46 protein-coding genes and 2 tRNA genes (1 of these 48 cut by a window edge) are annotated in these 47,308 nt (G+C 42.7%); 27 read left to right on the top strand and 21 right to left on the bottom strand.

Features of this window, described 5'->3' with window-relative positions:
• Positions 1–73: 73 nt before the first annotated feature.
• Entirely contained in the window at positions 74–1,363 is a 1,290-nt protein-coding gene (locus K5L93_RS19975; protein WP_220721402.1) for a tyrosine-type recombinase/integrase, read from the bottom strand.
• A 392-nt stretch (positions 1,364–1,755) separates the two neighbouring features.
• Between K5L93_RS19975 and K5L93_RS19970 the strand changes: the two genes are divergently transcribed.
• A complete protein-coding gene (locus tag K5L93_RS19970; protein ID WP_220721401.1) occupies positions 1,756–2,112 on the top strand; it encodes a YibL family ribosome-associated protein in 357 nt (118 codons plus the stop codon).
• A gap of 42 nt (positions 2,113–2,154) precedes the next feature.
• Here the strand turns inward: K5L93_RS19970 and K5L93_RS19965 are convergent, their stop codons facing one another.
• The 4 genes from K5L93_RS19965 to K5L93_RS19950 are packed head-to-tail and all read right to left on the bottom strand — an operon-like array spanning position 2,155 to position 7,027.
• On the bottom strand, positions 2,155–3,747 hold the full coding sequence (locus tag K5L93_RS19965; RefSeq protein WP_220721400.1) for an FG-GAP repeat domain-containing protein: 1,593 nt from the start codon (positions 3,745–3,747) through the stop codon (positions 2,155–2,157).
• Positions 3,748–3,803: 56 nt separating this feature from the next.
• Positions 3,804–4,355, bottom strand: a complete 552-nt coding sequence (locus K5L93_RS19960) for a lipid-binding SYLF domain-containing protein (RefSeq protein WP_220721399.1) — start codon at positions 4,353–4,355, stop codon at positions 3,804–3,806.
• A 33-nt stretch (positions 4,356–4,388) separates the two neighbouring features.
• Positions 4,389–5,963, bottom strand: coding sequence for a response regulator (locus K5L93_RS19955; RefSeq protein ID WP_220721398.1), 1,575 nt, complete (start codon positions 5,961–5,963; stop codon positions 4,389–4,391).
• Positions 5,964–5,992: 29 nt separating this feature from the next.
• Positions 5,993–7,027 (bottom strand): HD-GYP domain-containing protein, encoded by a 1,035-nt coding sequence (locus K5L93_RS19950; RefSeq protein ID WP_220721397.1) that lies wholly within the window; start codon positions 7,025–7,027, stop codon positions 5,993–5,995.
• Between the two features lie 488 nt (positions 7,028–7,515).
• Between K5L93_RS19950 and ccoN the strand changes: the two genes are divergently transcribed.
• From ccoN to ttcA, 11 genes are all read left to right on the top strand, one after another.
• A complete protein-coding gene (ccoN, locus tag K5L93_RS19945; protein WP_220721396.1) occupies positions 7,516–8,949 on the top strand; it encodes a cytochrome-c oxidase, cbb3-type subunit I in 1,434 nt (477 codons plus the stop codon).
• A gap of 1 nt (position 8,950) precedes the next feature.
• Positions 8,951–9,553 carry a cytochrome-c oxidase, cbb3-type subunit II gene (gene ccoO / locus K5L93_RS19940; protein WP_220721395.1) on the top strand — a complete coding sequence of 201 codons (603 nt, stop codon included), beginning with the start codon at positions 8,951–8,953 and terminating at the stop codon, positions 9,551–9,553.
• 10 nt (positions 9,554–9,563) lie between these two features.
• Positions 9,564–9,746, top strand: coding sequence for a cbb3-type cytochrome oxidase subunit 3 (locus K5L93_RS19935; RefSeq protein WP_016401488.1), 183 nt, complete (start codon positions 9,564–9,566; stop codon positions 9,744–9,746).
• Positions 9,743–10,711, top strand: a complete 969-nt coding sequence (gene ccoP, locus K5L93_RS19930) for a cytochrome-c oxidase, cbb3-type subunit III (protein ID WP_220721394.1) — start codon at positions 9,743–9,745, stop codon at positions 10,709–10,711. Before K5L93_RS19935 ends, ccoP begins: the two co-directional genes overlap by 4 nt.
• Before the next feature lie 82 nt (positions 10,712–10,793).
• Positions 10,794–11,276 (top strand): FixH family protein, encoded by a 483-nt coding sequence (locus tag K5L93_RS19925; RefSeq protein ID WP_220721393.1) that lies wholly within the window; start codon positions 10,794–10,796, stop codon positions 11,274–11,276.
• On the top strand, positions 11,266–13,653 hold the full coding sequence (locus K5L93_RS19920) for a heavy metal translocating P-type ATPase (protein ID WP_220721392.1): 2,388 nt from the start codon (positions 11,266–11,268) through the stop codon (positions 13,651–13,653). Before K5L93_RS19925 ends, K5L93_RS19920 begins: the two co-directional genes overlap by 11 nt.
• Positions 13,650–13,823, top strand: a complete 174-nt coding sequence (gene ccoS, locus K5L93_RS19915) for a cbb3-type cytochrome oxidase assembly protein CcoS (protein WP_220721391.1) — start codon at positions 13,650–13,652, stop codon at positions 13,821–13,823. Before K5L93_RS19920 ends, ccoS begins: the two co-directional genes overlap by 4 nt.
• On the top strand, positions 13,807–14,472 hold the full coding sequence (locus K5L93_RS19910) for a sulfite exporter TauE/SafE family protein (protein WP_220721390.1): 666 nt from the start codon (positions 13,807–13,809) through the stop codon (positions 14,470–14,472). The genes ccoS and K5L93_RS19910 overlap by 17 nt, the downstream gene beginning before the upstream one ends.
• 68 nt (positions 14,473–14,540) lie before the next feature.
• Positions 14,541–15,287 carry a fumarate/nitrate reduction transcriptional regulator Fnr gene (fnr, locus tag K5L93_RS19905; protein ID WP_016401494.1) on the top strand — a complete coding sequence of 249 codons (747 nt, stop codon included), beginning with the start codon at positions 14,541–14,543 and terminating at the stop codon, positions 15,285–15,287.
• A 135-nt stretch (positions 15,288–15,422) separates the two neighbouring features.
• Positions 15,423–16,355, top strand: coding sequence for a universal stress protein UspE (gene uspE / locus K5L93_RS19900; RefSeq protein ID WP_220721389.1), 933 nt, complete (start codon positions 15,423–15,425; stop codon positions 16,353–16,355).
• Positions 16,356–16,435: 80 nt separating this feature from the next.
• Positions 16,436–17,332 (top strand): tRNA 2-thiocytidine(32) synthetase TtcA, encoded by an 897-nt coding sequence (ttcA, locus tag K5L93_RS19895; protein ID WP_220721388.1) that lies wholly within the window; start codon positions 16,436–16,438, stop codon positions 17,330–17,332.
• Here the strand turns inward: ttcA and K5L93_RS19890 are convergent.
• Positions 17,329–18,087, bottom strand: a complete 759-nt coding sequence (locus tag K5L93_RS19890; RefSeq protein WP_220721387.1) for a glucosaminidase domain-containing protein — start codon at positions 18,085–18,087, stop codon at positions 17,329–17,331. The genes ttcA and K5L93_RS19890 overlap by 4 nt on opposite strands.
• Entirely contained in the window at positions 18,084–18,803 is a 720-nt protein-coding gene (gene cobB / locus K5L93_RS19885) for a Sir2 family NAD+-dependent deacetylase (protein WP_220721386.1), read from the bottom strand. The genes K5L93_RS19890 and cobB overlap by 4 nt, the downstream gene beginning before the upstream one ends.
• Before the next feature lie 515 nt (positions 18,804–19,318).
• Here cobB and K5L93_RS19880 point away from each other — a divergent pair.
• The 4 genes from K5L93_RS19880 to K5L93_RS19865 all read left to right on the top strand — a co-directional run bounded on the left by K5L93_RS19880 (position 19,319) and on the right by K5L93_RS19865 (position 23,478).
• Positions 19,319–20,344, top strand: a complete 1,026-nt coding sequence (locus K5L93_RS19880) for an amino acid ABC transporter substrate-binding protein (RefSeq protein WP_220721385.1) — start codon at positions 19,319–19,321, stop codon at positions 20,342–20,344.
• 71 nt (positions 20,345–20,415) lie between these two features.
• The gene (locus tag K5L93_RS19875; protein ID WP_220721384.1) at positions 20,416–21,612 is read left to right on the top strand and encodes an amino acid ABC transporter permease; all 1,197 of its coding nucleotides are present in this window, start codon (positions 20,416–20,418) and stop codon (positions 21,610–21,612) included.
• 1 nt (position 21,613) lies between these two features.
• On the top strand, positions 21,614–22,705 hold the full coding sequence (locus K5L93_RS19870; RefSeq protein ID WP_220721383.1) for an amino acid ABC transporter permease: 1,092 nt from the start codon (positions 21,614–21,616) through the stop codon (positions 22,703–22,705).
• Between the two features lie 14 nt (positions 22,706–22,719).
• Positions 22,720–23,478 (top strand): amino acid ABC transporter ATP-binding protein, encoded by a 759-nt coding sequence (locus K5L93_RS19865; RefSeq protein ID WP_220721382.1) that lies wholly within the window; start codon positions 22,720–22,722, stop codon positions 23,476–23,478.
• A gap of 70 nt (positions 23,479–23,548) precedes the next feature.
• Here K5L93_RS19865 and ihfA read toward each other — a convergent pair whose 3' ends face one another.
• The 7 genes from ihfA to thrS all read right to left on the bottom strand — a co-directional run bounded on the left by ihfA (position 23,549) and on the right by thrS (position 30,627).
• Positions 23,549–23,842, bottom strand: coding sequence for an integration host factor subunit alpha (ihfA, locus tag K5L93_RS19860; protein WP_016401503.1), 294 nt, complete (start codon positions 23,840–23,842; stop codon positions 23,549–23,551).
• Positions 23,843–23,844: 2 nt separating this feature from the next.
• Complete coding sequence (gene pheT / locus K5L93_RS19855) at positions 23,845–26,232, bottom strand: phenylalanine--tRNA ligase subunit beta (RefSeq protein ID WP_220721381.1); 2,388 nt, start codon at positions 26,230–26,232, stop codon at positions 23,845–23,847.
• A gap of 12 nt (positions 26,233–26,244) precedes the next feature.
• On the bottom strand, positions 26,245–27,225 hold the full coding sequence (gene pheS, locus K5L93_RS19850; protein ID WP_220721380.1) for a phenylalanine--tRNA ligase subunit alpha: 981 nt from the start codon (positions 27,223–27,225) through the stop codon (positions 26,245–26,247).
• Positions 27,226–27,485: 260 nt separating this feature from the next.
• Positions 27,486–27,839, bottom strand: a complete 354-nt coding sequence (gene rplT / locus K5L93_RS19845) for a 50S ribosomal protein L20 (RefSeq protein ID WP_016401506.1) — start codon at positions 27,837–27,839, stop codon at positions 27,486–27,488.
• Positions 27,840–27,857: 18 nt separating this feature from the next.
• On the bottom strand, positions 27,858–28,055 hold the full coding sequence (gene rpmI / locus K5L93_RS19840) for a 50S ribosomal protein L35 (RefSeq protein WP_016401507.1): 198 nt from the start codon (positions 28,053–28,055) through the stop codon (positions 27,858–27,860).
• Positions 28,056–28,155: 100 nt separating this feature from the next.
• Entirely contained in the window at positions 28,156–28,698 is a 543-nt protein-coding gene (gene infC / locus K5L93_RS19835) for a translation initiation factor IF-3 (protein WP_084681800.1), read from the bottom strand.
• A 3-nt stretch (positions 28,699–28,701) separates the two neighbouring features.
• Complete coding sequence (gene thrS / locus K5L93_RS19830; protein WP_220721379.1) at positions 28,702–30,627, bottom strand: threonine--tRNA ligase; 1,926 nt, start codon at positions 30,625–30,627, stop codon at positions 28,702–28,704.
• Between the two features lie 206 nt (positions 30,628–30,833).
• Here thrS and K5L93_RS19825 point away from each other — a divergent pair, with 206 nt between their 5' ends.
• A complete protein-coding gene (locus K5L93_RS19825; protein WP_220721378.1) occupies positions 30,834–31,037 on the top strand; it encodes a CPXCG motif-containing cysteine-rich protein in 204 nt (67 codons plus the stop codon).
• On the opposite strand, the gene K5L93_RS19820 is transcribed toward K5L93_RS19825, so the two are convergent.
• The gene (locus K5L93_RS19820) at positions 31,034–31,654 is read right to left on the bottom strand and encodes a riboflavin synthase subunit alpha (RefSeq protein WP_220721377.1); all 621 of its coding nucleotides are present in this window, start codon (positions 31,652–31,654) and stop codon (positions 31,034–31,036) included. The genes K5L93_RS19825 and K5L93_RS19820 overlap by 4 nt on opposite strands.
• On the opposite strand from K5L93_RS19820, the gene K5L93_RS19815 reads away from it, so the two are divergent.
• From K5L93_RS19815 to K5L93_RS19800, 4 genes are all read left to right on the top strand, one after another.
• Positions 31,653–33,050, top strand: coding sequence for an MATE family efflux transporter (locus K5L93_RS19815; RefSeq protein WP_220721376.1), 1,398 nt, complete (start codon positions 31,653–31,655; stop codon positions 33,048–33,050). The genes K5L93_RS19820 and K5L93_RS19815 overlap by 2 nt on opposite strands.
• A complete protein-coding gene (locus K5L93_RS19810) occupies positions 33,047–34,039 on the top strand; it encodes a DUF3080 family protein (protein WP_220721375.1) in 993 nt (330 codons plus the stop codon). The genes K5L93_RS19815 and K5L93_RS19810 overlap by 4 nt, the downstream gene beginning before the upstream one ends.
• A gap of 157 nt (positions 34,040–34,196) precedes the next feature.
• Positions 34,197–34,273: transfer RNA gene (locus K5L93_RS19805), tRNA-Val, on the top strand.
• Positions 34,274–34,287: 14 nt separating this feature from the next.
• Positions 34,288–34,364 (top strand) — tRNA-Val (locus K5L93_RS19800).
• Between the two features lie 130 nt (positions 34,365–34,494).
• Here K5L93_RS19800 and preA read toward each other — a convergent pair.
• Together preA and K5L93_RS19790 are read right to left on the bottom strand one after the other, a co-directional pair.
• Complete coding sequence (preA, locus tag K5L93_RS19795; protein ID WP_220721374.1) at positions 34,495–35,769, bottom strand: NAD-dependent dihydropyrimidine dehydrogenase subunit PreA; 1,275 nt, start codon at positions 35,767–35,769, stop codon at positions 34,495–34,497.
• 2 nt (positions 35,770–35,771) lie between these two features.
• Positions 35,772–37,124, bottom strand: coding sequence for an NAD(P)-dependent oxidoreductase (locus K5L93_RS19790; RefSeq protein WP_220721373.1), 1,353 nt, complete (start codon positions 37,122–37,124; stop codon positions 35,772–35,774).
• A 299-nt stretch (positions 37,125–37,423) separates the two neighbouring features.
• Here K5L93_RS19790 and K5L93_RS19785 point away from each other — a divergent pair, with 299 nt between their 5' ends.
• Positions 37,424–38,074, top strand: coding sequence for a TetR/AcrR family transcriptional regulator (locus tag K5L93_RS19785; protein ID WP_220721372.1), 651 nt, complete (start codon positions 37,424–37,426; stop codon positions 38,072–38,074).
• A gap of 37 nt (positions 38,075–38,111) precedes the next feature.
• Here the strand turns inward: K5L93_RS19785 and K5L93_RS19780 are convergent, their stop codons facing one another.
• Positions 38,112–39,380, bottom strand: coding sequence for a Zn-dependent hydrolase (locus K5L93_RS19780; RefSeq protein WP_220721371.1), 1,269 nt, complete (start codon positions 39,378–39,380; stop codon positions 38,112–38,114).
• Between the two features lie 456 nt (positions 39,381–39,836).
• Between K5L93_RS19780 and hydA the strand changes: the two genes are divergently transcribed.
• Genes hydA through K5L93_RS19755 form a run of 5 tightly spaced genes read left to right on the top strand, consistent with a single transcriptional unit; the run spans position 39,837 to position 45,049 of the window.
• Positions 39,837–41,276, top strand: coding sequence for a dihydropyrimidinase (hydA, locus tag K5L93_RS19775; protein WP_220721370.1), 1,440 nt, complete (start codon positions 39,837–39,839; stop codon positions 41,274–41,276).
• Between the two features lie 33 nt (positions 41,277–41,309).
• Positions 41,310–42,143 (top strand): ABC transporter ATP-binding protein, encoded by an 834-nt coding sequence (locus K5L93_RS19770; protein ID WP_220721369.1) that lies wholly within the window; start codon positions 41,310–41,312, stop codon positions 42,141–42,143.
• Between the two features lie 20 nt (positions 42,144–42,163).
• Entirely contained in the window at positions 42,164–43,051 is an 888-nt protein-coding gene (locus tag K5L93_RS19765; protein ID WP_246615101.1) for an ABC transporter permease, read from the top strand.
• A complete protein-coding gene (locus K5L93_RS19760) occupies positions 43,044–44,000 on the top strand; it encodes an ABC transporter permease (RefSeq protein WP_220721368.1) in 957 nt (318 codons plus the stop codon). The genes K5L93_RS19765 and K5L93_RS19760 overlap by 8 nt, the downstream gene beginning before the upstream one ends.
• Positions 44,001–44,044: 44 nt before the next feature.
• Positions 44,045–45,049, top strand: a complete 1,005-nt coding sequence (locus tag K5L93_RS19755) for an ABC transporter substrate-binding protein (protein ID WP_220721367.1) — start codon at positions 44,045–44,047, stop codon at positions 45,047–45,049.
• Positions 45,050–45,150: 101 nt separating this feature from the next.
• Here the strand turns inward: K5L93_RS19755 and modC are convergent, their stop codons facing one another.
• The 3 genes in view from modC to modA are tightly spaced (at most 22 nt apart) and all read right to left on the bottom strand, a layout consistent with a single transcriptional unit that may run on beyond the window.
• On the bottom strand, positions 45,151–45,858 hold the full coding sequence (gene modC / locus K5L93_RS19750; protein WP_220721366.1) for a molybdenum ABC transporter ATP-binding protein: 708 nt from the start codon (positions 45,856–45,858) through the stop codon (positions 45,151–45,153).
• On the bottom strand, positions 45,849–46,529 hold the full coding sequence (modB, locus tag K5L93_RS19745; RefSeq protein ID WP_220721365.1) for a molybdate ABC transporter permease subunit: 681 nt from the start codon (positions 46,527–46,529) through the stop codon (positions 45,849–45,851). The genes modC and modB overlap by 10 nt, the downstream gene beginning before the upstream one ends.
• Before the next feature lie 22 nt (positions 46,530–46,551).
• Positions 46,552–47,308 carry the 3' portion of a molybdate ABC transporter substrate-binding protein gene (gene modA, locus K5L93_RS19740; RefSeq protein WP_220721364.1) on the bottom strand. It continues 11 nt past the right edge of the window, so 757 of the gene's 768 nt are visible here — the last part of the coding sequence; the start codon falls outside the window, past its right edge; the stop codon is at positions 46,552–46,554.

Here is a 47,308-nt window from a genome sequence, read left to right as displayed (position 1 = left end):
ACATTATGCGCCTTATGGGTGGGTTTTTAGCAATCCACGGGAGTTTGCCTGTAATTCCACGTAAAAATAGTATTTACTTTAAGTGATCCAAAGGCTTGTGTTCAGCAGATTGGTGCCTTTCAACTCTTGATGTATGCAAGTATTGAGATGTGGTATCTATGCTGTCGTGGCCGGCGTCGGCTTGTACATGCGATAATGGCCGGCCCACTAAGTTAATGTCGTGAGAAATTCCAGTGTGCCTAATGCTGTGTGGTGTGAGTTGACGAATTTCGTTGGCATCTTGTTCAAAGCCATCTGCTTCTGCCAGCTTAGCGGCTTGTTCGATAACAATGTAGATTTGTTCTCTTAGTTGGCGAATACCAAGATTAGCATTAAGTAATCCACTGTCTCTGCCACGACCAGCAGCCCGGTGCCTTACAAACAGTGGTGTTTTTTCATTGGGTGTCGGCAGCGGTGTTAATTGTAAAAAACGTCGGTACCGTTGTAAGGCCGCGAGTAATTGTTTTGATACTGCAACAGTTCGCTTTTTGCCACCTTTGCTACGCGGTATATAAAAACCCCATACTGAGGTTTTAGTATCCCGTTTAAACTGTCCCATAATTGGCGAAAATCCTGGCCTTGCTGCCACCTCAGATATTCGCAAGTAGCAGCTGTACATTAGGCTTACTAAAAATAAAATGCGTTCGTTATCTTCTGGGTTTTGTTTAGCCAATTGATTTGCTGCACTCATTACGAAAGACCACTGCAGGTCACTAAAGGACTTTATGTCTTCTTGGTCTTCGCCAGTTATGGTGTGCTGGCTTGTTGTTTTGAATCGGCCATTTTTCATTAAAGCCATGGCTGGGTTACGTTCGGTATATTCTTCGTTGATTAAGTACGCATAGAACGATGACAAAATAGCTAACTTTGTCTTTAACGCTTTATCAGTTATTTGATAAGGCTGCTCAATACCATCTACTTTCTTGCCCAAAAATGGCCGCCATTGTGGATTTGGCACTCGCTCTTTTAGCTGTTTATCAACAACAAACTGGGCAACATTTCGATAAGCGACTAGCTGTTGCGGTGGCTTGCAGCAATAGTCTAAATACTTACTCAGCACCCGTCGTGTCACCATTGATAAGGATATTTGCTCAACGGTATAAGCCCAATGTAAAAAGCTAGTGAGTTCGCTTCGATAGGTTTTGTAGTTGTTTTCACTGTGGCGCTGCTCTAGCAACCAATCTACCGCGTACTCATAAACAAAACCGGCATCACTAACCGCGCTTAACGTAATTTCGGCAAGATGTTGGTTAACAACAGCGTTACCATCTTCAAGATATTGCAGGGAGTCGAATAACGGAATAGCAGGTGGAAGTGCGAACATAATCACATTTAACTTACTGAATAATATTGGAATTATATCCTTAAAAACAATTGCCGATAAATAGCATTATCGGCATTAAAGCACTAAAGAACCTGAGCTCTGAATAATAAACCGGTTTTTAGCCGCTATTTTTACTTAATTCGGTGTTGAAGCTGCTTGCAATAAGCTAGCGATTGACGCACAGTTTCGCCTTGAACTAAGCAAACTGTCTCGCCAGAAACATGACTCTAGATTAAGTATTTGTTGCAAAGTTATCGTCACTTCCTTATCCCGAGTTCAGGTTAAATAGATTGTTTATAAAGGTAAAACCTTAGCCATACTTACTGCTATAATACGCGATTGGCTACCAGGCCTCGAATGATGAATGCTCGACGTGAGCCTTAGGATTTACAATGAACTTAAAAAATGAACTTCAATCAATTCACAATAAATTATACACGGCTAAACGTAAGTTAGATGCTGCCCACGAACGTGGTGATACTGTGATGATTAATCAGTTCAATACAACAATTACTGCACTAACTAAAAAATTAAAAAGCGTAAAAGCCCAGCAAACTAAAAAGTTAAGCCAACAAGGTGGTGATGTTAAGTCCCTTCCCTTTAGTCGTGTGCTTACTAAACAAGAACAAGCAGATATGGGTAAACTTAAAAAATCTGTAAAGGGTTTGGTCGTAGTCCACCCAATGACCGCGCTCGGCCGTGAAATGGGCGTTAAAGAAGTAACCGGCTTTGCGCCAAAAGAGTTTTAGTAGTGGGGGCAAAGTGCTTACTTTGCCCTACTCTTGTCGCCACTAATACAACGCAACTAAGTGCGCTGAAATATGGCCTATGAACTTACCGCCCTTATAGATAAGCGTGTAACTGTGATTAGCCACTAAATTTTCATAACGCTCTATAGTTCCATCACTAAACGTTATTTCTGCGCTTACTTTACTCAGCTTTCCTAAAGAAAACACCAAAGGCAGACCGTCCCACCTCGCCCTTTGTTGGTCGATTAGTTTTTCACCTTGGTATATCTTCACTATGGCATCAACCGCATAAGGATTTGGATGTTTATATCGTGGGTAAATATAAAGGTTATTTTGTTGATTTTGACCGGTGTTTAAGAACACTTGCAGCTGTTGATTAGTTGCCCCACCTATTACAATATCTTGGCGTAAATCGTTGTTTAAATCTGTGATAAACACGGGATTGGAGTCCCAACCATTGAAGCTTAACACCTGTTTAAACTTGCCTTTTCCATCATTTTCCCACACCTTGCCGTATTTTTTACGTGGATTAGAAAGTAACAGATCTAAATCTCTGTCGTTGTCAAAATCTACTGCAAATACACGCACAAGATAAGGTGCACCGGCATTTAGCATTTTACTTAGTGGCGAGTTTTGCTTAACAAAACCTTTGTCTGATTGCAGGTAGACGTCGCCTTTACCTTTACCGGTAGTGATTAAGTCTTGGCGCTGGTCACCATTTAGATCGCCGAGAAAGATTGGTGTAGCGTGGTCTGGCAGGTTAAGCTGCTCATTTGATAGTGTGTAACCGTAGTTACTGGCCAAAAAATACCAGCCAAGGTGATCGCCACCATAACCACCATGCCCAGCTACGATTATGTCACTTTGTTGATCGTTATTGAGATCAATGGGTGTAAGCATGGGGCTTGGTATTGGCGAACGATTTATAAAGTGTTGGTAGGTATTAGAACGGAAAAAACGGTTCTTTTTGTTGTTGGCCTTTAGCTCTTGTTCTATTTGTTGGTATTTAGCGGGCAATAAATGATTGTCGCTGGAACTGTAGTTTTTATCGTGTTGAAATATTTGTTTATCTGCTTGGTAGTAGAACGCGCCCTTGCGCCCTGCATCTAAGTCTAAGTACCCATCTTGATTAATGTCTAACACCGTTTTGGGATAAGACACCGGAGAAAAGGTTTCCTTGGGCGAAGCTACTTCGAATTCACCTTGCTTATTCATAACATAAGGATTTTTTTTCTCATCAGAAAAAGCGGCTATATCGAGCCAACCATCACCATCAAAATCAAAAAACCATGGTTTGTCGTCGGCACTTGGTAACTTTTGTTTGGTGCTAAGGATGTTAAATTCTAGAACGCCGCTAGGTATTAACTGATTAACTAAAATTTTTCCGCCAGGGGTACCATGATGAGATAAGTAAAGATCTACGTCGCCGTCGTTATCGTAGTCAAACCCGCCTACTCCCCATGGCCACCAACCATGTGAGCCAAACTCCCCTCCTTGGGCTTGCTGTTCTTGTTTGTGCCATTGTTGGATGAGTGAATTGGCGTTTGTGGGCACCTCTTTAAAGCCCAAGGCGCTGACTAATAAACTTGGGTTTAGCACTCCAACAATCGCCAGAACAGTCAGAATTAGCCTCATACTTAAATCCCAAATAAAAAGGCCAGCGATTAGCTGACCTTACAACACGATTCTTTTTAATTTAAGTCGCCATCTTGCCAGAACTTGGTTCCTTTAATGGTAGCCTGCAATGACAAACCCGCTTCGGTAAGTTGATAGATATCAACGTCGCCAATCGCACCTTCTACTTCTGCAGAACCCCCTTTATCACCAGACGTTCCGGCTGCATCAGCCTGGGCACCAAATAACCAGCCACTTTCTACAAATTTATCGAAAGCTTTGCGTGTTTTAAAAATCATTAATGCTCGAAAATCTTTTACACCTAAGCCAAAGCCCACGCCTGCCTCGCCCATTTTCATATATGTTTTTTTACCGGTAGCATTGTCAACAGCAATTCCTGTTCCGCCACCTGCTGAAATAACAAATAGATTTACACCTACGTTACTAAATACTGCGTAGCCAACGCCACTAGCGATTTTGGCGGATATATCAGGTTTTTCTTGCTTAAATTTAGCAATAGTTTCATTGGCTGATTTGTCGTATTCGGCTCTATCTTCCGCTACACCAGCCATGGTTAAACTACTTACAAATATTAACGTTGCACTTAAGATTGCGAGTAGGTTTTTCATTGTTGTTCCTCGTTATTGGTATATAAAACTAAATTAGTGAGCAAGTGGCAAAACCACCGTTATTGTAGTGGTGTTGTCTTTATCACTAGTACGCATGCTTACTTCTCCATTTTGCGCGTCACATAGTAAACTTACAGAATAAGTACCTAAGCCTGTGCCTGTTTCTTTGCCTGATGTAACGTACTTTTCCCAAAAATTTTCTCTTATGGGTTCTGGCACCGCGCCTACGTTTTCTGTGGTTATTTCCACTTTCTTACCTGCAACTTTTATCGATACTGACACCCTGCTTCGGCTGGGCGCTGCTTCGCAGGCGTTTTTAAGCAAGTTAAAAAACAGCGAATAACTTAAAGATTCATCTCCCAAGGCCAATACTTCGTTACCGGGATCCTCTTCTTCCGGTTCTAAGTACATGAGTAATTGTTTGCTGCTAAAAGTTTTCCTGACTACGGTTAGCATTTTTTTAAGCATTAAGTGAACAGAAAACGGTTTAGCTTTTAGCTCGAAGCGACCCTGTTCAATTTTATATAACTCGGTTGATAGGTTAATCATGTTGAGTAACTGCATAGACAATTCGTCTATAATAACTGCACTCTCATTAATAGTAGCAGTTGCATGTCGATCGATTTTAATTTGCTCTGCAAGTGCAACAATGCCGGCAATTGGGCCCTTTAGGTCATGTCTAAGCAATTGATCTACACTATTTTTTAGCTTCTCTTTTTCAATTAAGTTGTCTAAATCACTTTGTAGATGTTTATGGAGATCGACCGAGCGCAGGTGATTACGTACTCTAAGTTTAAGTAGCTCCGGTTGAATAGGCTTTGTGATGTAGTCTATTGCGCCACCTTCGAGCCCTTTTGTTTGGTCGCCTATCTCAGTTAAGGCGGTAACAAAAATAACCGGAATGTGTTGTGAGTTTGGATGTTGACGGAGCTTTTCTAGCACTTCATAGCCATCCATTTCGGGCATCATTACATCTAGTAATATCAGATCTGGTGGCGTCTCAGAGCAGCAAATCTCCAAAGCCTTTTTCCCAGTTTTAGTCAGCAGTACGCGGTAGTCATCGCGTAATAGGCCGCCTAATAAGGTGAGATTTTCAGGCGTATCGTCAACGACTAATACGGTGTTTTGTTTTGATTGGGCTAAAGGCGTTCCAGCCACTGGCTCTGGTATGGGCAGTTCTTGGAGCTCGGGCTCCTCGCGATTGGTTAAGGATTGGCGGTTTCTAATATCACCCTTTGCAGCCTGTTGTAACCTAGATTGCAACAAAGCTGTAGTAAAAGGTTTAATGATTAGATCTGTTACCCCTTCACTAATGGCTTCTGCCACTCTGTCTCGTTCGGCTTCAGCGGTAATCATAATGAACGGGATATGGCGCCAAGTTTCAGACTTTCTGACAGTTTTAAGAAACTCAATACCGCTCATTACAGGCATATTCCAATCCGAAAGTATTAAATCAACGTGCCGTTTTTTTAGTACATTTAGCGCCTGAGAACCGTTTTCGGCCTGTATAACTTGGCCGATGCCAAAGCGACGTAATTGCTCGTAGGTGATTTTTCTGATTGGTGCCATATCGTCGACGATTAACACTGTGAGTTTATTTAGTTGCATGTAAAAGCGTATCCTTCGCGGCCAGCCAACTATTCTGCTATAGATTCTTTAAATCGTTCTTTTACTTCGAGTATTTCGGGAAGTGCTTCTATAAACAATGGCACTAATTTAGGGTCGAAATGAACTCCGGCTTCACTTTCTAGGAGCTCGATAGCCTTTTCTACTGGCCAGGCTTTTTTGTATGGGCGCTCACAAGTGAGTGCATCAAATACATCAGCGATGGCAACAATTCGCCCTTCGATAGGAATATCCTCTCCAGCCAGCCCGTTGGGATAACCTTTGCCGTTCCATTTTTCATGGTGGGTTAATGCTACTGTTCTAGCAAGCTCAAGTAATTCTGAACTATCACCCTCGCCAAGAATTTCACCACCAATGACTGCATGGCTTTGCATAATTTCCCATTCTTCTGCGTCTAACTTGCCAGGTTTTTGCAACACGCGATCAGGAATACCAATTTTGCCAATATCGTGCATCGGCGCTGCATTCATTAGTATATCTGCATCCCGTTCGCTCATTCCGGCGGCTAACCCAAGAATGCGTGAGTAATAACTCATGCGAATAACGTGCATGCCGGTTTCATTGTCTTTGTACTCTGCTGCTCTACCTAAGCGCTGAATGATTTGTAAACGGGTGGTATTAATAACGTCGGTTTGCTCTTTTACCTTTCGGTCTAATTCTCGATTTTGATTGTACAAAGCAAGTTGGGTTTTCACCCTCACTTTTACTACCGGTGGGCTTACAGGCTTTGTGATGTAATCAACAGCACCTAGTTCCAATCCCTTCAACTCGTCGGCTGGACTAATTTTGGCAGTAACAAAAATAACTGGTATGTGGCGAGTGCTTAAGTCTTCTTTTAAGCGTCGGCAAACTTCAAAGCCATCGATACCAGGCATCATAATATCTAACAGTATCAAGTCTGGCTTATTTGCTTTGGCGACAATTTTCAGTGCCATATCACCATTACGTGCCACTTGAAGTTTGTAATCATTTCGCAGAATGCCTGCCAATACGTCGATATTCTCTGGAGTATCATCCACAATGAGAACAGTGGCTCTGTTTTCCATATATTTTCCTTGTTTACCAATCCATCGATAAAATGGCCAATAGTAACTATAGGACTAAAATCAACAATTTAATAACACAAGAGGTGGGATTTTGTACGTTTTATAAGATTGATGTGAATGTTTTGACTTGAGTTTGAGCATCTAAATCGCTGTTTCACAGCATTAACAAAAACCTAATGTTAAATAACACGGTGTTAGTGCGCAACATTGGTTACATCAATGTAAAATATTAAGCCATAATTGATCTAGATCAATGCGGATTGGTGATTGGAAAAGATTTGTTAAAAATTTAGCGAAGATATGCAAATAACTAGTTTTTCAAACTGTTATTTGCTTAGTCGATGAAGTATGATCGCGCCGTTAAGCTACTGGTTATGTGCGTCATTTGCGCTAACTGGTATGTAGGTTAACAATTCGTTTCATGTTGTTGATGCCATTGCATCAAACTCGCTTAAACAAATAATAAATAGCAACGGAAGCATGTATTTATGAACCAAGCAGCTAGCACAGAGACTGATTACAACTACACGGTTGTACGCCAGTTCACTGTAATGACCATTGTTTGGGGTATAGTAGGCATGGGTGTTGGTGTATTAATTGCTGCGCAATTAATCTGGCCGGCACTTAACTTCGATACTCCTTGGCTAACATATAGCCGGTTACGCCCCCTTCACACAAACGCCGTTATTTTTGCATTTGGTACCAGTGCATTAATGGCTTGTTCTTTTTACGTGGTACAACGTACCTGTCAGACCCGACTATTTGGTGGCCCTTTGGCTTCCTTTGTATTCTGGGGATGGAATTTGATTATCGTATCGGCTGCGATAACACTGCCAATGGGCTTCACCACTTCTAAAGAGTATGCCGAACTTGAATGGCCAATTGGTATTGCAATCGCCGTTGTATGGGTGGCTTATGGCATAGTCTTCTTTGGCACCTTGGTTAAAAGAAAAACCTCGCATATCTATGTTGCTAACTGGTTCTTTGGTGCATTCATTATTACCGTTGCTGTATTGCACATTGTTAACAATGCAGCTATTCCGCTAACCATGACTAAATCGTACTCTATTTACGCCGGTGCTGTTGATGCAATGGTGCAGTGGTGGTACGGCCATAACGCGGTTGGCTTCCTGCTTACTGCTGGCTTCTTGGGTATGATGTACTACTTCGTACCAAAACAAGCTGGTCGCCCTGTATACAGCTACCGCTTGTCTATTGTTCACTTTTGGGCGCTAGTATCTATTTACATTTGGGCCGGTCCTCACCACTTACACTACACTGCATTGCCTGATTGGGCACAGTCTTTAGGTATGGTGATGTCTCTTATCCTATTCGCTCCTTCTTGGGGTGGTATGATTAACGGTATTATGACCTTGTCTGGTGCTTGGCATAAACTTCGTTACGACCCAATTCTACGTTTCCTAATTGTTTCTTTGTCTTTCTATGGTATGTCTACCTTCGAAGGTCCAATGATGGCAATTAAAACGGTTAACGCCTTATCTCACTACACTGACTGGACTGTTGGTCACGTTCACTCAGGTGCTTTAGGTTGGGTTGCTATGGTATCAATTGGTAGTGTTTACCACCTAATACCTGTGCTATTTGGCCAAGGCCGCATGTACAGCACCAAATTAATTAACACCCACTTCTGGCTAGCCACTATTGGTGTAGTTCTTTACATTGTAGCTATGTGGATCTCAGGTGTTATGCAAGGTTTGATGTGGCGTGCGGTAAACGAAGATGGCACCTTAACCTACTCTTTTGTAGAGTCGTTGCAGGCCTCTTACCCATTCTACTTTGTTCGTTTTGTTGGCGGTGTGTTCTTCTTAGCCGGTATGTTCGTTATGGCTTACAACGCCTATAAAACTATTACTGCTGAGAAAGGTTCTTTAGAAGCCATTGAACACGGACAGGAGGCATAACATGAAGCACGAGTTAATCGAAAAGAATGTTGGTTTACTGGCCATATTCATTGTTATCGCAATTAGTTTTGGTGGTTTAGTACAAATCACCCCACTAATTTTTCAACCTGAAACTACCGAGCCTGTAGATGGTTTAGTGCCTTACACTGCACTAGAAATGGAAGGTCGTGATATTTACATCCGCGAAGGCTGTAGTAACTGTCATAGCCAAATGATTCGTCCATTCCGCGCAGAAACTGAACGTTACGGCCACTACTCGGTAGCAGGCGAAAGTGTTTGGGAACATCCGTTCTTATGGGGTTCTAAGCGCACCGGACCTGATCTAGCACGTGTTGGCCAACGTTATTCTGATGAGTGGCACAGAGTGCACCTAATTAATCCACGCGATGTAGTACCTGAGTCGAACATGCCCGGTTTCCCTTGGTTAGAGGAAAACTTAGTAGATGGCTCATTAACAGGTAAGAAACTCGCGCTATTTAAAAACCATTTTGGCGTGCCTTATACCGATGCAGACATTGAAGGCGCAGAAGAGGCCGTTAAAGGCAAAACTGAAATGGAAGCTTTAATAGCCTACTTACAAGTGTTGGGTACAGCATTAAAATAAGGAGTTAGTTATGGACTTTGGTACATTTAGTGGCCTATATACAGCTTTCTTAATGGCGATTTTTGTAGGTATTTTTGCCTGGGCCTACAGTAAAAAACGCAAAAAGGATTTTGCTGAAGCTGCAAACTTGGTTTTTGCCGACGAGCCTGAAACTAGCCCGACAAAGGAATTTGAAGGAGCACAGAAAAAATGAGCACATTTTGGAGCGTGTGGATTACAGTAATAACCTTAGGCAGCATCGCAGGATGTTTCTTGCTACTTAGGGCATGTAATAAGAACAACACCGGCGTAAAAGAAGGTGAATCAATGGGCCACGAGTTCGACGGAATTGAGGAGTTAAACAACCCTCTTCCGAAGTGGTGGTCTTATATGTTTATTATCACCATTGTTTTCTCGTTGGTTTATTTAGCGGCCTACCCTGGCTTAGGTAACTGGCAAGGTTTCCTTGGTTGGAAGAGCTCAGAAATGGGTATAAAGAGCATTGCAGAAGGTCAAGAGCGTGTAGCAGCCTACGACGGCAATGTCGCTAACCAATATCAAGGTGAACTTGACAAAGCTGATGCTCGATTTGGCGAAGTTTTCCGTCAAGTTGCCTACAACGAGTCTGGCGAGTATCGAAGTGTAGAAGAGCTTTCTGAAGATCCAGCAGCGGTTAAAATTGGCCAACGTTTGTATCTACAAAACTGTTCACAATGTCATGGGTCTTCTGCTCGAGGTGGCAAAGGCTTTCCTAACTTAACCGATAACGATTGGTTATATGGTGGCAGTGGCGAGGCAATTAAAGCTAGTCTTATGCATGGTCGTCAAGGCCAAATGCCCGGTTGGGAAGCAGTATTAGGTGATGACGGTATCAAGGAAGTAACTGCCTATGTTTTAAGCTTATCCGGCCGTAAGGTTAACGACGTTGATGCCGCCAACGGTAAAAATCGCTTCGCCGTTTGTGCTGCCTGTCACGGTGCTGACGGTAAAGGAAACCAAGCAGTTGGAGCACCTAATCTAACCAACGGTATCTGGTTATACGGTGGTTCTCGTCGCGCTGTAGAAGACACTCTACGCTATGGTCGTAATGGTGTAATGCCAGCTTGGAAGGATATTCTAGGAGAAGATAAGATCCAGCTTATTTCCGCCTACGTATATCAGCTTTCTAAGAGCGAATAGACTTAAAATTTATAAAAAGCGACGCCTATGCGTCGCTTTTTTTGTTATATTTAAGCCCCCTTGTGAATGGAAGTATGCTGTTATGCAACAAGTTTGGTATAAACAATTTTGGCCGTGGTTTTTAATCGCGCTACCTATGGCTGCAGTGGTTGCAAGCCTGTTTACTTTTTATATAGCTGCTACAACCAACAACGATATGGTGGTTGAGTCTTACTACAAAAAAGGTAAGGCGATTAACGCTGACTTGTCGTTGATCGAAAAAGCTGAACAAATGGGGATAAAAGCAGCTGTTTCACCTGCCAATAATGGTTTGGTATTAGATATGGTTCTGCCAGACTCTATAAAGAACCAACCACTTAAAATTGAATTAGCACATAAAACCCTCGCTAAAAATGACCGCAGTTATGTTGTTACTGCAGATGCAAATGGTCGCTACCGCTTTGGCGATGATTTAAATGAGTCTGGCCGCTGGTTTATTCGAATTAGTCCAATGGATGATTCCTGGAGACTACAGGAAGAGCTACAACTACCGCTTTACAACGCAGAAGAAATCGATGGCAAGTAATCAAGGCCTGTGTTTCCACTGTAACGAAGTTATTCCCAAAGGCGTAAGTCTACATGTTTCAATTCTTGGTAGCTCTCAAGCGATGTGTTGCCAAGGTTGTGCTGCCGTTGCGCAAACAATTATTGAGAGTGGCTTAGAAGATTATTATCAACATAGAACAGCTGCCGCCCCAAGTGCTCAAGGGCTAGTACCAGACGCCTTGGTTAAAATGTTGGAATATGATGACGAAAGCGTTCAGCTAGAGTTTGTTGCACAGAATGAAAACAGCAAGGAAGTTTTACTCTCTATCGAAGGGATCGCCTGTGCTGCTTGTGCTTGGTTAATCGAAAAACAGTTATCGAATATTCCAGGTGTTCAAAAAATTCATGTTAACTCGACCACCCAGCGAGCGACGCTTGTGTGGGATGATAAACAAGTTAAGTTAAGTCAATTACTACAAAGTATTCATAAGCTTGGCTATAACGCCAATCCCTTTCAAACAGATAAGCAAGAAGAGATAGATCGAAAGCTATACCGCAGTCATTTACTCAAATTGGGTGTAGCCGGCCTAGCCACCATGCAAGTAATGATGTTTGCTATCGCCCTGTATGGCGACCTGTTTGAAGACATGGAGCTTATCTATCGAGATTACTTTCGCTGGGTTAGTCTTATTATGGCAACCCCAGTATTACTGTTCTCTGCACAGCCGTTTTATTTTGGTGCTTATCGAAGCCTCAAAGCTAAAACGCTCAATATGGATGTACCCGTTTCCATTGCCTTATTAGGCGCCTATAGTGCTTCGCTTTATGCCACAGTAAACGGCACCGGTGAAGTTTATTTTGAATCGGTTTCCATGTTCACTTTTTTGTTATTGCTGGGCCGGCTTCTCGAATTGCGAGCTAGACGCAAGGCCAGCGAAACCAGTTCAAATATGCTTAAGCTAGTACCTAAGTTGGCCATGAGAATTGATGAGACTGGACAGCAACAAAAGGTTGCGGCGAGCCAGCTTAAACAATCAGACATCATTGTTATTTTACCCGGCGAAGTGGTGCCAGCTGATGGACAAGTAGTGTTTGGAGAGAGTGAATTCGATGAGTCTTCGCTTACCGGCGAATCATTACCTATCACAAAGAAGCTAGGTGGTAAGGTTTTTGCCGGTACTATTAACCATGAACAAACCGTTCATTTAGAAGTTGAAGCGGTATCTCAAAACACCTTTATTGCTAATATCATGCGTTTGCAAGAGCAGGCTCAAAGTGAAAAACCTAAGATAGCAACAATAGCCGATAGCGTGGCTCGCTACTTTGTTTTTGGTTTGTTGGTGATTGCTGCACTAACCTACACCTACTGGCATTTTCATTCACCTGAAAATGCTTTCTGGATCACCTTGGCGGTTTTGGTTGCGACTTGTCCCTGCGCCTTATCTTTAGCAACCCCGGCAGCACTAACTGCAGCTACACACAAACTATCAAAAACGGGCTTATTGGTTAAACGGGGACACGTGTTAGAAAGTTTGGCCAAAGTTACGCATGTAGTATCTGATAAAACAGGCACACTTACCGAGGGTAAGTTACAGATAAAACACGTAATTTGCCTTGGTGATTTTAATGAAATAACAACTCTTAATCTGATTGGAGCTTTAGAAGCACAAAGCTCCCATCCAATTGCCAATGCCTTCAGCGAATACCAAGGCTACGCTGCAACTAATATTGAGCACCATACTGGCTTAGGCTTAAGTGGAGAAGTCGACGGTAAAAAGCTGAAACTCGGTAAAGCTTCCTTTTGTGATCAAACTGCTGAGCCAATAGCCGGAATGCTCGAATTGGTGTTAATGGTCGAAGATAAATTGGCTGCTAGAGTTTATCTTTCAGATACCATCAAAAAAGACGCGGTTAGTTTTTCACAGGGTTTAAAGGCTCGAGGTATTTCACTGTCGATGTTAACTGGGGATGACTCCGCCCAAGTGGAATATGTTGCAAAACAGTTACATATAACCGACATCGCTAGCGGGGCTTTACCACAACAAAAACTCGAAGTAGTTAAAACTAAAACGCAAAACTCCCCTCACCTATTAATGCTTGGTGACGGAGTAAACGATGGTCCAGTTTTGGCCGCCGCACCGCTATCAGTTGCTATGGGCTTGGGCACCGACATTGCAAAATCGAGTGCTGACGCTGTATTGTTGGGTAGCAAGCTTTCCACTTTGCTCTCCGCCATGGATCTTGCCAAAAAGACTAAAAAGATTATTGCTCAAAATCTGGCATGGGCCTTAGGGTATAATGCTTTAATTTTACCCTTAGCAGTGGCCGGAATAGTTACTCCTTATATGGCCGCTATTGGGATGTCATTATCATCCTTGGCGGTTCTCACTAATTCCTTAAGGTTAAACAAGCAATGAGTATTATTTTTGTCTTGATCCCCATCGCCCTGATCTTTGTATGTGTAGGAATTGGTATATTTTTCTGGGCAGTTAAAAGCGAGCAATTTGAAGATTTAGACCGCCAAGGTATTAACATTTTGTTTGATGATAAGAACAAAACCAAACAAGACAATGATTCTACAGACTGATTTTGTAGCAGCCTTTATCACCGGCCTTCTTGGCGCTACCCACTGTATTGCAATGTGTGGCGGAATCGCATGCATACTAGGTTCTCGTGCCAATAACTCTTCCAATAAGCTTTTAGTAAGTATTGGTTTTAACCTAGGTCGGATCCTAAGCTACTCTATTGCCGGTGCTATTGTTGCTGGTTCCATCCAAGCAATTAGCCAGGTTCATCAATCGCTTTATATGCTAGTAGTTTTACAGTGGTTCGCTGCAATAATGCTCATTTTACTCGGCATACACCTTACTCGATGGTGGTCAATTCTCACGCCAGTGGAACTACTTGGCAAAGGCTTATGGTCAAAGGTTCAACCCAAGGCAAGCAAGATGTTGGCACTGCAGCACCCAGCAGCCAGTTTACCATTAGGCATGTTATGGGGTTGGCTACCCTGTGGTTTGGTTTATTCAACTTTGGTATTAAGTGCTAGCCAAGCAAATTGGCTAAACGGAGCGGGTGTAATGTTTAGTTTTGGTTTAGGTACGTTTAGCGTGATGCTGTTGGCTGTATTACTGGGCCAGCAACTAACCAAACTAATGACAAATCGCATATTACAAGTTTGTTCAGGACTGAGTGTTTTGAGTTTAGGGATCTACCAAGTTGTTACATTGTTGTAGCAATAGATCTAGAAAATTTATTACATAAAGAGTAGAATTGCCTCGAACTCCTATAGCATAGTTTGAGTATGAGCATTAACCCAAAAGCTAGTCAAAGAATCCAAACTGGTGGTTGTGAAATTCACTGCCAAGATTGCAGTATTGCCCAGTTATGTATCCCTTTCTCTCTTAATGAGACAGAGCTAGATCGCTTAGATAGTATTATCGAGCGTAAAAAGCCTATACAGAAAGGCGAAGAAATATTTGCCGCTGGCGATAAGCTAAAAAGCTTATACGCTATCCGCTCAGGTACAATTAAGTCCTACACAATCACCGAACAAGGTGATGAGCAAATTACCGGCTTCCACTTGGCTGGTGATTTAGTTGGCTTCGACGCCATTAATAGCCAAGAGCATCCTAGTTTTGCCCAAGCTCTTGAAACATCCATGGTATGTGAAATTCCTTTCGACACCATGGATGAACTGTCTGCCACAATGCCTAAGTTACGCCGTCAAATGATGCGCTTAATGAGTAATGAGATTGTTGCAGACCAAGAAATGATTTTGCTACTAAGCAAAAAGAATGCTGAAGAACGTTTAGCTGCCTTTATTTATGGTTTATCACAACGCTTTTCGGAGCGAGGATTCTCTCCAAGAGAATTTCGTCTAACCATGACTCGTGGAGATATCGGAAACTATCTGGGACTAACTGTAGAAACCATTTCCCGTTTACTTGGTCGTTTCCAAAAAGCCGACATGATCGCAGTAAAAGGTAAATACATTTCAATCACTGATCGTGATGCACTGCGCCAACTAGCCGGTACTAAGCAAAGCTAACTACCTAATAACACTGACCTGATTTACATCAATCTATCAAAAAAAATCTAGGTCAGTGTTAACTATATCTAATTTATTCCTACCAATTTAAGCTAAAGTTAAGTAGCTATTCCAGAAGATTCTAGGAGCTGCTTTATGATTAAGTATCGTAATATTTTAGTGGTCATCGACCCTCTACATGACACCCAGGCGGCCTTGTCTCGCGCGGTGTTTCTTGCCCAAAAAGAAGACAAAGCAAAAATAAAAGCTCTACTTACTATTTACGACTTTTCTTACGAAATGACTTCGATGCTTTCTGGCGAAGAACGTGAAGCAATGCGCTCGGGTGTAATAGAAGAACGTAATGTTTGGTTGAGTGAAATAATTGCCGAAACAGACACCGCTGGGATAGAAATCGAAACCAAAGTTGTATGGAATAATCGCTTATATGAAAGCGTGATTGAAGAAGTTTTGGATTTTGGTCATGACCTAGTGGTAAAAGCGACTCACCCTCATCCAACATTACAATCGATTATTTTTACTCCTAACGATTGGCATATTTTGCGCAAATGTCCCACACCAGTATTAATGGTAAAAGACCATGATTGGCCCACTAACGGTAAAATTGTTGCCGCTATTCACGCTGGCGCAGAGGATGAAGAGCACCATAAGCTAAATGTGAAAATTGCCGATGAAGCAAAAGACCTGAGCAAATTACTAGAAGCTAATTTGCATGTGGTAACAGCTTATCCAGCAGCCCCAGTAAACATTGCCATCGAACTGCCAGACTTTGACCCACTTAAGTACAACAAAAACGTTATGGAGTACCATAAAACCGCGCTTAATAAATTTGTTGAAGAACAATTTGAGCAAGCGGTCACCACGCACCTTGAGGAAGGTTTGCCTGACGATGTAATCCCCGAAGTAGCAAATGAAATAGATGCAGAAATTGTTATTTTAGGTACCTCGGGTAGAAGCGGTTTTAGTGCGGCACTGATTGGTAATACAGCGGAACACGTTATCGATCAACTAGACTGCGATCTATTGGCGCTTAAACCACAAAATTTTGTGAGTCCATTTCAAAAATAGATAAGGCTAAACTAACGTTAAACATTGCTTAAGCAAGGCGGGGTTATATAATAGCCCCGCTTTTTTATTGGGAACACACTATGTCAGTTACAGCAAAACAACAATACAACCACAACAAGCTACAAAAGCGAATTCGACGTCATGTTGGACAGGCTATTGCCGACTACAACATGATTGAAGATGGCGACAAAGTAATGGTTTGTTTATCTGGTGGTAAAGACAGTTATGCCATGCTAGACATACTTTTAAACTTACGCGCCCACGCCCCGATAAACTTTGATGTTGTTGCTGTCAATTTAGATCAAAAACAACCTGGTTTTCCCGAACACATTTTGCCTGAATACCTTAAAAGTCTTGGTGTTGAATACAAGATCGTGGAAGAAGACACCTATTCAATAGTTAAGGACAAAATACCAGAAGGTAAAACAACTTGCTCGCTATGTTCACGTTTGCGTAGAGGTATTTTGTATAGAACAGCAACGGAACTCGGAGCAACTAAAATCGCCTTAGGTCATCACCGAGACGACATATTAGAAACGTTATTTTTGAATATGTTCCATGGTGGCAAACTTAAAACCATGCCGCCAAAACTGGTCAGCGATGATGGCAAACATGTGGTTATTCGCCCTATGGCTTATTGCAAAGAAAGTGATATGGAAAAATATGCAGTGCTAAAAGCGTTTCCCATCATTCCTTGCAACCTTTGTGGCTCCCAAGAAAACCTACAACGCCAGGCGATTAAGCAAATGCTAAACGATTGGGAAAAGCGTTTTCCTGGTCGAATCGAATCAATGTTTAGATCAGTGCAAAACGTTGTGCCTTCTCATCTACTTGACCATCAACAATTTGACTTTAAGTCAATAAACCGCGAAAGCGGGATTATTGATGGTGGTGACATTGGTTTTGATGCGCCAGAACTAGAAAACCCGCCAAGCCAAGCCAGCTTAGCGAGTGTTGTACAAGTAGTAGAGCTTTAACCCGCAACAATAGGAGTACGGGTTGGCCAAAGCTCATGGTTAACCCTCATCATTTGTTGCAGCTCTTCTACATAAGCTTGACCGCGTTCCGAGTAGCTGCTGAGTTGTGTAGCCAATTCGATGGCATCTAATTCACCTCTCGCACGAGCAAGACTACGTTGTAATTGAAAACCCTTGTAGGCCGGGTGGCTATTGAGATTATTCATATAAACACTCACCGACTCATACACGCTATCGAATTTTCTTACTTCGTGGTTAGCCCCATCGTTTCGATTCAAAGGAACTAAACCGCAGCCCTTCTTATAACACCACTGTCCAAATAAGTTATTACCCTCACGGGCAAATCGCGACGTTCCCCAAGCCGATTCATTTGCGGCCTGTGCAAGTACCAAAGCTGGTGGAATCAGGTCTACTTTAACGAGTAAGTGTTGAACTTGGGATTTTTCATCTAATGATTGGTCTACTCGATAAAGCTCTGTAAGTTGGCTTAATATTTGTTTTTGTTTACTAGATAGATTTGAACCATTAACTAACTTAGCACTTATAACCTCTACCTCTGCCCGTTGCTTTAATATTTTATTATTACTTGCTTCTATAAGCGGAGTAATGAAACTGGTAAATGTTTGTTTTTTTTGTTGAACATTTTCTATTTCGTCAAACGGAGGTAGGTTTTTTGATTGCGCTTGTTGTTCTGGGGATTGTTCACATCCGATTAAAAATGCTGCTAGTAATCCCGATACGATTATTCTTTTCAAGTATTAGCTCTTAGGTTTGAGGTGAGTTCGTTTAAAAACTCTGGTACCAATTCGCTGGCAGGACCATAATAACGTTCGCCAAACTCACTTTGCATTTCCGACGGCTCAAGATTTAGTTCAATAGTGCGCGCGTCGTGACTTGCTGCTTCATGAACAAATCCGCCAGCCGGAAAAACATGACCAGATGTTCCAATTGCCATAAATATATCACAGTGATTCAACTGATGATAAATTCTATCTAAACCTATTGGCATTTCACCAAACCACACTACATGGGGCCTAAGCCGCGTTGGGAACTGGCAACAAGTGCACAATACATGACTGCCCAAGTCCTCCTTCCATATAGTAGTTTGATTGCTTACTGGGCAGCGTGCTTTAAGCAATTCGCCATGCATGTGCAAGACATTTTTGCTGCCCGCTCGCTCGTGTAGATCATCGATGTTTTGAGTAATAATCAATAACTCTATGTCTTCGTGATTTTCCAGTTCTGCTAAGGCGTAATGTGCAGGATTTGGTTTCACATTCTCTTCTTGTAATTGTCTGCGCCGTAAATTATAAAACTGGTCTACAAAGTCTGGAGAGCGTTGATATGCTTCTGGTGTTGCTACGTCTTCTACTCGATGTTTCTCCCAAAGACCATCAGAATCTCTAAATGTTTGGATGCCAGACTCAGCAGAAACGCCAGCTCCGGTTAAAACAATGACATTTTTTTTCATATTCATCTTCTTTTCATCGATTTCAGGTAGAAGCTACTATAAATATATAGTAACTCAGCATAAGACCCCATCCGACTTAAGTTGTAACATACAACAAAATGTACATTTGTAACTAAGAATTAACATACTAACCAGTAGGAATTTCGACATAAATTAGAATATCTAGTTTCTCCTTCCATACTGCCTTTCAAAATCCAACTTTTGCGACATATCTCGCTTTTAGGACTTTTAAGCTAACTAAATCAGGGAATTATCGCTGGCTGTGCTAATCTTGATCTAGCGCAACAAAAACTTGATCAGCCGAAAACAGTTACTGCATGATAGTATATTCATTTATATTGAATAGTTTTGCGATGGTGGTCAGTTATTCGGCATTCCACTGCGATTACGGTGTTACAATAATGTTGACACCTAATATTTGAATGTTTATGTTGTTATTGGTTCAAATTAGCACTCAAGTGAATTATTCGAGTGATATACCCCACAAAAAAGACAAACTGTACAGGGAAGAAAACATGTTAAAAAACACGCATATTAAAGCCGCTGTCGCTGCTGTTGCTCTAGCCTTTGCTGCTAATGCAAGTGCAGCAGAAGGAACGTTGGAAAATGTAAAAACTAAAGGTTTCCTACAATGTGGCGTTAGTACAGGTTTACCTGGTTTTTCTAATCCAGATGCTGATGGTAACTGGCAAGGTTTGGATGTAGATGTATGTCGAGCGGTAGCTGCGGCAGTGCTAGGTGACGCATCTAAAGTGAAATACACACCACTTACTGCTAAAGAACGTTTCACTGCTCTACAATCAGGTGAAATTGATATTCTTTCTCGTAATACCACTTGGACTTTGACCCGTGATAGTTCACTAGGCTTGAACTTTGCCGGTGTTAACTACTACGATGGCCAAGGTTTCATGGTAAGCAAAGAGTTAGGTGTTTCTAGTGCTAAAGAATTAGATGGTGCTGCTGTTTGTATTCAATCTGGTACCACAACAGAGCTTAACCTAGCGGACTACTTCCGCGAGCATGGCATGAAGTACACCCCGGTTGTATTCGATACTTCAGACCAAACCGTTAAAGGTTTTGAAGCAGGCCGTTGTGACGTGCTTACTTCTGACCAATCTCAACTATATGCATTACGTATCAAGTTAGCAAAACCTGATAGCGCGATGGTACTACCTGAAATTATTTCTAAAGAGCCTCTTGGACCTGTTGTACGCCAAGGTGATGACCAATGGTTAAACATTGTTAAATGGTCTCTATTTGCAATGATCAATGCCGAAGAGTATGGACTTAATTCTGCAAATGCGGACGATATGCTTAAGTCAACCAACCCTAACGTACGTCGTATCCTTGGCTTAGAAGGCCCTAAAGGTAAAGGTTTAGGTCTAGATGACAAATGGGGATATAACATTGTTAAACAAGTAGGAAGTTATGGTGATTCTTTTGACCGCAACGTTGGTAAAGGCTCTCCATTAGGTATTGCACGTGGTGTAAATGCCCTTTGGAAAGACGGCGGCTTCCAATACGCTCCACCAATTCGTTAATTTCTACCTTAATTCGAGCAGGGCTTGCCCTGCTCTCTTCGTTTTAATCCTACATTACTAGGTTACATTATATGGCTGCTCATCCTTCTTCAAAGGATAACTCAGCAAATAGTCTTCGTAAGATCTGGTTTGATCCCAACGTAAGAGCGCTAGTTTTCCAAATTATCGTCGTTATCGGTGTTATTGGCTTTTTCTATTACATCATCAGTAACGCGCTTTTCAACTTAGAACAACGTGGCATTACCACTGGTTTTGGTTTTATGAATCAAACCGCAGGGTTCGGTATTATTCAATCGTTGGTTGAGTATGATGAAAGCCACACTTTTGGCCGAACTTTCGTTGTTGGACTGTTAAATACAATTTTGATATCGGCACTAGGTATTATATTCGCCACTATACTCGGCTTTATTATGGGTGTAGCACGCTTATCTAATAACTGGCTTATATCTAGAGTTGCCACGGTTTACATTGAAACCATGCGCAATATTCCTTTGTTACTTCAAATATTCTTTTGGTACTTTGCTGTGCTTAGAGCGCTGCCAAGCCCAAGGCAAAGTGCTCATATCGGGGAAGCCGTTTTCCTTAACGTTCGTGGTCTGTATATGCCAAGTCCGGTAATGGAAGCAGGTTCGAACATCGTGGTATTTGCTTTTATCGCTGCCATTATCGGTTCGTTCATTATCGCTAAGTGGGCTAAAAGGCGCCAAATGGCTACTGGCCAACCCTTTCCGGTTTTCTCAGTATCAGCTGCTCTAATAATATTACTTCCGTTATTAACCTTTTTTGTAATGGGCAAGCCAATTTCTTTAGATTACCCAGCCTTAAAAGGATTTAACTTCCAAGGTGGCATGGTTATTATTCCCGAACTAGCAGCTTTGCTTGTTGCACTTACCACCTACACGGCTGCGTTCATAGCAGAAATTGTGCGTTCAGGTATTTTGGCTGTTAGCAAAGGGCAAAGTGAAGCTGCAGAATCACTAGGGTTAACGCGCACGCAAGCTTTAAAATTGGTGATTATACCGCAAGCTATGCGGGTAATTATTCCTCCATTGACGAGTCAATACTTAAACTTGACTAAAAACTCATCATTAGCGACTGCTATTGGTTATCCCGATTTGGTCTCAGTGTTCATGGGAACAACCCTTAATCAAACAGGACAAGCCATTGAGGTGATTGCATTAACTATGGCGGTTTACTTAACCATTAGTATTACTACCTCTATTTTGATGAACATTTATAACAAGAAAATGGCTTTAGTGGAGCGTTAATATGTCGGTACATCAATTTAAACCTGATTTAGCTCCTCCTAACCTCAGTGTGGGTTTTGTTGGATGGCTTAAGAAGAATCTTTTTTCTTCTTGGATAAATAGCTTTTTCACCCTGTTTATTCTTTACCTTATCGTTCCGCCATTAGTGGCAGCTATTCAATGGCTATTTTTAGAGGCCGATTGGATAGGAAATAGTCGTGAAGCATGTACCAGCGATGGAGCGTGTTGGGTATTTGTTGCAGATCGCTTTTCACAGCTTATTTATGGGTTTTACCCGACTGAAGAGCGTTGGAGAGTAGATTTGGTGTTTGTCACTTTTACCTTCCTAATAGCAGCGTTGGTATATGAGAAGACGCCCCACAAACCTAAAATTGCTATTTTTAGCTTAGTAATTTACCCAGTAATTGTGTTTTTCCTTTTGCTAGGTGATTCATTCGGCTTACCTAAAGTAGAAACTCACCAGTGGGGGGGGCTAATGCTAACCTTAGTGTTGGCAATTGTAGGTATCGTTGCAGCGTTGCCGTTTGGTATTTTGCTGGCACTAGGTCGCCGTTCTCATATGCCTATTGTACGAAGCTTTTGTACCATTTATATTGAGTTTTGGCGTGCAGTGCCATTAATCACTGTGTTGTTTATGGCTTCAGTAATGTTGCCGTTATTTGTAGGCTCCGAAGTTGACTTCAACAAATTGTTACGTGCAATGATTGGCATCATTATGTTCCAATCAGCGTACATGGCTGAAGTTATTCGTGGTGGTTTACAAGCTATACCTAAAGGTCAATACGAAGCTGGCGAAGCACTTAGTTTAAGCTATTGGCAGTCGATGGGTTTAATCATTCTGCCGCAGGCTTTGAAGATTACCATTCCTTCTATTGTTAATACCTTTATTGCACTGTTTAAAGATACGAGTTTGGTACTGGTTATTGGCTTATTCGATCTATTAGCTATTGGGCAATCTGCGTTGGCAGATCCAGAATGGCTTGGTTTCTCGACAGAAATGTACGTATTTATCGCTTTTGTATTTTGGGTGTTCTGTTTCGGTATGTCTCGCTATTCGATTCATCTTGAGAAGAAACTACACACAGGACATTAATAAGGAAATTTTACATGACATCTAATCAAACAAACCCTGAAGTGGTTATTCAGCTCAAGGGGATGAACAAATGGTATGGTGAGTTTCACGTACTAAAAGACTTAGATCTTACCGTAACCAAAGGCGAGAAAATCGTAATATGTGGGCCTTCAGGTTCAGGTAAATCAACTATGATCCGCTGTATTAACCGTTTAGAAGAGCACCAAAAAGGCGACATCATTGTTAATGGTACCGAACTACTTAGTGACCTAAAGAGCATTGAAACGGTAAGAAGCGATGTAGGAATGTGTTTCCAGCACTTTAACCTCTTCCCCCACCTCACCGTTTTACAAAACTGTTGTTTAGCACCTATTTGGGTTAAAAAAATCCCTAAAGCCGAAGCAGAAGCTACCGCAATGAAATACTTAGAACGGGTTAAAATTCCAGAGCAAGCTGATAAGTTTCCCGGTCAACTTTCTGGTGGCCAGCAGCAGCGTGTAGCTATTGCCAGAAGCTTATGTATGAACCCTTCCATCATGTTATTCGATGAACCGACATCAGCATTAGACCCCGAAATGGTACGCGAAGTATTAGATGTAATGGTAGAACTTGCTGACGAAGGCATGACAATGCTGTGTGTAACCCATGAAATGGGCTTTGCTAAACAAGTCGCTGACCGTGTAATTTTCATGGATAGAGGCGAAATTATCGAAGAAAACGTGCCGGTAGAGTTTTTTGAAAACCCTCAGTCTGATAGAACTAAACTATTTTTGAGCCAGATTTTAAATCACTAAACTACACGCCTTAAAAATATAAACCAAAAAAAAGGAAGCCAATTGGCTTCCTTTTTAATACCCTAAACATCTATTTAGGTTCGGCGTTCTCTACCCTACTCTTGAGCTTTTGCCCAGGTCTAAAGGTGACTACTCGACGCGCAGAGATGGGGATGTCTTCTCCCGTTTTCGGGTTACGACCAGGGCGTTGATTCTTCTCCCTTAGATCAAAGTTACCGAAACCGGAAATTTTGACTTGTTCCCCACTTTCCAAAGCCACCCGTATTTCTTCAAAAAAAGCTTCAACAACTTCTTTAGACTCTCTTTTGCTAAAGCCTAAGTTTTCAAATAAATTTTCTGCCAGGTCAGCTTTAGTTAATGCCATAACTAGTCCCTCAAGGATGCGTCAAACTCTGTACGTAACGCCTCTACAATGCTATCAACTGTAGCGGCAATCTCTTTTTCTTCTAGGGTACGGCTTTGCTCTTGCAAGGTTAAACTGATCGCAATACTTTGCATATCGTCTGCAATGCCTTTCCCTTTGTATACATCGAATAAGTTTACGCCAACTAATTGATTTCCGCCAACTTTCTTAATGCAATTTAATAAATCGCTAGCTTTTACCTGTTGCGATACCAATAAAGCAAGGTCGCGACGGTTAGCCGGGAACTTAGAAACTGGCTGGGCATCTGGTAATTTACGCTGAGTAACGGCGGCTAATACCAATTCGAACACAAATATCTTACCACTCAAGCCAAATGCTTTAAGATGCTGAGGATGCAAAGCACCAACGTAACCAACCACTTCTCCGTTGCGCAAAATGTTTGCCGCTTGCCCAGGATGTAGCGCTGGGTTCTGGGTGGCTTCAAAGCTAAAAGAATCTGCATCAACAGTTTGTTGAATCAGCGCTTCTACATCACCTTTGATATCGAAGAAATCGAGTTCTCGTTCAGTGCTGTTCCAAGCTTCTTGATTAGCATTACCACTAATTACACCTGCAAGCATTGGTGTTTGGCTAACACCATTTTCGGCATTTTGGTCAGGAACAAAACGTAAACCGGACTCAAATACTCGAACACGAGATTGCTGACGCTTTTGGTTGTAAGAAACCGTGTCTAACAATCCGGTCAATAAACTTAAGCGCATTACCGACATTTCTACAGAAATTGGGTGTGGCAATACCATTGTTTGTTGCTGTGGGTGCAACAGTTGTTGACGCTTAGGGTCTACAAAGCTGTAAGTCACTGCTTCTTGGTAGCCGCGGGCGCAAAGTAGCTGACGTAATTTTGTTGCTGGCAGCTCAATTTCTTGATGTTGACTCATTTTTAATGAAGCAACTGGAGAAACATTTGGAATGTTGTTGTAACCGTAAATACGAGCAACTTCTTCGATTAGGTCTTCTTCAATATCCATATCAAAACGATAGCTAGGCGCTGTCGCATCCCAACCTTGTTCTGTTTCTGTTACCGACATACCTAAGCGAGTGAGGATTTCACTAACTTGCTGTTTAGCAAAGTTATAACCAACAACTTTTTCCAAGCGCGCGTGGCGTAGAGTAATTGTCTTCGCTTTAGGTAATTTAGTTTGGTCACCAGACTCAACAACAGGGCCAACTTCACCGCCACAAATTTCAACAAGAAGTTGAGTAGCGCGCTCAATAGCTTGGTTTTGTAGTTGGTAATCTACGCCTCGCTCATAACGGTGTGATGAGTCTGTATGCAAACCATACTGTCTCGCTCTACCGGTAATCGCCAATTTACTGAAGAAAGCACACTCTAAGAAAATGTCTTGGCTAGTTTCAGTTACACCAGTTTTCTCGCCACCAAAAATCCCCGCCATTGCAATTGGACCAGTTTGGTCACAAATAGCTAAGGTGTTTTCTTTAAGCTCAACTTCATTACCGTCGAGTAAAACCAGCTTTTCACCATCGTTAGCTAAACGTACATCAATAGAGCCTGTTAGTTTAGCTAAATCAAAGGCATGCATAGGTTGCCCTTGCTCAACTAACACGTAATTGGTGATATCTACAACCGGATCGATTGAGCGAATGCCACTGCGGCGCAGGCGCTCTTGCATCCATAGCGGTGTTGCTGCTTTTACATTTACGCCTTTAATTACACGACCTAAATAACGTGGGCATTGTTCGGTAGCTTCAACATTTACTGTAAACGTGTCGTTAATTGTTACTTCAGCGTTTTGCCATTGTGGTTCTGCTACGTCTAACTGATTTAGTACACCAACTTCTCGCGCTAAACCTCGTAGGCTTAAACAATCTGCGCGGTTAGGCGTTAAATCTACTTCAATGATTACATCATCTAGCTTTAAGTAGTCACGTAAATCGGTACCGATTGGAGCATCACTAGGCAATTCCATAATACCGTCGGATTCGTCACTAATGCCCAGTTCGCTGTAGGCGCAAAGCATGCCATGAGAGGGCTGCCCACGTAACTTCGCTTTTTTGATTTTAAAGTCGCCCGGTAATACTGCTCCAACAGTTGCAACGGCTACTTTTAGACCTTGTCGGCAGTTTGGTGCGCCACATACAATATCAAGCAACTCTTCAGCGCCAATATTGATTTTGGTAACACGAAGTTTATCTGCATCGGGATGTTGGCCACATTCAACCACTTCGCCAATAACTACACCGTTAAAATCAGCCGCTACTGGCTCTATGCCATCAACTTCCAGGCCGGCCATAGTAATTTGTTCTGCTAACTCGTCGCGAGAATTACTAGGGTTAACCCACTCTCTTAGCCAGGATTCACTAAATTTCATCTCAATTAACCCTTAATTAAATTGTTTTAGGAAACGTAAATCGTTTTCGAAGAATGAACGTAAATCGTTAACGCCGTAGCGCAACATGGTTAAACGCTCTACACCCATGCCAAAGGCAAAGCCAGTGTACTCTTCAGGGTCAATATTTACTGCGCGTAATACATTTGGGTGCACCATGCCACAGCCCAAAACTTCCAACCAACCATTCTTACCTAGTACATCAACTTCAGCGGATGTTTCGGTAAACGGGAAATATGACGGACGAAAACGCACTTGCATGTCTTCTTCAAAAAAGTTTTGCAAGAAATCGTACAACACGCCTTTTAACTCGGTGAAGTTAACATTCTTGTCTACCATCAAACCTTCAACCTGATGGAACATAGGCGTATGCGTTTGGTCGTAATCGTTGCGGTATACGCGGCCAGGAGAAATAATTCTGATTGGCGGCTTTTCGGTTTCCATGGTTCGGATTTGTACACCAGAAGTTTGGGTGCGTAATACCAAATCGGGATTAAAATAAAAAGTATCGTGGTCAGCACGTGCTGGGTGATGCTCGGGAATATTCAGTGCATCAAAGTTATGGAAACCATCTTCGATTTCTGGGCCAGATTTAACCTGAAAACCTAACTCGCCAAAAAACGTTTGAATACGTTCAATTGTTCGAGTAACAGGATGTAAACCACCAATCTCATCGGTACGACCTGGTAGCGTTACATCAACGGTTTCCGCCGCCAATTTTGCGTTTAATTCTTGTTGAACCAATAATTCACGCTTTTGATTCAATGCTTCTTGGATAGCTTGTTTAGCTTGGTTAATAAGTTGACCAGCTTGAGGACGCTCTTCAGGCGATAATTTGCCAAGTCCCTGTAGCTGTTTAGTCATTAACCCTTTTTTACCTAGGTATTCTACGCGAACGGTATCGAGTTCGTTAATCGCAGAAGCTGCTTCTATGTGAGTCTTCGCCTGATTGATTAGCGCATCAAGATCTAGCATGATTTCCTCATATTCCACCAAGGGAACGGCTGATTTTTAGTATTTAATAAGACCGGAAATAGTACTTTAATGAGTCGCTGATGGCTAGCGCGGAAGCTTGTTTGCTAAGGATTTTTATAGGAGTTTGTTGGGTATTTGAGCAGACGCTAAAATGTAATGGAAGTTGATGCTTTAAACTGCTGAGATTAAGGCCAAATTTGTTGAAAAAATGGTAATAAAAAAAGGGAGCCTAAGCTCCCTTTTTACAAACTTGATAAAACTTATAAAGCAGCTTTTGCTTTTTCTACCAATACTGTGAATGCTGCTTTATCAAAAACAGCAATATCAGCTAGGATCTTACGATCGATTTCGATAGATGCTTTTTTAAGTCCGTCAATGAAACGGCTGTAAGACAAACCATTTTGACGAGAAGCAGCATTAATACGTGCAATCCATAGTTGACGGAATTGACGTTTACGCTGACGACGGTCACGGTAAGCGTATTGACCCGCTTTAATTACCGCTTGGAAGGCTACGCGATAAACACGTGAACGTGCTCCGTAGTAACCTTTGGCTTGTTTTAAGACTTTCTTATGACGTGCACGTGCTTGTACACCGCGTTTAACTCTGGCCATTCTTAATTTCCTCTAAACTTATGCGTACGGCAACATGCGAACAATTGATGCAACATCAGATGCAGCAATCATACCCTTCGGACGAAGGTGACGTTTTACCTTAGTACGGCGCTTAGTCAGGATGTGACGAAGACCAGCTTGTTTGTATTTAAAACCACCAGAAGCAGTTTTCTTAAAGCGCTTAGCTGCGCCTTTGTTCGATTTCATTTTTGGCATTTACATGCACTCCGCATTGCGAGTTTAACAACATATAACTAAAGGCGAACAAAAACAGCTTACTCGTTAAAGTAAGCTGCTTGTTACTTGGATGCCTTAGTTACTTCTTTTTAGGGCCTAACACCATAACAGCTTGGCGACCTTCCATTTTTGGAAAAGCTTCCACAACTGCTAGCTCTTCTAAATCACCTTTAATGCGATTTAAAAGATCAAAGCCTAAGCTTTGGTGTGCCATTTCACGACCACGGAAACGTAGCGTTACTTTAGCTTTATTACCCTCTTCTAGAAAGCGAACCAGGTTGCGTAGTTTTACCTGATAGTCGCCTTCGTCAGTTCCTGGTCGGAATTTTATTTCCTTAACCTGGATCTGTTTTTGCTTCTTCTTCTGTTCTTTTACAGATTTACTCTTTTCGTAAATGAACTTACCGTAATCCATGACCCGACAAACAGGTGGTTCAGCATTCGGACTAATTTCAACTAAATCTACGCCAGACTCTTCGGCAATGTTTAGCGCTTCATTCAAACTTACAATGCCAATGGACTCGCCATCTAAGCCATTAAGGCGTACTTCTTGAGCTTGAATTTCTTCATTTATCTTATGTGCTCTTGCAGCTTGTTGCTGACCACGTCTTCCGGTTTTTATAATTTATACCTCAATACAATTATTGTCACGATTGATGATTTCTTGCTTAACTTGCTCAACAAACTTGTCTACTGCAAATTTCCCTAAGTCATCACCCTTACGAGTTCTAACCGCAACCTCATTACTTTCGACTTCTTTATCGCCGACAACTAACAAATAAGGAATACGCTTTAGAGTATGTTCGCGGATTTTAAAGCCTATCTTCTCATTTCTCAAGTCCGCAATGGCTCTAATGCCCTGTTTATTTAATTTTTTTACTACTTGATGGACAAAATCAGCCTGTTTATCAGTAATATTCATGACAACAACCTGTCGAGGTGCTAACCAAGTTGGGAAGAAACCAGAATATTCCTCTGTCAAAATACCAATAAAGCGTTCAAGTGAACCTAAAATGGCTCGGTGAATCATTACCGGTACATGGCGTTCATTGTCTTCTCCAACAAACGAGGCAGACAAACGACCTGGCATTGAGAAATCTAACTGAACAGTACCACATTGCCATGCTCTATCTAGGCAGTCGTGAAGTGTGAATTCAATTTTAGGGCCGTAAAACGCACCTTCACCCGGCAAATAAGAAAATTCGATACCTTTTGATGCTAATGCATCAGCCAAGGCTTTTTCAGATTTATCCCAAGTTTCGTCGTCACCTACTCGCTGTTCTGGACGAGTAGAAAGTTTCACTTCAATTTCTTCAAAGCCAAAGGTTTTGTATGTTTCGTAAACCATGTCGATACACGAAGCAACTTCATCTTGAATTTGGTCTTCAGTACAGAAGATGTGTGCATCATCTTGAGTAAAGCCACGCACACGCATCAAACCATGTAAAGAACCAGATGGTTCGTTACGGTGACAAGAACCAAACTCAGCCATGCGCAATGGAAGGTCACGGTAAGACTTCAACCCTTGGTTAAAGATTTGAATATGACCCGGACAGTTCATTGGCTTAACCGCGTATTCACGGCTTTCTGACTGAGTAGTAAACATTGCATCTGAATACTTATCCCAGTGCCCAGATTGCTCCCACAAACTACGGTCCATAATTTGTGGTGCTTTTACTTCTTGATAATCGTACTTAGTTAACTGCTCACGAACATAAGTTTCTAACTGACGAAAAATCGTCCAACCAGAGTCATGCCAGAACACCATACCTGGGGCTTCTTCTTGCATGTGGTAAAGGTCTAGCTGCTTACCAATTTTACGGTGGTCGCGCTTAGCGGCTTCTTCAAGACGTTTTAAGTATGCAGCTAGTTGTTTTTTATCTGCCCATGCGGTGCCATATACACGTTGCAACATTTTGTTTTTGCTATCGCCACGCCAATATGCCCCAGCTACCTTCATCAATTTAAAGTGATGACAGAACTTCATGTTAGGTACGTGTGGACCGCGACACATATCTACGTATTCTTCGTGATGGTAAAGCCCAGGAGTAGCACTCGCCTCAATACCTTCAATAATCTCAAGCTTGTAAGGTTCTTCGCGTTGTTCGAATACCGCTTTGGCTTCCGCTAGAGGCACTGTCTTTTTAACTACATCGTAGTTAGTTTTAGCCAGGGCTTTCATGCGTTTTTCAAGGTTTTCAATATCTTCTTGAGTAAGCGAATGCTCTAAATCAATATCGTAGTAAAAGCCATTATCAATAGTAGGACCAATAGCCATTTTAGTTTCAGGCCACATTTGCTTAATGGCATGACCCAATAAGTGAGCACAAGAGTGACGAATGATTTCTAAACCATCTTCGTCTTTAGCGGTGATAATCGCTACTTGAGCATCTTCAGATATAAGTTCACAGGCATCTACACGTTCACCGTTTACACGGCCAGCAATACACGCTTTAGCTAAGCCTGGGCCGATATCGGCTGCGATATCCATAGTTGAAACTGGGTTTTCGAATTGACGTTGACTACCGTCAGGAAGAGTAATAACTGGCATATTTATCCTTGCTCATACAGTGGTGATGCCTACCAAACATCACATGATTTAGTCGATAAAATTGAGTACTTAATGCACTTAAAAGATGGGCAATATTAAAGGTCTGAGCAGATAACTTCAATAGCTTATGGTTTATTGATCTTGATACTCGTTGAACTAACCATTTTGAACCATAATTAGACAGTGGACATATTGGAGTAGTTGTTATGAAAAACTATGTCGAAAAAATGATTTCTTGCCCAACTTGCGGTCACCACACCCCCCTTATTTTGGATGCGAGTAACGGTGACCAAGACTTTTATGAAGACTGTCGAGTATGTTGTAACCCAATACATTGCCGTTTACAGCTTGATGAAAGCAACGATAAATTATTGGCCTTTGTAGACGCCGACGACGAGCAGTACTTTTAACTTAACCAGCGTTTCAAGTCACCGCTTGCCGCTAAGTTTTTGATGGTATCAATCGCTGTCTGAGTTGCGCTGTCTATTTCAATATTCACTAAATCACCTAGTTGCTTGTCACCTAGAGTAGTAACCCGCAAGGTTTCGGGAATAATGTGCAGCCAGAACCCCTGCTCACTCAATTTTCCAACCGTTAAACTGGCGCCATCAACACACACAAAGCCCTTATAGATAACATAGTCGCGCCACGCCTTATCTAAGGCTAGATGAATCGCTAAGTTGTTTTCTGTTGGTAACAACTCAATTATTTTAGCAGTACTATGAATATGGCCAGAGACAAGATGACCACCGATTTCGTCCCCTACCTTCGCTGCGCGTTCAATATTTACTAAATCCCCTTCTTTTATTGTGCCTAAGTTTGTTAGACTTAGCGTTTCTTGAATCAAGTCGAATTGAACACCTTGTTCGCTAATGTTTACCACCGTTAAACAGGTTCCGTTTACGGCCACACTAGCGCCTACTTTCAAGCCTTCGGTATCCGCTAAATCAATCCAGAGCCGCATGAATCCTGGTGATAACTCGACTTTGACTACTTTTCTTTTATTCTGAACAATTCCGGTGAACATGAAGCATTTTTTCCTGGGTTTTAAACAACGATTTTCCAAAGAGTGTTTTGCCATACTGCGGCTAGCAGGGCCAATTGTAGTTGCTCAACTTACCATAACCGGTATGAGTTTTGTTGATACAATTATGGCCGGCTCGGTAAGCCCTACCGATTTAGCCGCTGTGGCTGTTGCCGCTAGCTTTTTTAACCCAATTATTTTGTTACTACAAGGCATATTAATGGCTGTTACGCCTCTAGTTGCCTATCAAATTGGCGCTAAACAAGCACATAAGGGCGGAAACATATTTCGCCAAGCATTGGTGATTTCAATGTTTCTTGCCGCTGCTGCTTGGGCCATTTTATGGTTTGCGCCTAATGTTTTTAACATTATGGATGTCGAAGAGCAGTTAGTTGGTCTAACAAAGCAATACTTGTATTTTGTTAGTTTTGGATTGCCTGCTTTTTCTTTATACCAGGTATTGCGAGGAGTGAACGAGGCCTGCTCAAACATTAAAGCCATTATGATGATTGGCATAATGGGCTTGCTAATAAACATTCCGATAAACTACATCTTTATTAATGGTTTGTTTGGCATGCCAAAACTCGGTGGCGCTGGCTGTGGTGTTGCCACGGCAATGGTTAATTGGTTTATGGCTGTAGCCATGCTGATTTACGCTACCAGAAGTAGAACCTTGTTACCGCTTAACTTGTTTGAACGATATCAAGGGATTGATTGGCCAATCGTATCGCGAATATTCAAATTAGGTTTGCCAATTGGCGGCGCCATATTCTTTGAAGTAACGCTGTTCTCTATGATTGCTTTGCTGTTATCGCCACTTGGCGCAGACATTGTGGCAGCTCACCAGATTGCGCTTAACTTCACCTCAATGGTATTTATGTTGCCATTAAGCATTGGCATCGCGCTTACTATTCGTGTTGGCAATTTTATGGGTGAAAAGTCGCTAGATAAAGCGCAAGTATGCGCCTATAGCGGAATTATTCTTTCCATTATCATTACCTTGTTTATAGCTACTGCGACTATCGTATTTCGTCACGACATTATCGCTTGGTACACGGAAAACACCACCGTAGCTGCCATTGCAGCCCCACTATTTTTGTTAGCGGCCACCTATCAGCTATCAGATTCAATGCAGGTATGTTGTGCCGGTGCGCTTAGGGGTTATCAAGATACTCGTTTCATTTTAATCGTTACCCTAATTAGTTTTTGGCCAATTGGTTTAGGTGTTGGATCTATACTTACATTTACCGATTATTTAACCGAAGAGCCAATGGGAGTGATCGGTTTTTGGATAGCCATAGTACTAGCACTAACTGCCTGCGCTATTGGCTTGTGCTGGCGACTAATTTGGGCGAGCAATAACCCAGACAAACTTCACTTAATAAACAAGGAAGCATGAGCAAAAAACAGCGTGTTGTTTACTCATTATTAGCACTGGGTATAGGTGCATTTTCTTATGGGCTAATTTATTGGCAAAAGCCGCTTAGTGAGCGGCTTTTTCAAGATTATAGCGCTAGGTTAAATAGAGTGCTTTCCATTTCAATAAAGGCTCCGAACCAAACCGAATCACTTCCGCAAGTTTATTGGCGGAGCTACTTAAAAAAAGAGCCAGAGTTATCACTATCACTGCTAGACAGCATTACCCTTAAACACTGCGGATTAGACCAACTGGTTTTCGAGAAGAATTCGAGCTTAGGTAAACATGCTAGTGCCGACTACACACTGGTTTGGCATATTGATTTGATAACCGGGCTACAAACTTGCTTGGCCAACAACCACCTTGAGCCTCAGCTAAAAGCCTCGCTACAACACATACTAGTTACAAAACGTGCAGCAATTAATGTTTACTGGCACAACTTTTTGGTTAACGAACTAAGCATTAGGCACTTGTGGTCTAGCCAACAAGCTATTGGCAAAAATCCGCTTCCTTCCTACAGAGCGCTTGCTACAAACTTAACAGAGTTGAGCCACATACACGGTGAGCTGGTCACCAGCCACAGCATAAACAAGAAACAACTTCTGCAGTTAAGTGAAAAGCTGCAAAAAGGCGCAAGTATTTTGGCTCTCCTTCAAGAGCTTAATGCAACTAGTGCCTGGTTAAACAAGGTCACCATGGCGCTAGATGCTCGTCAATTCTCCTGCCAAGAAAGCAAAGCCGATTACGATATCTTACGTAACATTCTAACTAAGGTTTATACAGTAAAGGTGCAAGACTATCTTGCCGAGCTCGATCAAAGTGCCAATGCTGTTTTAAATTCTTTGTCTCCACTAATGCAGCAGTCACACGCCGAACTATTAGTACGCGTAAACTCTATACATTTAGAATTTAAACAGGCTAACCGCAAACACGTAAAACAATGGATGCAAATACTTGATAGCTGCACGTAAGTTTAAGGCAACATCTTTTCATGCTTTTGAGTTTGTTTATGCTAATTACAGAAGCACTGTTTAATCATTGAACATTCAGTTCGCATAATCATTATCAGCAGTTGACGCATGCCTGCAGTTACAGTACCTTTCTCCGCGTAGGCTAAAACCTCACTATACAACCGTAGCTCAGTTGGTTAGAGCACCACCTTGACATGGTGGGGGTCGGTGGTTCGAATCCACTCGGTTGTACCAAAATCTAAAACGATATTCGCGTAGCTCAGTTGGTTAGAGCACTACCTTGACATGGTAGGGGTCGGTGGTTCAAATCCACTCGCGAATACCAACTCTATTGGTAAGTTCCCCAATATTTTTAAAAACGCGTAAGCCACCGGTTTATTACTGTACCTTGTGATCACTGTAATCTCTCCTTGTTGTTAGCTTGCCCCGCATAGCAGAGCAAGCCTAATTGCTTTTTAAGAAGCATCTTTGTAAGGATTACGTGGGTCTTGAGTCCAGTTCATATAAGGTTTATCGGCATCTTTTTGCTCCATCTTAATGCAGCTATCCACCGGACAGGTGATCTGACAAAGATTACAACCCACACATTTGTCTTCAATCACTTCAAAGGCCACACTGCCGTCTTCGCGAACTTTACGGTCAATGGCTTGGTGAGAGGTATCTTCACAAGCAATGTAACAACGCCCGCAGCCAATACACTTATCATTGTCGATGTCGGCCACCACTTTGTAGTTCATGTTTAAATACTTCCAGTCGGTGGTATTTGGCACAGCCAAACCTTGGAAGTCAGAAATTTTTTTATAGCCCTTACTGTCCATCCAGTTAGACAAGCCTTGTTGCATCTCGGTGACGATCCTAAAACCATAAATCATTGCTGCAGTACACACTTGTACACTGCCTGAACCCAGGGAAATAAACTCCGCTGCGTCACGCCAATTGCCGATGCCGCCTATGCCAGAAATGGGTAATCCTGCAGTTTCGGGATCACGGGCAATTTCAGCCACCATATTCAGGGCAATAGGTTTTACCGCTGGTCCACAGTATCCGCCGTGGGTACTTTTACCATCTACCATTGGGCGAGCAGACATTTGGTCTAAATCAATCCCAGTAATTGAGTTAATGGTATTAATCGCCGAAACGGCATCGGCGCCGCCCCGCTTAGCAGCGCGAGCTGAGAAACGAATGTCAGTAATATTAGGCGTAAGTTTTACAATCACTGGCAGTTTGCTGTAGGTTTTGCACCATCGAGTGACCATTTCTACATATTCAGGCACCTGCCCTACAGCCGCCCCCATACCACGCTCAGGCATCCCATGAGGACAACCAAAGTTTAGCTCTAAACCGTCGGCGCCTGTTTGTTCAACTAACTTAACTATCTTCTTCCACGATTCCTCTTCGCAAGGCACCATCAGCGACACTACTAATGCGCGATCGGGCCAAGCTTTTTTAACTGCTTCAATTTCTTTTAAATTAACTTCTAGGCTTCGGTCGGTAATCAGTTCAATATTGTTAAAGCCAGATACTTCTCCATTATTGTCGTAAATCGCTGAATAGCGTGAAGATACGTTTACCGCTGCAGGATCTTCGCCAAGGGTTTTCCATACCACGCCGCCCCAACCCGCCTCAAAAGCGCGCTCAACATTGTAAGCTTTGTCGGTAGGTGGCGCAGACGCTAACCAAAATGGGTTGGGTGACTTAATTCCTGCAAATTCGATAGATAAATCGGCCATAATTAAGCCTCCTGACTAAGTTGATGATGAATGGCTAAGGCTGCGAGTTTGCCTTGCTGAACAGCTTCCACTGTAAGATCTTGTCCTTCACTGGTGCAGTCTCCTCCTGCATAAACGCCATCTATGCTAGTCACTTGCTGACCAAAAGTAGCAATTTTGCCGTTACTGATGGTAGGAATTATTTGCTCCGCTTGGGGATAAGCAAACTTCTGCCCTACCGCTTTGAATACCGCTGAACAATTAATCTCAAAGCTTTCTTCGCTGTCTTTTAACTGACCATTGTCACTGTAGGTTTTGCGAAAAGTTAAACTTCTTAGTGAGCCGTCATCATCTAAATTTATCTGCTCAGGACGCGCCCAAGTTTTAATTCTTACTTCATGGTCTTTGGCAATTTGTTGCTCGTGAACGGTGGCACTCATGTGCTCTGTTCCACGACGATAAACTAGCGTCACCTCTTCGGTACCTAAGCGTTTGAGCTGACAGGCCATATCGATAGCCGTATTTCCTGCACCAATCACTACTGCGCTATCTTTAGGCACATCAAGCTCACTAATATCTGTGGCTTGGCGCAACTCTTTAATGTAATCCACTGCGTTTAATATGTGTGGATGGCTTTCGTTAACTAACTTTAAGCAAGGTACGTCCTGCAAGCCTATGGCTAAAAATACCGCATCAAATTGGTCTTTTAGCTGTTGCAAACTAACGTCTTTGCCTAAAGCCTTATTGGTATGCAAAGTAATACCACCAATGCCCAAAATAAATTCCACTTCTTTTTGCGCAAAGTTATCGGTTAGTTTGTATTTGGCGATACCATATTCGTTTAGGCCACCGGGCTTATCCGCTGCCTCAAATATTTCCACCTCGTTCCCCAGAAGCGCTAAGCGATGCGCACAACTTAAACCAGCAGGGCCAGCCCCTACCACGGCAATAGTTTTGCCGGTAGCGGCAGCACGCTTAAAGGGGTGACCTACAAACTGGGCGTTATCGGTGGCATGGCGTTGTAATAAGCCAATTTTTACTGGTGCTTTTTCTTGTTCTTTATTACGCACACAAGCCTGCTCACACAAAATTTCTGTTGGGCAAACCCTTGCACAACTGCCTCCCATTATGTTTTCTGAATAAATCGTTTTAGCGGCACCGGTTAAATCATCAGCATGAATACTGGCAATAAAACTTGGAATATTGATTTTTGAAGGGCAAGCGGTAACACAAGGCGCATCGTAGCAATAATAACAGCGCGAACTTTCTATACCAGCTTGGCGGGCACTAAGTGCAGGATTAATATCCTTGAACATTTGATCAAGGGCTAACTGTTGTTGTGAATAGCCTTGCGGCATCTCCATACTCATCACCATGGGATCTCCCTATTTTTATAATACCGAGACTACAATCTCTGATTGTTTAAAAATAAAGCAAAGCTCATACCACGATCTGACCGCTCGGTCAGAAGGTTAACTTTAAACTATTGATTCAATCTTAACCTTATGAAAAACATGTATAATTTTAGATAAATAAAAAACAAAAAAATTATTTCTATTACACATCGTTCAAATAGACGGTATGCTTTGAGAGTGACATCAAGCGCACCTTGCCCAGTTTTAAAGCGCTTGGCCACATGTTTGTGCAACGATCAAGGAGCGAGAAGAACTTAACCATGAACAAAGCAACTGTAAGTAGCGTTAAACGTCGCAAATTGGCCGACATTCGTAAGGATAATCTGGGGCAAATTCTAGCGGCGGCTGAACAGTTATTTGGGGAAAATGGCTATTCGGGTACAACCATTGCGGCCATTGCTAGCAAGGTTAATCTACCAAAGGCCAATGTGTTGTATTACTTTAAAACTAAAGAAGCCTTATATAAAGGAGTATTAAGCCGCTTATTAGTCTTGTGGATGAGCCACATGGATGAGATGACAGCCGAACAGCATCCAAACGTAGCTTTGCGTAATTACATACTGCAAAAGATTAAAATGTCTAAAGAGCATCCAAATGCCTCGCGGATTTTCGCCGCAGAAATCCTCCATGGCGCGCCCTACCTTAAAGAACAGCTAGCAACCGATCTCAAACAACAATTTGATAAAACCTGTCAGGTATTTCGCGAGTGGATAGCTAAGCAATGGATGGAACCTATCAATCCAGAACATCTACTCTTTATGCTATGGTCTTCCACTCAGGCTTACGCCGACCATGCGCTGCAGTGCAGTATGATGTTAGAAAAATCCAGCTTAGATGATAGCGACTATGAAGCAGGCGCAGAACTGCTAACCCGAATGGTAATAAGAGGTTGCGGAATAAAATTATTCTAAAGCGACAACCTTAATTATCGCTTTAGTCGTTTCTAGGTTATTTGGTGGCGGTCAATTCTGCCGTTTCTACTTGATTTACCTGCTCTGCCATGGTGACTATCGCATTTAATAGTACTGAACAACCAGCCTCGCACTCTTGTTGGGTGGTGCTTTCTATTTCATTATGACTAATACCATTTAAACAAGGGGTAAAAATCATACTAGTGGGCGCAATGTCAGAAATATAGCAAGCATCATGCCCTGCGCCTGCGATAATATCCATGTTGCTATAACCCAAATCAATTGCTGCTTTACGCACAGCGTTAACGCAAGTTTCGTCAAAATAAATAGGCTCATAATACCAAAATGGGTCTAGCTCTATGGTAACCCCTGTAGCTGCCTCTATGTCGTTAATCGCTACACTTAAGGCTTTATCCATTGAAGTTAATTGAGCATCTTGCGGATGACGCAAATCAATGCTCATCTCTATTTTACCTGGAATGGTGTTGCGTGAATTAGGCACCACCTGCATAAAGCCTACGGTGCCACAACCGGGCGCATGCGCTTTGGCAATCTCTTCGATTTTTTGAATTAATTGAGTACTGGCCAATAGCGCGTCACAGCGTAGATGCATTGGGGTGGTACCTGCGTGTGACTCACGCCCAATAAGGGTGGCGTTATACCAACGCTGCCCCTGACCGCCGGTTACTACACCAATTTGCTTATTCTCGGCCTCTAAATATGGGCCCTGCTCAATGTGAGTTTCAAAAAAAGCATGAAACCTACGTCCAGTCACAGGCCGTTCCCCGGCAAAGCCAATTCGTTGTAACTCATCACCCAAGCGTAAACCATCGACATCAGTAGTATCTAAAATCTCTTGCAGGCCAAAACGGCCTGATACCACACCCGACCCCATCATGGCAGGAGCAAAACGCGAGCCTTCTTCGTTGGTCCACACCGAAATCTCGATTGGATGTTTGGTTTTAATGTTCTGATCATTTAATGAACGCACTACTTCAAGGCCAGCTAATACACCAAATACTCCGTCGAACTTGCCGCCGGTAGGTTGTGTATCTAAGTGACTACCAGTGCCAACCGGCGCAAGGCTCATATCTTCGCCAGGACGAGTACACATGATGTTACCAATGGCATCGACCTCAACGCTACAGCCTGCATCTTCGGCCCACTTGATATACAGTTCGCGGCCTTGCTTGTCTAAATCGGTCAACGCTAAACGTTTACAGCCACCTTTATCTGTTGCACCTATCTTTGCCATTTCCATTAGGCTATTCCATAAACGATTACTGTTTATCTGCAAAGTACCCATTCTATTCTCCTATCACCCAATATCGGCTTTTGCTTGCCCATAAAATAAGACAGCCGCCTAGTGCTTCCCACCATGCAAAGTCCTGACCACGCGGACAACCATGCGCAAAGCTAAATATAACCACATGAATATAAAAGAAATATTTTTAACGCAAGCCAATCGGTGATTGGCTTTATTTGCATTCATTACGCTACTGGCTAATTTTTGTGCACTAATCTAGTGATTTCCCGCCCTTATTTGGCGCGTTAACTAAACCCCTCCATGCCTTGTTAAACACCAAGTTAACACCAACAGCCCCCGACTTTATGGGCTTTAAATGAAAAATCGACCTATAGCTGTCCAGTTGGTCAATCTATTGCATTAGCATAAACAACAGCTTTTAAACGCAACTGATTTGGCAAGCCTGAGCATGAATCAGTGAAACTCTGACACATCAAATAATGGAGTGAATTAGCGATGAGTGTATTGATTAAGGGTGGCAAGGTAGTCAACGCAGACCAAAGTATCTACGCCGACGTATATTGTGAAAACGGTAAGATTATCGCCATCGGCCAAAATTTACCCGTTCCCGGTGATGCGGAACAGATCGATGCTAGCGGTAAGCTAGTCATGCCTGGTGGGATTGATCCACATACTCACATGCAATTGCCATTTATGGGCACTGTGGCCAGTGAAGATTTCTTTAGCGGTACAGCAGCAGGCTTAGCTGGTGGCACAACCATGATTATCGATTTTGTTATTCCTAGTCCTCAACAACCCTTAATGGAAGCCTTTCACACTTGGAAAGATTGGGCTTCTCGCTCGGTAGCCGACTATTCCTTCCACGTTGCCGTTACTTGGTGGGACGACAGCGTTTACCAAGACATGGAAACCTTAGTAAAAGAAGAAGGGGTTAACAGCTTTAAGCATTTTATGGCCTATAAAAACGCCATCATGGCTGAAGATGAAACCTTAGTGAACAGCTTTAACCGTTGTTTAGAGTTAGGTGCCATGCCTACAGTTCATGCCGAAAACGGTGAACTGGTTGATCATTTACAAAAAAAACTACTGGCTGCTGGCTTAACTGGTCCCGAAGCCCATCCTTTGTCACGCCCTAGTGAAGTAGAAGGTGAAGCGGCCAACCGCGCAATTCGGATTGCTCAATCACTTGGGGTGCCTCTTTATTTGGTACATGTCTCCTGTAAAGAAGCAGTAGATGAAATTGCTCGCGCTCGGCACGAAGGACAGCGGGTTTACGGCGAGGTTTTGGCTGGCCACCTAGAGTTAGACGAAAGCGTTTACCGGCAAAGCGATTGGACAGCGGCTGCAGCTCACGTTATGAGCCCGCCATTCCGTCCTAAAGGCCATCAAGACGTGCTTTGGAAAGCCTTGCAAGGCGGTACTCTGCAAACTACAGCTACCGACCACTGCTGTTTCTGTGCTGATCAAAAAGCCATGGGTAAAGATGATTTTAGCAAAATCCCCAATGGCACCGCTGGTGTAGAAGACCGAATGATGGTCATGTGGGATTCGGGGGTAAACAAAGGCCGCTTAAGCGAACAAGAGTTTGTGGCCGTTACCTCCACCAATAGTGCCAAAATTTTCAACCTTTACCCCCAAAAAGGCTGCATTGCAGAGGGGGCCGATGCCGATATTGTTATTTGGGATCCACAAAAAACGCATACCTTATCTGCCGAGACTCACCATCAAAACATCGACTTCAACATCTTTGAGGGTCGCACTGTAACCGGAGCACCTTACATTACGATTAGCCAAGGAAAAGTGGTGTTTAAAGACGGCGAACTGTTTGTTACCGAAGGCGCTGGCCGTTATATCAAGCGCCCTGCTTTCCCTTCAATTTTTGAGGCGGTAAAAAAATATAACGCGGTTAACGCCCCCATAGCAGTTAATCGATAGGGTCTGCTAAATCGTCACGGAGAGACACCATTTATGTTAGCTGTAAAACAAACAATAGACAGCGAAGAAACCGCTGCACAAAGCCAAACCGGGCGTTCGATGATCGCAGTAAATGACTTATCTTTAGTGTTTGAAACCAACGATGGTCCTGTAAACGCTCTTTCAAACATCAATCTACAAGTTAATGAAGGCGATTTCGTTTCCTTTATTGGACCATCAGGCTGCGGTAAAACTACGCTACTTCGGGTAATCGCCGATTTGGAACAGGCTACTGCAGGCGAGATTAAAGTAGACGGAACTAGCCCTAAAGATGCCCGCTTAAACCGACTATATGGCTACGTGTTTCAAGCACCGGGTCTATTGCCTTGGCGTACTATTTCACAAAACTGTGCCCTACCCATGGAAATATCAGGTCAAACTGGTGAGCACCAACAAAAGCAGATAGACAAATATCTCAAAATGGTAGGGCTACAAGACTTCCACAAAAAGTTTCCGTGGCAACTATCGGGTGGCATGCAGCAACGTGCGTCAATTGCTCGCGCCTTGTGTATTAATCCTGAATTATTGCTTATGGATGAACCTTTTGGTGCATTAGATGAAATAACCCGAGACCACATGAACATGGAGCTGCTAAGAATTTGGCAAGAAACTAAGAAGACCGTTGTCTTTGTGACCCACTCTATCGCCGAAGCGGTATTGTTATCCACCCACATCGTCGTGATGTCGCCGCGTCCGGGGCGTATTGTTAAGGTAATCGAAAGCCCTTTACCGCGCTTAAAAAGCTTAGCGCTGCGCGATCAAAAAGCGTTTCATGAGCTAGCCGCTGAAATTCGTAACGCTCTAGCCAATGATCATGCCATTGATTAAGCACCTAGGAGGCCTGCAACGTGAAAAAATACTTAACAGACAGCCAGTGGTTTTCGTTAATGATCTTAGTTGTCGCCATTATCGGTATTTGGTATTTGGCGGCCTTGATCATGAACGGCAATCAGCTTATTAATACGCTTGAGCGCAAAAAACAGGATTGGACCTATAGCCAAGTTTTGCAGCAAGCTTATCAGGTAAAACGTCCAATGCTACCAGCGCCACATCAAGTCGCCATGGAGTTGAAAAAATCAGTATTTGAACGCTCGATTAGCTCAAAACGCTCATTAGTTTTTCACAGCTTTATCACACTCAACTCTACCCTACTAGGTTTCTTATTGGGTTCAATTTTAGGCATTGTTATCGCCATAGGCATTGTGCACAGCAAAACACTTGATGCCAGCTTAATGCCCTGGGTTATTGCTTCACAAACTATCCCTATTTTAGCTATCGCGCCAATTATTGTGGTGGTATTGGGCGCCTTAAATATTACCGGTGTTGTTCCTAAAGCGATCATTTCAATGTATTTGTCATTCTTCCCCGTCACCATTGGTATGGTAAAAGGGTTACGCGCCTCAGATACCCTGCACCAAGAGCTTATGTACACCTATAACGCCAGCGCTTTACAAACCTTTTGGAAGCTACGTTGGTATTCAGCTCAACCCTATTTGTTTGCCAGTTTGAAAGTAGCGATTGCCGCTGCCTTAGTGGGCGCAATTGTTGCCGAGTTGCCAACAGGTGCACAAGGCGGACTGGGGGCTCGTTTACTCAGTGGTTCCTATTACGGGCAAACCGAGCAAATATGGGCCGCGCTAATTATGGCCGCTTTGCTCGGTTCCTTGCTAGTTTGGTTAGTTGGTGTTGCTGAACGAGCCTTACTTAAACGCCGTGGAGGGCTAGCCAATGCCTAAATCGTTAATCAATTTATTACTGCTGGCTGTGTTAGCGTGCCAATTAGTATTATTGACTAAAGCCGAAAGCGGTTTTTACAACCAACATCCGGCTTGGTTATTATTGTTAATTGCCTGTTCTGCTGCTGCCAGCTGTTTACTCACTCGGCTAACACTATTGTGCCAACATCTCCCCAGCAAGCAAGCCGTTATCAAGCCGTTAATTCCCGGTCTGTTTGCCTTTATGTTATTGCTGTTTTGGCAGAGTATTGTTGTGGGTTATGCTATTTCACCGGTGTTACTACCTGCACCTAGCGCCATTTTTAACGCCTTAATCAACAACCTACCAATACTTTGGGCAGACTTTAAACAAACCTATTTAAAGGCTGTATTGGCTGGTTATTTCATCGGCTGCTTATCAGGCTTTGTGGTTGCCCAGTGGGCAGTTAAAAGCGCTTTTTTACGCAGAGGATTAGTGCCTCTGGGGAACTTTATGTCGGCCATTCCAATTGTGGGAATTGCGCCAATAATGGTCATGTGGTTCGGCTTCGACTGGCAGTCAAAGGCGGCCGTAATTGTAGTAATGACCTTCTTCCCCATGTTCATCAATAGCCTAACAGGATTACAATCTTGCGATGCTATTCATAAAGACTTAATGCACACCTATGCGGCAAGCAAAACGCAAACCTTCGTCAAGAGCCAATTACCACAAGCCTTACCGTTTATTTTTAATGCGCTAAAACTCAACGCTACTTTGGCGTTGATTGGCGCAATTGTGGCAGAGTTCTTTGGCACTCCCATTGTGGGAATGGGTTTTCGTATTTCTACTGAAGTGGGAAGAATGAATATGGATATGGTTTGGGCCACCATTGTGGTCGCGGCTATTGCTGGTTCATTAAGTTATGGGGCTTTGGCCCTGCTCGAGAAATCCTTGCTATTTTGGCACCCCTCATTCCGAGGAAACAAGTAACACTAAAACAAGCTCTAACCTTCGTCATATAAAGGGACTTAACTATGAAAAAAACGATACTTTCTTTAGCATCAGGCGCAGCACTATTAGCCGCTAGTTTTAGTAGCAGCGCTGCAGAAAAACTAACACTACAATTAAAGTGGGTAACGCAGGCACAGTTTGCCGGTTATTACGTGGCCTTAGATAAAGGTTACTATAAAGACCTTGGCATCGATCTCACCATTAAACCCGGCGGGCCAGATATTGCCCCCGCTCAGGTATTAGCCGGCGGCGGTGCCGATATTGTTGTAGACTGGCTACCTTCCGCCTTGGCTACACGTGAAAAAGGACTGCCACTAGTGAATATTGGTCAAATTTACGGTAAATCTGGCATGATGCTTACCTGTCTTAAAGACAGCGGCATTGCCACTCCAGCCGATTTCGCGGGTAAAACCCTAGGAGTATGGTTCTTCGGTAACGAATATCCCTTCCTAAGTTGGATGTCTAAATTAGGTTACTCTACAACAGGCGGGACCGACGGGGTAACCGTGCTTAAGCAAGGTTTCAATGTAGACCCTATCTTCCAAGGACAAGCCGATTGTGTATCGACGATGACCTACAACGAGTACGGTCAAGTACTCGATGGCGGTTTAACGCCAGAAGAGTTAGTGCTGTTTAAATACGAAGAAGAAGGCGTTGCCACGTTAGAAGATGGCTTATACGTATTAGAAGACAATTTAAAGGATCCAAAAAAATTAGACGCTTATGCAAAATTCTTAAAAGCTACCATAAAAGGCTGGGAGTGGGCAGCAGCTAACCCTGAAGATGCGGGCCTTATCGTATTAGAATATGACGACACTGGCGCGCAAACCGAAGCCCACCAGATTCGCATGGCTAAGGAAGTGGCTAAACTACTGAGCAATAGCGACAAAGGTGTTGGTTATTTAGAGCCAGCTGCTTTTGAACGCACGGTTAGTATACTGCTTGATAGCGATTCAACGCCAGTGATAACAAAACAACCTGAAGGCGCATATACCCACATTGTATTTGATGCCGCCGCCAAACTATAAACCAGCATTACCCCGATAAAGGCTTATTGTTAAATAAGCCTTTTGTTTAAGCGAGACACATTCCCGCATTTAAGCCACTAACGAAAAATACCGTTTCTGAACTAGCTAACTTTAAGCCGTGGAACTAACTTTACATGTTGCTTATTTTTAGCCTTAGTGAAATATTGCTCCACAACCTCACCAGCCGACAATATCACCATGTAATCTGCTAAACGCTCCACTTCTTCTGTATCGTGGCTAACATACACAACCGGAATAGATAGCTGTTGGTGCAGTCTTTCCAAGTAGGGAATTATTTCATGTTTTAGCGTGGCGTCTAAGGCCGAAAGAGGTTCGTCCATTAACAATAACTTAGGTGAACTTAGCAAGGCCCGTGCAATTGCAACGCGCTGACGCTCCCCCCCCGATAAGCAACTGGGCCTGCGTGTTAATAAGTGCGAAATACTCAGTAATTCACAGGTATCGCTAATACTTACTTTTCGTTTATTGGGACAGGTTAAGCGGTGACCAAACAACAAGTTTTGTTCTACATTTAGATGCGGAAATAAGCTGGCTTCTTGGAATACATAGCCAATTTCTCGTTGATGAGTAGCAAGATAGATCCCTTGCTTATCATCTTGCCAAACCTCACCATTAACTGAAAAATAGCCACCACTAAAACGATCTAAACCAGCCATTGCGCGTAAACACGAGGTTTTACCAGAACCCGAAGGGCCAAACAAAGCAGATACACCGGTTTGGGGCAAAGTAAGCTCAATGTTCAAGGTAAAGTCATCACGCTGGCTGTGCAATTGAAATTCTAAGCACATAGTTTAAGCCTCTGTTTCGTAAAATCGTTCAAGCTGTAGATAATTAGCAAAGCAACAAACGAAAACAGCAACATTCCGCCAGCTAACCAATGCGCTTGACCATATTCTAATGCCTCAACATGGTTATAAATTTCTATCGACATCACTCGGGTTTCACCGGGAATATTGCCGCCAATCATTAGCACAACACCAAACTCACCAATGGTGTGGCAAAAACCTAAAATGGCAGCGGCAAAAAATCCCGGTCTAGCGAGGGGAAACGCGACCTTCCAAAATACTTGCCAAGAGTTAGCGCGTAATGTCATAGCCACCTCTAAAGGTCGTTTACCGATCGCTTCAAAGGCGTTTTGCATCGGCTGCACTACAAACGGCAAGGTATGCACAACACAAGCAATCACAATGCCGGTAAAAGTGAATGGCAATCTCCCTATTCCTAGTTGCTCAGATAAGCTACCTAAGGGGCCGTTTGGCCCAAGCAGCAGTAGCAGGTAAAAACCCAACACGGTTGGCGGTAACACCAAGGGCAAGGCAAACATCGCCCCTATTAGTGACTTTAAAGGTGATTGAGTTTGTGACATCCACCATGCCAATGGGGTGGCAATAATCAGTAACACCAAGGTAACAACACAGGCCAACTTAAGCGTTAGATAAACCACAGTTATATCGGGCATTTAGCTCTCCTTTGCCATTTGGCTACTTAACGTCGTATCCAAAATCTCTAATTAGCTGCTTAGATTGTTCTGTTTGCAAATAAGCTAAAAATTGTTTTGCGGCCGCATTGTTACTGCCTTGCTTAAGTAACACTGCGTCTTGTTTAATTGGTGAGTACAGTTCATTTGGCACTAACCATAGCGAGCCGCCATTTAACTGCTTATCAACGAGTACTTGGGATAAAGCAACAAAACCCAGATCAACAGCGCCAGAACTAATTTGTTGGTAGGTTTGTCCAACAGATTGCCCCTCTACAAATTTGGGCTCAAGTTTGTTGTAAACACCAAGATTTTTCATTGCGCTAACCGCCGCAGCCCCATAGGGAGCCGTTTTAGGGTTACAAATAGCGATATGCTTTAATTCTTCTTTTAGTATTTCACCTTTGCCGTCCACTAACTCTGGGTTGTTCGACCAAAGCACCAAAGAGCCAAGGGCATAGGTAAACTGGATACTTGGCACTGCTAATCCCTCTTCCACTAATAATCTAGGTCGTTGTTGGTCAGCGGCTAAAAACACCTCAAAAGGCGCACCATTTTTAATCTGTGCGTATAACTTACCCGTTGAACCAGCAGACACTTGAACGTGATGCCCGGTTTCTTTTTGGTAGTGATCGACCAAGGTCAAAACAGGTTTATAAAAATTTGCAGCAACAGCTGCTTTAATCTCTGTAGCTTGAAGGCTTGTTACCTTTAATGTAGCTACAACCAGTAAAACCCAACTAACACATAACTTGCTTAAT

The organism is Agarivorans litoreus (assembly GCF_019649015.1).
GTDB lineage: Bacteria > Pseudomonadota > Gammaproteobacteria > Enterobacterales > Celerinatantimonadaceae > Agarivorans > Agarivorans litoreus.
Note: the sequence above shows the minus strand (reverse complement) of the source record. Positions and strands in the feature narration are given on the sequence as shown.

Coding starts and splice junctions, on each gene's coding strand:
- K5L93_RS19755 (WP_220721367.1), top strand. CDS start 44,045: ATGAAAAAAACGATACTTTCTTTAGCATCAGGCGCAGCACTATTAGCC.
- K5L93_RS19970 (WP_220721401.1), top strand. CDS start 1,756: ATGAACTTAAAAAATGAACTTCAATCAATTCACAATAAATTATACACG.
- K5L93_RS19960 (WP_220721399.1), bottom strand. CDS start 4,355: ATGAAAAACCTACTCGCAATCTTAAGTGCAACGTTAATATTTGTAAGT.
- uspE (WP_220721389.1), top strand. CDS start 15,423: ATGATTAAGTATCGTAATATTTTAGTGGTCATCGACCCTCTACATGAC.
- K5L93_RS19975 (WP_220721402.1), bottom strand. CDS start 1,363: ATGTTCGCACTTCCACCTGCTATTCCGTTATTCGACTCCCTGCAATAT.
- ccoN (WP_220721396.1), top strand. CDS start 7,516: ATGAACCAAGCAGCTAGCACAGAGACTGATTACAACTACACGGTTGTA.
- K5L93_RS19770 (WP_220721369.1), top strand. CDS start 41,310: ATGTTAGCTGTAAAACAAACAATAGACAGCGAAGAAACCGCTGCACAA.
- thrS (WP_220721379.1), bottom strand. CDS start 30,627: ATGCCAGTTATTACTCTTCCTGACGGTAGTCAACGTCAATTCGAAAAC.
- K5L93_RS19785 (WP_220721372.1), top strand. CDS start 37,424: ATGAACAAAGCAACTGTAAGTAGCGTTAAACGTCGCAAATTGGCCGAC.
- K5L93_RS19875 (WP_220721384.1), top strand. CDS start 20,416: ATGGCTGCTCATCCTTCTTCAAAGGATAACTCAGCAAATAGTCTTCGT.
- modB (WP_220721365.1), bottom strand. CDS start 46,529: ATGCCCGATATAACTGTGGTTTATCTAACGCTTAAGTTGGCCTGTGTT.
- preA (WP_220721374.1), bottom strand. CDS start 35,769: ATGGCCGATTTATCTATCGAATTTGCAGGAATTAAGTCACCCAACCCA.
- K5L93_RS19820 (WP_220721377.1), bottom strand. CDS start 31,654: ATGTTCACCGGAATTGTTCAGAATAAAAGAAAAGTAGTCAAAGTCGAG.
- pheS (WP_220721380.1), bottom strand. CDS start 27,225: ATGCTAGATCTTGATGCGCTAATCAATCAGGCGAAGACTCACATAGAA.
- K5L93_RS19825 (WP_220721378.1), top strand. CDS start 30,834: ATGAAAAACTATGTCGAAAAAATGATTTCTTGCCCAACTTGCGGTCAC.
- K5L93_RS19815 (WP_220721376.1), top strand. CDS start 31,653: ATGAAGCATTTTTTCCTGGGTTTTAAACAACGATTTTCCAAAGAGTGT.
- K5L93_RS19760 (WP_220721368.1), top strand. CDS start 43,044: ATGCCTAAATCGTTAATCAATTTATTACTGCTGGCTGTGTTAGCGTGC.
- K5L93_RS19870 (WP_220721383.1), top strand. CDS start 21,614: ATGTCGGTACATCAATTTAAACCTGATTTAGCTCCTCCTAACCTCAGT.
- ccoS (WP_220721391.1), top strand. CDS start 13,650: ATGAGTATTATTTTTGTCTTGATCCCCATCGCCCTGATCTTTGTATGT.
- rplT (WP_016401506.1), bottom strand. CDS start 27,839: ATGGCCAGAGTTAAACGCGGTGTACAAGCACGTGCACGTCATAAGAAA.
- ccoO (WP_220721395.1), top strand. CDS start 8,951: ATGAAGCACGAGTTAATCGAAAAGAATGTTGGTTTACTGGCCATATTC.
- K5L93_RS19865 (WP_220721382.1), top strand. CDS start 22,720: ATGACATCTAATCAAACAAACCCTGAAGTGGTTATTCAGCTCAAGGGG.
- cobB (WP_220721386.1), bottom strand. CDS start 18,803: ATGAAAAAAAATGTCATTGTTTTAACCGGAGCTGGCGTTTCTGCTGAG.
- ccoP (WP_220721394.1), top strand. CDS start 9,743: ATGAGCACATTTTGGAGCGTGTGGATTACAGTAATAACCTTAGGCAGC.
- K5L93_RS19925 (WP_220721393.1), top strand. CDS start 10,794: ATGCAACAAGTTTGGTATAAACAATTTTGGCCGTGGTTTTTAATCGCG.
- ihfA (WP_016401503.1), bottom strand. CDS start 23,842: ATGGCATTAACTAAAGCTGACCTGGCAGAAAATTTATTTGAAAACTTA.
- K5L93_RS19920 (WP_220721392.1), top strand. CDS start 11,266: ATGGCAAGTAATCAAGGCCTGTGTTTCCACTGTAACGAAGTTATTCCC.
- K5L93_RS19950 (WP_220721397.1), bottom strand. CDS start 7,027: ATGGAAAACAGAGCCACTGTTCTCATTGTGGATGATACTCCAGAGAAT.
- fnr (WP_016401494.1), top strand. CDS start 14,541: ATGAGCATTAACCCAAAAGCTAGTCAAAGAATCCAAACTGGTGGTTGT.
- hydA (WP_220721370.1), top strand. CDS start 39,837: ATGAGTGTATTGATTAAGGGTGGCAAGGTAGTCAACGCAGACCAAAGT.
- pheT (WP_220721381.1), bottom strand. CDS start 26,232: ATGAAATTTAGTGAATCCTGGCTAAGAGAGTGGGTTAACCCTAGTAAT.
- K5L93_RS19910 (WP_220721390.1), top strand. CDS start 13,807: ATGATTCTACAGACTGATTTTGTAGCAGCCTTTATCACCGGCCTTCTT.
- K5L93_RS19965 (WP_220721400.1), bottom strand. CDS start 3,747: ATGAGGCTAATTCTGACTGTTCTGGCGATTGTTGGAGTGCTAAACCCA.
- ttcA (WP_220721388.1), top strand. CDS start 16,436: ATGTCAGTTACAGCAAAACAACAATACAACCACAACAAGCTACAAAAG.
- modC (WP_220721366.1), bottom strand. CDS start 45,858: ATGTGCTTAGAATTTCAATTGCACAGCCAGCGTGATGACTTTACCTTG.
- rpmI (WP_016401507.1), bottom strand. CDS start 28,055: ATGCCAAAAATGAAATCGAACAAAGGCGCAGCTAAGCGCTTTAAGAAA.
- K5L93_RS19810 (WP_220721375.1), top strand. CDS start 33,047: ATGAGCAAAAAACAGCGTGTTGTTTACTCATTATTAGCACTGGGTATA.
- K5L93_RS19780 (WP_220721371.1), bottom strand. CDS start 39,380: ATGGGTACTTTGCAGATAAACAGTAATCGTTTATGGAATAGCCTAATG.
- K5L93_RS19880 (WP_220721385.1), top strand. CDS start 19,319: ATGTTAAAAAACACGCATATTAAAGCCGCTGTCGCTGCTGTTGCTCTA.
- K5L93_RS19955 (WP_220721398.1), bottom strand. CDS start 5,963: ATGCAACTAAATAAACTCACAGTGTTAATCGTCGACGATATGGCACCA.
- K5L93_RS19790 (WP_220721373.1), bottom strand. CDS start 37,124: ATGGTGATGAGTATGGAGATGCCGCAAGGCTATTCACAACAACAGTTA.
- K5L93_RS19935 (WP_016401488.1), top strand. CDS start 9,564: ATGGACTTTGGTACATTTAGTGGCCTATATACAGCTTTCTTAATGGCG.